The sequence below is a fragment of the Caloramator sp. mosi_1 genome, from assembly GCF_028622835.1.
Taxonomy (GTDB): Bacteria; Bacillota; Clostridia; order Clostridiales; family Caloramatoraceae; genus Thermobrachium.
On sequence record NZ_CP117677.1, the window covers coordinates 803,951 to 859,850 of the forward strand.

Annotated in this window: 72 protein-coding genes, 19 pseudogenes and 1 other annotated feature (2 of these 92 cut by a window edge); of the genes and pseudogenes, 16 read left to right on the forward strand and 75 right to left on the reverse strand. The window is 30.9% G+C overall.

Annotated features, from left to right (window positions below; all coding sequences use genetic code 11):
• The 3 genes and pseudogenes from PL321_RS05700 to hsdR form a co-directional block, all read right to left on the reverse strand.
• Positions 1-68, reverse strand: partial view of a hypothetical protein gene (locus PL321_RS05700; RefSeq protein ID WP_273963806.1) — the 5' portion only. Its footprint begins 154 nt before the window's first position; the window shows 68 of its 222 coding nt (coding positions 1-68); it begins with the start codon at positions 66-68; its stop codon lies off the left edge, out of view.
• A 3-nt stretch (positions 69-71) separates the two neighbouring features.
• Positions 72-1,515, reverse strand: a pseudogene (locus PL321_RS21050) (N-6 DNA methylase).
• A 25-nt stretch (positions 1,516-1,540) separates the two neighbouring features.
• Positions 1,541-3,871: pseudogene (gene hsdR / locus PL321_RS21055) on the reverse strand (EcoAI/FtnUII family type I restriction enzme subunit R).
• A 225-nt stretch (positions 3,872-4,096) separates the two neighbouring features.
• Here hsdR and PL321_RS05725 point away from each other — a divergent pair.
• The 4 genes and pseudogenes from PL321_RS05725 to PL321_RS05740 all read left to right on the forward strand — a co-directional run.
• Positions 4,097-4,198 (forward strand): annotated as a pseudogene (locus tag PL321_RS05725) (transposase); the annotation flags it as partial.
• 52 nt (positions 4,199-4,250) lie between these two features.
• Positions 4,251-5,317: pseudogene (gene tnpB, locus PL321_RS05730) on the forward strand (IS200/IS605 family element RNA-guided endonuclease TnpB).
• A gap of 806 nt (positions 5,318-6,123) precedes the next feature.
• Positions 6,124-6,986, forward strand: a pseudogene (locus PL321_RS05735) (recombinase family protein); the annotation flags it as partial.
• 141 nt (positions 6,987-7,127) lie between these two features.
• Positions 7,128-7,478 carry a recombinase zinc beta ribbon domain-containing protein gene (locus tag PL321_RS05740; RefSeq protein ID WP_273964429.1) on the forward strand — a complete coding sequence of 117 codons (351 nt, stop codon included), beginning with the start codon at positions 7,128-7,130 and terminating at the stop codon, positions 7,476-7,478.
• Positions 7,479-7,729: 251 nt separating this feature from the next.
• Here PL321_RS05740 and PL321_RS05745 read toward each other — a convergent pair whose 3' ends face one another.
• The 9 genes from PL321_RS05745 to PL321_RS19680 form a co-directional block, all read right to left on the reverse strand.
• Positions 7,730-8,413 carry an RloB family protein gene (locus PL321_RS05745; protein WP_273963810.1) on the reverse strand — a complete coding sequence of 228 codons (684 nt, stop codon included), beginning with the start codon at positions 8,411-8,413 and terminating at the stop codon, positions 7,730-7,732.
• Positions 8,403-9,644 (reverse strand): AAA family ATPase, encoded by a 1,242-nt coding sequence (locus PL321_RS05750; protein ID WP_273963811.1) that lies wholly within the window; start codon positions 9,642-9,644, stop codon positions 8,403-8,405. The genes PL321_RS05745 and PL321_RS05750 overlap by 11 nt, the downstream gene beginning before the upstream one ends.
• Positions 9,645-9,736: 92 nt before the next feature.
• Positions 9,737-10,066, reverse strand: a complete 330-nt coding sequence (locus tag PL321_RS05755; protein ID WP_273963812.1) for a sugar phosphate nucleotidyltransferase — start codon at positions 10,064-10,066, stop codon at positions 9,737-9,739.
• Positions 10,067-10,163: 97 nt separating this feature from the next.
• Entirely contained in the window at positions 10,164-10,481 is a 318-nt protein-coding gene (locus tag PL321_RS05760; RefSeq protein WP_273963813.1) for a sugar phosphate nucleotidyltransferase, read from the reverse strand.
• Between the two features lie 68 nt (positions 10,482-10,549).
• Positions 10,550-11,221, reverse strand: a complete 672-nt coding sequence (locus PL321_RS05765; protein ID WP_273963814.1) for an ROK family protein — start codon at positions 11,219-11,221, stop codon at positions 10,550-10,552.
• Positions 11,218-11,502, reverse strand: coding sequence for an ROK family protein (locus PL321_RS05770; RefSeq protein ID WP_273963815.1), 285 nt, complete (start codon positions 11,500-11,502; stop codon positions 11,218-11,220). Before PL321_RS05770 ends, PL321_RS05765 begins: the two co-directional genes overlap by 4 nt.
• A gap of 151 nt (positions 11,503-11,653) precedes the next feature.
• Complete coding sequence (gene safA / locus PL321_RS05775) at positions 11,654-12,226, reverse strand: SafA/ExsA family spore coat assembly protein (RefSeq protein ID WP_273963816.1); 573 nt, start codon at positions 12,224-12,226, stop codon at positions 11,654-11,656.
• A gap of 91 nt (positions 12,227-12,317) precedes the next feature.
• On the reverse strand, positions 12,318-12,764 hold the full coding sequence (locus tag PL321_RS19675; RefSeq protein ID WP_337960965.1) for a hypothetical protein: 447 nt from the start codon (positions 12,762-12,764) through the stop codon (positions 12,318-12,320).
• A complete protein-coding gene (locus PL321_RS19680) occupies positions 12,761-13,075 on the reverse strand; it encodes an ATP-binding protein (RefSeq protein WP_337960966.1) in 315 nt (104 codons plus the stop codon). The genes PL321_RS19675 and PL321_RS19680 overlap by 4 nt, the downstream gene beginning before the upstream one ends.
• Positions 13,076-13,177: 102 nt before the next feature.
• Here PL321_RS19680 and PL321_RS05785 point away from each other — a divergent pair, with 102 nt between their 5' ends.
• A complete protein-coding gene (locus tag PL321_RS05785; protein WP_273963817.1) occupies positions 13,178-13,627 on the forward strand; it encodes a DUF3231 family protein in 450 nt (149 codons plus the stop codon).
• 41 nt (positions 13,628-13,668) lie between these two features.
• Here the strand turns inward: PL321_RS05785 and PL321_RS05790 are convergent, their stop codons facing one another.
• Both PL321_RS05790 and PL321_RS05795 read right to left on the reverse strand, forming a co-directional pair.
• Complete coding sequence (locus tag PL321_RS05790) at positions 13,669-14,472, reverse strand: undecaprenyl-diphosphate phosphatase (RefSeq protein WP_337960967.1); 804 nt, start codon at positions 14,470-14,472, stop codon at positions 13,669-13,671.
• 723 nt (positions 14,473-15,195) lie between these two features.
• Entirely contained in the window at positions 15,196-15,321 is a 126-nt protein-coding gene (locus PL321_RS05795) for a hypothetical protein (protein WP_273963820.1), read from the reverse strand.
• 51 nt (positions 15,322-15,372) lie between these two features.
• Between PL321_RS05795 and PL321_RS21060 the strand changes: the two are divergent.
• Both PL321_RS21060 and PL321_RS05800 read left to right on the forward strand, forming a co-directional pair.
• Positions 15,373-15,591: pseudogene (locus PL321_RS21060) on the forward strand (histidine kinase dimerization/phospho-acceptor domain-containing protein); the annotation flags it as partial.
• Between the two features lie 72 nt (positions 15,592-15,663).
• Positions 15,664-15,957, forward strand: coding sequence for a sensor histidine kinase (locus PL321_RS05800; protein WP_273963821.1), 294 nt, complete (start codon positions 15,664-15,666; stop codon positions 15,955-15,957).
• Between the two features lie 195 nt (positions 15,958-16,152).
• Here the strand turns inward: PL321_RS05800 and PL321_RS05805 are convergent, their stop codons facing one another.
• The 35 genes and pseudogenes from PL321_RS05805 to PL321_RS05970 all read right to left on the reverse strand — a co-directional run bounded on the left by PL321_RS05805 (position 16,153) and on the right by PL321_RS05970 (position 37,678).
• The gene (locus tag PL321_RS05805; RefSeq protein ID WP_273963822.1) at positions 16,153-16,341 is read right to left on the reverse strand and encodes a ferredoxin; all 189 of its coding nucleotides are present in this window, start codon (positions 16,339-16,341) and stop codon (positions 16,153-16,155) included.
• Positions 16,342-16,841: 500 nt separating this feature from the next.
• A pseudogene (locus PL321_RS05810) lies at positions 16,842-18,047 on the reverse strand (ABC transporter permease).
• A 12-nt stretch (positions 18,048-18,059) separates the two neighbouring features.
• A complete protein-coding gene (locus tag PL321_RS05815; protein ID WP_273964430.1) occupies positions 18,060-18,701 on the reverse strand; it encodes an ABC transporter ATP-binding protein in 642 nt (213 codons plus the stop codon).
• A 46-nt stretch (positions 18,702-18,747) separates the two neighbouring features.
• Positions 18,748-19,386, reverse strand: coding sequence for an efflux RND transporter periplasmic adaptor subunit (locus PL321_RS05820; protein WP_273963823.1), 639 nt, complete (start codon positions 19,384-19,386; stop codon positions 18,748-18,750).
• Between the two features lie 618 nt (positions 19,387-20,004).
• Complete coding sequence (locus tag PL321_RS21065) at positions 20,005-20,091, reverse strand: winged helix-turn-helix transcriptional regulator (RefSeq protein WP_443110751.1); 87 nt, start codon at positions 20,089-20,091, stop codon at positions 20,005-20,007.
• A gap of 5 nt (positions 20,092-20,096) precedes the next feature.
• Positions 20,097-20,252 carry a hypothetical protein gene (locus PL321_RS05825; RefSeq protein ID WP_273963824.1) on the reverse strand — a complete coding sequence of 52 codons (156 nt, stop codon included), beginning with the start codon at positions 20,250-20,252 and terminating at the stop codon, positions 20,097-20,099.
• A gap of 191 nt (positions 20,253-20,443) precedes the next feature.
• Positions 20,444-20,572: a hypothetical protein gene (locus PL321_RS05830; protein WP_273963825.1), complete on the reverse strand. Its 129-nt coding sequence runs from the start codon at positions 20,570-20,572 to the stop codon at positions 20,444-20,446.
• 71 nt (positions 20,573-20,643) lie between these two features.
• A complete protein-coding gene (locus PL321_RS05835) occupies positions 20,644-21,042 on the reverse strand; it encodes a hypothetical protein (protein WP_273963826.1) in 399 nt (132 codons plus the stop codon).
• A gap of 53 nt (positions 21,043-21,095) precedes the next feature.
• Positions 21,096-21,344, reverse strand: coding sequence for a hypothetical protein (locus PL321_RS05840; RefSeq protein ID WP_273963827.1), 249 nt, complete (start codon positions 21,342-21,344; stop codon positions 21,096-21,098).
• 326 nt (positions 21,345-21,670) lie between these two features.
• Positions 21,671-21,841, reverse strand: a complete 171-nt coding sequence (locus PL321_RS05845; protein WP_273963828.1) for a hypothetical protein — start codon at positions 21,839-21,841, stop codon at positions 21,671-21,673.
• Between the two features lie 137 nt (positions 21,842-21,978).
• Complete coding sequence (locus PL321_RS05850) at positions 21,979-22,326, reverse strand: GNAT family N-acetyltransferase (RefSeq protein WP_337960968.1); 348 nt, start codon at positions 22,324-22,326, stop codon at positions 21,979-21,981.
• 92 nt (positions 22,327-22,418) lie between these two features.
• Positions 22,419-22,643 (reverse strand): prolipoprotein diacylglyceryl transferase family protein, encoded by a 225-nt coding sequence (locus PL321_RS19685; protein ID WP_337960969.1) that lies wholly within the window; start codon positions 22,641-22,643, stop codon positions 22,419-22,421.
• 41 nt (positions 22,644-22,684) lie between these two features.
• Positions 22,685-22,831: a prolipoprotein diacylglyceryl transferase family protein gene (locus tag PL321_RS19690; RefSeq protein ID WP_337960970.1), complete on the reverse strand. Its 147-nt coding sequence runs from the start codon at positions 22,829-22,831 to the stop codon at positions 22,685-22,687.
• Between the two features lie 2 nt (positions 22,832-22,833).
• Positions 22,834-23,169: a prolipoprotein diacylglyceryl transferase gene (locus PL321_RS19695; protein ID WP_337960971.1), complete on the reverse strand. Its 336-nt coding sequence runs from the start codon at positions 23,167-23,169 to the stop codon at positions 22,834-22,836.
• Positions 23,170-23,200: 31 nt separating this feature from the next.
• Complete coding sequence (locus PL321_RS05860) at positions 23,201-23,596, reverse strand: hypothetical protein (RefSeq protein ID WP_273963829.1); 396 nt, start codon at positions 23,594-23,596, stop codon at positions 23,201-23,203.
• A 194-nt stretch (positions 23,597-23,790) separates the two neighbouring features.
• A complete protein-coding gene (locus PL321_RS05865) occupies positions 23,791-24,165 on the reverse strand; it encodes a hypothetical protein (RefSeq protein ID WP_273963830.1) in 375 nt (124 codons plus the stop codon).
• Positions 24,166-24,227: 62 nt separating this feature from the next.
• Positions 24,228-24,764 (reverse strand): hypothetical protein, encoded by a 537-nt coding sequence (locus PL321_RS05870; protein ID WP_273963831.1) that lies wholly within the window; start codon positions 24,762-24,764, stop codon positions 24,228-24,230.
• Positions 24,765-24,817: 53 nt separating this feature from the next.
• Entirely contained in the window at positions 24,818-25,273 is a 456-nt protein-coding gene (locus PL321_RS05875) for a DUF7922 domain-containing protein (protein ID WP_443110752.1), read from the reverse strand.
• 94 nt (positions 25,274-25,367) lie between these two features.
• Positions 25,368-26,215: pseudogene (rsmA, locus tag PL321_RS05880) on the reverse strand (16S rRNA (adenine(1518)-N(6)/adenine(1519)-N(6))-dimethyltransferase RsmA).
• Positions 26,215-26,755: pseudogene (gene rnmV / locus PL321_RS05885) on the reverse strand (ribonuclease M5). Before rnmV ends, rsmA begins: the two co-directional pseudogenes overlap by 1 nt.
• 70 nt (positions 26,756-26,825) lie before the next feature.
• Complete coding sequence (locus tag PL321_RS05890; protein WP_273963833.1) at positions 26,826-27,131, reverse strand: 3D domain-containing protein; 306 nt, start codon at positions 27,129-27,131, stop codon at positions 26,826-26,828.
• A gap of 77 nt (positions 27,132-27,208) precedes the next feature.
• Positions 27,209-27,862 (reverse strand): ubiquitin-like domain-containing protein, encoded by a 654-nt coding sequence (locus tag PL321_RS05895; protein WP_273963834.1) that lies wholly within the window; start codon positions 27,860-27,862, stop codon positions 27,209-27,211.
• Between the two features lie 264 nt (positions 27,863-28,126).
• Positions 28,127-28,874 (reverse strand): annotated as a pseudogene (locus tag PL321_RS05900) (TatD family hydrolase).
• Positions 28,875-28,885: 11 nt separating this feature from the next.
• Positions 28,886-30,815 (reverse strand): annotated as a pseudogene (gene metG / locus PL321_RS05905) (methionine--tRNA ligase).
• An 84-nt stretch (positions 30,816-30,899) separates the two neighbouring features.
• Positions 30,900-31,094, reverse strand: a binding site (T-box leader).
• Between the two features lie 38 nt (positions 31,095-31,132).
• On the reverse strand, positions 31,133-31,405 hold the full coding sequence (locus PL321_RS05910) for a hypothetical protein (protein WP_273963835.1): 273 nt from the start codon (positions 31,403-31,405) through the stop codon (positions 31,133-31,135).
• Positions 31,406-31,428: 23 nt separating this feature from the next.
• Positions 31,429-31,584, reverse strand: coding sequence for a hypothetical protein (locus PL321_RS05915; protein ID WP_273963836.1), 156 nt, complete (start codon positions 31,582-31,584; stop codon positions 31,429-31,431).
• A gap of 569 nt (positions 31,585-32,153) precedes the next feature.
• The gene (locus PL321_RS05920; RefSeq protein ID WP_273963837.1) at positions 32,154-32,537 is read right to left on the reverse strand and encodes an RDD family protein; all 384 of its coding nucleotides are present in this window, start codon (positions 32,535-32,537) and stop codon (positions 32,154-32,156) included.
• A gap of 79 nt (positions 32,538-32,616) precedes the next feature.
• A complete protein-coding gene (locus PL321_RS05925) occupies positions 32,617-33,294 on the reverse strand; it encodes a GGDEF domain-containing protein (protein ID WP_273963838.1) in 678 nt (225 codons plus the stop codon).
• 8 nt (positions 33,295-33,302) lie between these two features.
• Entirely contained in the window at positions 33,303-33,452 is a 150-nt protein-coding gene (locus PL321_RS05930) for a hypothetical protein (RefSeq protein ID WP_273963839.1), read from the reverse strand.
• A 2-nt stretch (positions 33,453-33,454) separates the two neighbouring features.
• Positions 33,455-34,054: a hypothetical protein gene (locus PL321_RS05935; RefSeq protein ID WP_273963840.1), complete on the reverse strand. Its 600-nt coding sequence runs from the start codon at positions 34,052-34,054 to the stop codon at positions 33,455-33,457.
• 55 nt (positions 34,055-34,109) lie between these two features.
• On the reverse strand, positions 34,110-34,565 hold the full coding sequence (locus tag PL321_RS05940; RefSeq protein ID WP_273963842.1) for a hypothetical protein: 456 nt from the start codon (positions 34,563-34,565) through the stop codon (positions 34,110-34,112).
• 121 nt (positions 34,566-34,686) lie between these two features.
• Positions 34,687-34,842: a hypothetical protein gene (locus PL321_RS05945; RefSeq protein WP_273963843.1), complete on the reverse strand. Its 156-nt coding sequence runs from the start codon at positions 34,840-34,842 to the stop codon at positions 34,687-34,689.
• Positions 34,843-35,173: 331 nt separating this feature from the next.
• Positions 35,174-36,452, reverse strand: a pseudogene (locus PL321_RS21070) (MATE family efflux transporter).
• Between the two features lie 138 nt (positions 36,453-36,590).
• Entirely contained in the window at positions 36,591-37,103 is a 513-nt protein-coding gene (locus PL321_RS05965; RefSeq protein ID WP_273963847.1) for a spore maturation protein, read from the reverse strand.
• The gene (locus PL321_RS05970; protein ID WP_273963848.1) at positions 37,100-37,678 is read right to left on the reverse strand and encodes a nucleoside recognition domain-containing protein; all 579 of its coding nucleotides are present in this window, start codon (positions 37,676-37,678) and stop codon (positions 37,100-37,102) included. Before PL321_RS05970 ends, PL321_RS05965 begins: the two co-directional genes overlap by 4 nt.
• Positions 37,679-37,856: 178 nt before the next feature.
• On the opposite strand from PL321_RS05970, the gene PL321_RS05975 reads away from it, so the two are divergent.
• Together PL321_RS05975 and PL321_RS05980 are read left to right on the forward strand one after the other, a co-directional pair.
• Positions 37,857-38,069, forward strand: coding sequence for a hypothetical protein (locus tag PL321_RS05975; RefSeq protein WP_273963849.1), 213 nt, complete (start codon positions 37,857-37,859; stop codon positions 38,067-38,069).
• Between the two features lie 86 nt (positions 38,070-38,155).
• Complete coding sequence (locus PL321_RS05980; RefSeq protein ID WP_273963850.1) at positions 38,156-38,326, forward strand: hypothetical protein; 171 nt, start codon at positions 38,156-38,158, stop codon at positions 38,324-38,326.
• Between the two features lie 49 nt (positions 38,327-38,375).
• Here the strand turns inward: PL321_RS05980 and PL321_RS05985 are convergent, their stop codons facing one another.
• The 8 genes and pseudogenes from PL321_RS05985 to PL321_RS06015 form a co-directional block, all read right to left on the reverse strand.
• Positions 38,376-38,792: a hypothetical protein gene (locus tag PL321_RS05985; RefSeq protein WP_273963851.1), complete on the reverse strand. Its 417-nt coding sequence runs from the start codon at positions 38,790-38,792 to the stop codon at positions 38,376-38,378.
• Between the two features lie 3 nt (positions 38,793-38,795).
• A pseudogene (locus tag PL321_RS21075) lies at positions 38,796-38,975 on the reverse strand (HDIG domain-containing metalloprotein); the annotation flags it as partial.
• Entirely contained in the window at positions 38,972-39,361 is a 390-nt protein-coding gene (locus tag PL321_RS05990; protein ID WP_337961098.1) for a hypothetical protein, read from the reverse strand. The pseudogene PL321_RS21075 and the gene PL321_RS05990, both read right to left, overlap by 4 nt.
• On the reverse strand, positions 39,358-39,726 hold the full coding sequence (locus PL321_RS05995) for a hypothetical protein (protein ID WP_273963853.1): 369 nt from the start codon (positions 39,724-39,726) through the stop codon (positions 39,358-39,360). Before PL321_RS05995 ends, PL321_RS05990 begins: the two co-directional genes overlap by 4 nt.
• A 32-nt stretch (positions 39,727-39,758) precedes the next feature.
• The gene (locus tag PL321_RS06000) at positions 39,759-40,367 is read right to left on the reverse strand and encodes an ATP-binding protein (RefSeq protein ID WP_273963854.1); all 609 of its coding nucleotides are present in this window, start codon (positions 40,365-40,367) and stop codon (positions 39,759-39,761) included.
• Positions 40,368-40,408: 41 nt separating this feature from the next.
• Complete coding sequence (locus tag PL321_RS06005; RefSeq protein WP_273963855.1) at positions 40,409-41,572, reverse strand: helicase HerA domain-containing protein; 1,164 nt, start codon at positions 41,570-41,572, stop codon at positions 40,409-40,411.
• A 328-nt stretch (positions 41,573-41,900) separates the two neighbouring features.
• Positions 41,901-42,167 (reverse strand): DNA double-strand break repair nuclease NurA, encoded by a 267-nt coding sequence (locus tag PL321_RS06010; RefSeq protein WP_273963856.1) that lies wholly within the window; start codon positions 42,165-42,167, stop codon positions 41,901-41,903.
• Complete coding sequence (locus PL321_RS06015) at positions 42,149-42,523, reverse strand: hypothetical protein (protein WP_273963857.1); 375 nt, start codon at positions 42,521-42,523, stop codon at positions 42,149-42,151. Before PL321_RS06015 ends, PL321_RS06010 begins: the two co-directional genes overlap by 19 nt.
• A gap of 205 nt (positions 42,524-42,728) precedes the next feature.
• Here PL321_RS06015 and PL321_RS06020 point away from each other — a divergent pair, with 205 nt between their 5' ends.
• Positions 42,729-42,971 carry an AbrB/MazE/SpoVT family DNA-binding domain-containing protein gene (locus PL321_RS06020; protein ID WP_273963858.1) on the forward strand — a complete coding sequence of 81 codons (243 nt, stop codon included), beginning with the start codon at positions 42,729-42,731 and terminating at the stop codon, positions 42,969-42,971.
• Positions 42,972-43,041: 70 nt separating this feature from the next.
• Here PL321_RS06020 and rsmI read toward each other — a convergent pair.
• The 16 genes and pseudogenes from rsmI to PL321_RS21080 form a co-directional block, all read right to left on the reverse strand.
• Positions 43,042-43,878: pseudogene (rsmI, locus tag PL321_RS06025) on the reverse strand (16S rRNA (cytidine(1402)-2'-O)-methyltransferase).
• A 2-nt stretch (positions 43,879-43,880) separates the two neighbouring features.
• Positions 43,881-44,611, reverse strand: a pseudogene (locus PL321_RS06030) (tRNA1(Val) (adenine(37)-N6)-methyltransferase).
• An 11-nt stretch (positions 44,612-44,622) separates the two neighbouring features.
• Positions 44,623-45,038: pseudogene (locus PL321_RS19705) on the reverse strand (TlpA family protein disulfide reductase).
• Complete coding sequence (locus PL321_RS06045; protein WP_273963861.1) at positions 45,017-45,154, reverse strand: hypothetical protein; 138 nt, start codon at positions 45,152-45,154, stop codon at positions 45,017-45,019. The pseudogene PL321_RS19705 and the gene PL321_RS06045 overlap by 22 nt, the downstream one beginning before the upstream one ends.
• A gap of 1 nt (position 45,155) precedes the next feature.
• Positions 45,156-45,509 carry a cytochrome c biogenesis protein CcdA gene (locus PL321_RS06050; protein ID WP_337960973.1) on the reverse strand — a complete coding sequence of 118 codons (354 nt, stop codon included), beginning with the start codon at positions 45,507-45,509 and terminating at the stop codon, positions 45,156-45,158.
• 38 nt (positions 45,510-45,547) lie between these two features.
• Positions 45,548-45,838 carry a cytochrome c biogenesis CcdA family protein gene (locus PL321_RS06055; RefSeq protein ID WP_273963862.1) on the reverse strand — a complete coding sequence of 97 codons (291 nt, stop codon included), beginning with the start codon at positions 45,836-45,838 and terminating at the stop codon, positions 45,548-45,550.
• 381 nt (positions 45,839-46,219) lie between these two features.
• Complete coding sequence (locus PL321_RS06060; RefSeq protein ID WP_018660104.1) at positions 46,220-46,390, reverse strand: DUF362 domain-containing protein; 171 nt, start codon at positions 46,388-46,390, stop codon at positions 46,220-46,222.
• 83 nt (positions 46,391-46,473) lie between these two features.
• On the reverse strand, positions 46,474-47,382 hold the full coding sequence (locus PL321_RS06065) for a PSP1 domain-containing protein (RefSeq protein ID WP_273963864.1): 909 nt from the start codon (positions 47,380-47,382) through the stop codon (positions 46,474-46,476).
• Between the two features lies 1 nt (position 47,383).
• Positions 47,384-47,602: a DNA polymerase III subunit delta' C-terminal domain-containing protein gene (locus tag PL321_RS06070; RefSeq protein WP_273963865.1), complete on the reverse strand. Its 219-nt coding sequence runs from the start codon at positions 47,600-47,602 to the stop codon at positions 47,384-47,386.
• 26 nt (positions 47,603-47,628) lie between these two features.
• Positions 47,629-48,170 (reverse strand): annotated as a pseudogene (locus PL321_RS06075) (DNA polymerase III subunit).
• Entirely contained in the window at positions 48,161-48,346 is a 186-nt protein-coding gene (locus PL321_RS06080) for a hypothetical protein (RefSeq protein WP_273963866.1), read from the reverse strand. Before PL321_RS06080 ends, PL321_RS06075 begins: the two are co-directional and overlap by 10 nt.
• 8 nt (positions 48,347-48,354) lie before the next feature.
• Positions 48,355-48,684, reverse strand: coding sequence for a cyclic-di-AMP receptor (locus tag PL321_RS06085; protein WP_273963867.1), 330 nt, complete (start codon positions 48,682-48,684; stop codon positions 48,355-48,357).
• Between the two features lie 2 nt (positions 48,685-48,686).
• Positions 48,687-49,313 (reverse strand): annotated as a pseudogene (gene tmk / locus PL321_RS06090) (dTMP kinase).
• On the reverse strand, positions 49,313-49,468 hold the full coding sequence (locus PL321_RS06095; RefSeq protein ID WP_273963868.1) for a hypothetical protein: 156 nt from the start codon (positions 49,466-49,468) through the stop codon (positions 49,313-49,315). Before PL321_RS06095 ends, tmk begins: the two are co-directional and overlap by 1 nt.
• A gap of 29 nt (positions 49,469-49,497) precedes the next feature.
• A complete protein-coding gene (locus PL321_RS06100) occupies positions 49,498-49,665 on the reverse strand; it encodes a hypothetical protein (RefSeq protein ID WP_273963869.1) in 168 nt (55 codons plus the stop codon).
• Positions 49,666-49,679: 14 nt separating this feature from the next.
• A pseudogene (locus PL321_RS21080) lies at positions 49,680-50,659 on the reverse strand (hypothetical protein).
• Positions 50,660-50,986: 327 nt separating this feature from the next.
• Between PL321_RS21080 and PL321_RS21085 the strand changes: the two are divergent.
• The 6 genes from PL321_RS21085 to PL321_RS06150 all read left to right on the forward strand — a co-directional run bounded on the left by PL321_RS21085 (position 50,987) and on the right by PL321_RS06150 (position 54,815).
• Positions 50,987-51,148 carry a transposase family protein gene (locus PL321_RS21085; protein ID WP_443110716.1) on the forward strand — a complete coding sequence of 54 codons (162 nt, stop codon included), beginning with the start codon at positions 50,987-50,989 and terminating at the stop codon, positions 51,146-51,148.
• Positions 51,121-52,059 (forward strand): ISL3 family transposase, encoded by a 939-nt coding sequence (locus tag PL321_RS06130; RefSeq protein WP_337961026.1) that lies wholly within the window; start codon positions 51,121-51,123, stop codon positions 52,057-52,059. Before PL321_RS21085 ends, PL321_RS06130 begins: the two co-directional genes overlap by 28 nt.
• A gap of 268 nt (positions 52,060-52,327) precedes the next feature.
• The gene (locus tag PL321_RS06135) at positions 52,328-52,666 is read left to right on the forward strand and encodes a hypothetical protein (protein ID WP_273963871.1); all 339 of its coding nucleotides are present in this window, start codon (positions 52,328-52,330) and stop codon (positions 52,664-52,666) included.
• A complete protein-coding gene (locus tag PL321_RS06140) occupies positions 52,621-53,451 on the forward strand; it encodes a hypothetical protein (RefSeq protein ID WP_273963872.1) in 831 nt (276 codons plus the stop codon). Before PL321_RS06135 ends, PL321_RS06140 begins: the two co-directional genes overlap by 46 nt.
• A 291-nt stretch (positions 53,452-53,742) precedes the next feature.
• Complete coding sequence (locus PL321_RS21090) at positions 53,743-53,904, forward strand: transposase family protein (protein WP_443110716.1); 162 nt, start codon at positions 53,743-53,745, stop codon at positions 53,902-53,904.
• Positions 53,877-54,815, forward strand: a complete 939-nt coding sequence (locus tag PL321_RS06150; protein WP_337961026.1) for an ISL3 family transposase — start codon at positions 53,877-53,879, stop codon at positions 54,813-54,815. Before PL321_RS21090 ends, PL321_RS06150 begins: the two co-directional genes overlap by 28 nt.
• Positions 54,816-55,048: 233 nt before the next feature.
• Here the strand turns inward: PL321_RS06150 and PL321_RS06155 are convergent, their stop codons facing one another.
• Complete coding sequence (locus tag PL321_RS06155; RefSeq protein ID WP_273963873.1) at positions 55,049-55,276, reverse strand: hypothetical protein; 228 nt, start codon at positions 55,274-55,276, stop codon at positions 55,049-55,051.
• A 375-nt stretch (positions 55,277-55,651) separates the two neighbouring features.
• Positions 55,652-55,900: the 3' portion of an iron-containing alcohol dehydrogenase gene (locus PL321_RS06160; RefSeq protein WP_273963874.1), read on the reverse strand. It continues 162 nt past the right edge of the window; the window shows 249 of its 411 coding nt (coding positions 163-411); the start codon falls outside the window, past its right edge — the gene reads right to left on this strand; it ends in the stop codon at positions 55,652-55,654.

Genomic DNA, 55,900 nt, shown 5'->3' on the forward strand with positions numbered 1-55,900 from the left:
TCTTGGGGTACTAGTTTACCTTGTATGGCAAGCTGAAGAATTTTATCTTTAAGAGCTTTAATATCCATAGTCTATTCTTCAACTCCCTTCAATAAATTTGATAACTCTCCTATTATTTCTCCTATTCTTATAGCCTTTTCATTCATTGATTCAAGCAGCTCACTTAAAGTATAGTCCTTTTCATCTTGCATTACATTTGGGTTTTTAAAATCAAGGTTATACCCTGCATTTTTTATATCTTCAATTGTTACAGAATAAGCATTTATATCTCCATTTCCACGATTATTCCACCAGTTTCTAACACAATCTAAATGTTCTCTCTTCATTGGCTTTGTTTTTGTAAAACCATTTTTAAGTCCCTCAGGAAGTGGAACCTGGTAATAATCAATTTTAGTTGTTGGTCTTGTCCTATCAAAGAAAAGAATGTTTGAACTTATTGATGTATATGGTGCAAATGCTCCACTTGGTATCCTTACAATTGTATGAAGGTTAAAATCTTCAAGCAGCTTCTTTTTATAGCTATCTTTGCATTATCATTACCAAATAAAAAACCATCAGGAAGTATAACACCTGCTCTACCATTTTCCTTTAACCTATTCATAATCAAAACCATAAAAAGGTCTGCTGTTTCCGATGTTCTCATATCTACAGGGAAATTATATTGAATAATATCTTCTTCAACCCCTCCAAAAGGTGGATTCATTGCAATAACATCAAATTTCTTATTTTCAGGATAATCCTTAATACTTGTAGCTAATGAATTATCTCTCTTTATATTTGGCTCATCTATATCGTGTAATATTAAATTAGTCATACAAAGAAGATGTGGAAGAGGTTTTTCTCTATACCAAATAATGTATTTTGAAAGATTTCCCTATCTTCAACAGTTTTTATATCTTTTTCAATGTGTTTTAAAGCAGATACCAAAAATCCACCTGTACCGCAAGCAAAGTCAGCTACCTTTTCTCCTATCTTTGGGTTTAAACATTCAATAATAAAATCTGTTAGAGCTCTTGGCGTATAATATTCGCCTGATTTTCCTGCACTCTGTAAGTCCTTTAATATAGTTTCATAAATATCATTAAATAGATGTCTATCGTGTTGGGTTGTGAAGTCTATCTCATTTAGTTTATTAATAACTTGTCTCATTAATGTACCTGATTTCATATAATTATATGAATCCTCAAATACTGCTTTAACTATAAAAGCCTTTGGGTCGCTATTTTCATCTAATTCCATTTCCTTTAGTTCTTTAAAAAGCCTATTGTTCACAAAATCAATCAATTCATCTCCAGTAATTCCTTCTGGATTTTCTGCCCAATCTCTCCATCTTAAGCCCTCTGGTATAATCGGAGTATACTCATCCTTTAAAATCTCCCATTCCTGTTCCTTGGCATCAAAAACCTTTAAAAATATCATCCAAACCAATTGTCCAATTCTTTGTGCATCTCCATCCACACCTGAATCTTGTCGCATTATATCTTGTATTGATTTAATTATTGTAGAAATTGACATCACTTTACCTCCTTAGCTATCTAAATTACGCCGAATATATTTCCTTCTCTAGTTCCTTTATTGCTTCATTAAATTTTTGTTTGCCTCCAAATTTCTTTATTATCTCTATTGGTGTTCCAAAGTCTTTAAACTCAGGTATCTTTAAAACTTCCATACTCTCAATATTTTCTATTCCAGAGTCTGCATATTTATCAAGTAGCCTTTCTAATACTTCCCTTGCTGTTCCCTCATACTTAGTAAAATAGTTTTTCTTTTTACATTATTTGCCCTCTCTTTTCTAGTAAGAGGTGGCTTATCAAAAGCTATATGACAAATCATATCAAATGGGTCCATATCATATCCAATCTCTTCCTTTAATTCATCAAACAATATACCCATTTCTTCAAGTTCCTTTATTATTGCCTCTTTTCTTTCTGAACTATTCCATCTATTTAAAAAATCATCTAATGACCTAAACTGATTCTTTAAATTCTTTTAGTAAAATCCAACAAAGATTCAATTATTAACTTTCCATCTCTATCGTAATATAATGCTCTGTTATTAATTACCTTAACCTCAACATCATTAACATAATATTTTCTTGGTCTATCATTTCCATATGGTTCAGGATTTTCATTGACATTCTCGCCAATATCAACTCCAGTTGTTGGCTCATTTTCCTCAGATGGTATCTTACCGTCTTTAGATTCCTTTATTACTACAGGTTCTCCATCAAAGGATGGGTCTGCAAATAACTTTGTAACACCTCTAAAGTCAAAAATAGTAAAATATAGTTTGTCATAATCCTCTCTTAGCCTTGTTCCTCTTCCTATAATCTGTTTAAATTCTGTCATACTATTAATATTGGCATCTAAGACAATAAATTTGCAAGTTTGTGCGTCTACACCTGTTGTAAGAAGCTTACTTGTCGTTACTAAAACAGGATATTTGCTTGATGGGTCAATAAAGTTATCTAACTCTCTTTACCCTCTGCATCATCACCTGTAATTCTCATTACATACCTTGAATCTTGATTAACAAGGTCAGCGTTTTCATTTGCTAATGCTCTTCTCATTCTTTCTGCATGTTCTGTATCTACACAAAAAAGATAGTTTTAGCAAATCTCATATTGTTTTCTTTTAAATAATCTGAAACAATTTTGGCTACTTGTTGAGTTCTTTTTCCAAAACTATTTCTCTATCATAGTCTTTAATGTTGTATTCTCTATCATCAATAACGTTACCATACTTATCTACTTGTCCCTTATAAGGTCTAAATCCTTCTGCATCAACATCTAAGGTTACTCTAATAACCTTATAAGGTGCTAAAAATCCATCCTCTATCCCCTGCTTTAATGAATATGTGTATACTGGCTCACCAAAATACTCAATATTAGAAACATCCTTTGTTTCCTTTGGTGTTGCTGTAAGTCCTATTTGTGTTGCTGGACTAAAATATTCTAATATTTCTCTCCAAGCTGAATCTTCTTTAGCACTTCCTCTATGGCACTCATCTACAACTATAAGGTCAAAGAAGTCTGGCGAATACTGTTTATATATATTTTTAAAATCATCATTTCCTGATATTGCTTGATACAGTGCTAAATAGATTTCGTGAGACTTATCTGCTAACCTGTTTGTTATTTTAGTCATTTTGTCTCCGAAATGCCTAAAATCATTTACCATAGTTTGGTCGACTAAAATGTTCCTATCTGCTAAAAACAATATCCTCTTTTTTGTTTTTGACTTCCAAAGTCTATATATTATTTGAAATGCAGTATATGTTTTTCCTGTTCCAGTTGCCATAACAAGTAAAATTCTGTTTTGGCCTTTAGCTATTGCTTCTATTGTTCTATTTATGGCTATTCTTTGGTAGTATCTTGGACTTTTTGCATTCTGTTCATAATAGTAATCTTGAGTTATTATATCCTCTATGTTTTCATCTATTCCCTTCCACTTTTTATATCTTTCCCATAATTCTTCGGGCGATGGAAATTCATCTAAACTTAATTCCCTTTCTATTTCACCTGAAGTTTTGGTTCTATCGTGTTCTAAAAATCCATCTCCGTTACTTGTATAAACAAAAGGAATATCCAAAATTTCCGCATATTCTATTGCCTGTTGCATTCCATCTCCTATGAAATGCTTATTGTCCTTTGCTTCTACTATAGCAAGTGGGAGATTAGATTTATAAAATAAGATATAATCTGCTCTTTTTCTTTTACCCCTTGTGACAAATTTTTTCTAACTATAACTCTCCCATCAGTAAATGTATATTCTTCTCTAATTTGCTTGTGCAAATCCCACCCTGATTTTACTATTGCAGGCGTAATATACTTTGTGCGTATATCTATTTCCGACATATTTCTTTTATCCACTAACCCCACCGACCTTTAAATTTTTTTAATAAATACAAATATATTTTATCATAAATTATTTTTGTTAAAAAGTTGTTATTCTATGATTTTTTACAATATAACATTATTTTTAACCTAATTAGTGACAGAAGTCGCCCACTTCTATAAGTGGGTGATGAATGTCGCTTGACAAATTCATCATTCAGATACAAAATGTGCATTAGAAAAATGAGGTTATATAAATAGATAGATTTGGATAATAATAATCTTTCAGTGTTCTTGCTATATTATCATCTTGTTTTAGTAACGAAATATAGGAGAAAAGTTATTGATGATAATATAGTAGATAACTAATGAAGTAGTCAAAAAATATATATATCTAAGGGAAGGAGGTGTAGCTTTGTTAAAAGCCTATAAATATAGAATATATCCAACAAAAGAACAAAAGGAATATTTATCTAAAGTATTTGGTTGTGTGAGATTTATATACAACAGAATGCTTAACGATAAAATAGAACATTACAAACAAACTGGAAAAATGTTAAAGAATACACCTGCACAATATAAAAAGAATATCCTTTTCTAAAAGAAGTAGATAGTCTTGCTCTTGCTAATGCACAGATAAATTTAGAAAAGGCATATAAAAACTTTTTTAGAGACAAAAATGTAGGTTTCCCAAAATTCAAGAAGAAAAAAGGATATCAATCTTTTACAACAAACAACCAAAAAGGCACAGTAGCACTTATAGATGGGTATCTAAAAATACCAAAGTTAAAGACTATGATAAAAGTAAAACAGCATAGATTATTTGAAGGTGAAATAAAATCAGTAACAATATCAAAGACACCAACAGGTAAATACTATGTTTCAATACTTGTAGAAACAGAGATAAAGAAACTGCCTAAAGTAGATAACAAAGTAGGAATAGATTTAGGCTTAAAGGATTTTTAGTATTATCAAATGGAACAAAGATAGAAAATCCAAAATGGTTAAGAAGAACAGAAAAGAGAATAAAGAAACTCCAAAGAGATTTATGCAGGAAACAAAAATATAGCAAAAACTATGAAAAACAAGGTTACACCTTGCAAAACTATATGAAAAAATAGCAAATCAAAGAAAAGACTTTCTTCATAAGGTATCTTCTAAAATTATAAACGAAAACCAAGTTATAGTTTTAGAGGACTTAAAAGTAAAGAATATGCAACAAAATCATAAGTTAGCAAAAGCAATTTTAGAAGTTAGTTGGTCAGAATTCAGAAGAATATTAGAATATAAAGCAAAATGGTATGGAAGAGAAGTAATAATAGCACCGCAAAACTATGCATCAAGTCAAATATGTTCAGAGTGTGGATATAAAAATTCTGATGTAAAGAATTTAGCATTAAGAGAATGGAAATGCCCTAATTGTGGTGCTAATCATGATAGAGATATAAATGCGTCAAAAACTTGCTAAAATTAGCCATTTAGATGGTAAAACTGGGGATGGAACAGCCCTTTGAGCGTGGGTAATCTGGTAGCAGAAGCTATCTTGACCACGAAGCCACCACCTCTATAGGTGGGGGTAGTTCACAAATTACAATTAAATACTGTGAAGATACTCTAAATTGGAATATTTTTATAGATAAAATTATATCCTTCTTAGTAGAAAATAATTTATTTGAAGAAATAGGAGATTATGAGTAGCAAAAATATTTTTTAATGAAGAAATAATAAAAACTCCCGAAAATTTTGCAGCAATTTATGCTTGAGTATCTTCACGAAAATATAATAACTCTATAAAAGCTCACATTGAACTGGCAAAGGAAACTTTAACTAAAAATAATTTGTTGCTATATGCAACTTTAAAAAACCTAATATTTCTGTTGTATATTGCAAAGCTGGTAAAGATTTAAATTCGTAAAACCAAAAGATAAATAATTTCATTCAAGACTTCAGTACAAAAGAAATAGTTAAAAAACAAAAACTGAATATCCTCAAAATCAAGATAAAAAGTGGACCATTAACACAGTAAAGGGCAATTTATCAAATGAAGATGACTTGGGATATATTGCTTGTGAAGTGATAGAAACCCTGTTAAATACAGCAATCCAATTGGTGGGGGTTATGTCTAATCAGATAACTGTTATAAGTAATGAGTCAAATCTCAAAAGATTAAATGATTTATATACAGATGCTGTTCTTGAAGTTATCAAGTCAAGATTATCTTCGAATCCCAATGAAATAAAATATTTAATAAATCTCCTTAAATCCTGTAGTAAAACGGAGGAACAACTGTGAAAACAGCAGCAATATATTCCAGAAAATCTAAATACACAGGAAAAGGCGAATCAACTGAAAACCAAATAACTATGTGTAAAGATTATCTATCAAAGCTTGGAATATATGATTATATAATCTATGAAGACGAAGGCTTCTCAGGTAAAAATGCAGACAGACCTCAATTTAAGAAACTATTAAAGGATGCAACAAAAGAAAATTTTCTATTCTTATCTGTTACAGGTTAGATAGAGTTAGCAGAAATATAGGTGATTTTGCAAACCTAATAAACATTCTTGAAAAATACCAGATAGATTTTATATCCGTATCTGAACAGTTTGACACATCAACTCCTATGGGTAGAGCAATGATGTATATTGCCAGCGTATTTGCACAACTTGAAAGGGAAACTATTGCAGAAAGAATTAGAGATAATATGCTTGAGCTTGCCAAAAGTGGTAGGTGGCTTGGAGGGCAAACCCCTACAGGATTTAAAAGCACTCCTATTGTTTATCTTGATAATGAACTTAAAGAGAGAAAAATGTATAAGCTTGAACCTATAGAAGAAGAATTAAACTTAGTTAAACTACTCTACAATAAATACCTTGAACTTAAGTCACTTAGCCAAGTAGAAAAATATTGCTTACAAAATAATATAAAAACAAAGATGAATAAGGACTTTGTTAAGAGCAAACTAAAAACAATATTAACTAACCCTGTATATGTAAAGGCTACAAAGGAGGTATTTGATTATCTTGAGAAAAAGGGAATAACCGTTGTAGGTGAACCTGATGGGATACACGGGCTGTATCTTTACAATAAAAGAAAGGGAAAGACAGATTATAAGGATATATCAAACTGGATATGTTCAGTGGCAAAACACGAAGGAATTATAGAAGCAAAGGATTGGTTGGCAGTGCAAATGACACTTGAGAAAAATAAAACTCTTGCCCCAAGGCTTGGGAAATCAAAGGTTGGTTTGTTGTCGGGACTTATGAAGTGTAAAAAATGTGGTACTACAATGCGGGTTACCCACAGGGCATACAGCAAAGCCTTAGGTAAGGCTCCACACTATTATGCTTGCAAACTTAAAGCAGCTTCAGGTAAGGTTAGATGTGATAATAAAAATGCAAAGGGAGATGATGTTGAAAGAGCTGTGGTTGATACTATACGTAATCTTAGTTTAGATAAAGATAAGCTTATATATGAGCTTACTAACTATGTAGATAAAATTGAATCCCAAAATACAGAAAATGAAATACAAAGAATTAATGCTACAATAAAACAAAACGAGGACGCCATTGATAATCTGACTCATACACTATCCTTAACCCAAGATTCTAATACAGCTAAGATAATACTACAAAAATAGAGCATATTTCTTATGAAAACGAAGAATTAAAAAGAAGCTATCTAAACTTAAGGAATCTATTTTAATTGAGGAATTAAATCAAGAAAAGATACAATTACTTGCAAAATCAATAGAGATGTTTGATACACTTTTTGAAAACAGCTCCTTTGAGGATAAAAGAAAACTTCTAACAAACATTATTAACAAAGTTTATTGGGATGGTGACACCAACAGTATAGAGATTATATATAAATAGGCAGGTTAACCCTGCCTTAATCTTTAATATATTGGAGCAATTCTTCAACTAACTGATAAACTGTTGTTGCTGGTTTCATCTTAGATGCTGGTATATCTCCGTGCATCTTTAGTAGTTTCTTTGCCCTATCTATCGCATTATCAATTGAGCCACATTCAGTCAAAATATCAAATATATTTTTTATGTTTTTTTCATATTTGCCAAATCCCAATTCTCTAAACTTTTGAGAAAGCTTTTTAATATATTCTTCCCTGTTTATAGTTGATTGTAAATATTCAAAATGTAATATGAACCAAAGCTCTATTGCTTCATTTGACCAAGCAACTTTAAAACCTTTACTTTTGGCTTGTTCAATTGCACTATTAAATTGATTATCTGTAAAATCATCCTTATCAAACACTACCCACACATTCCCGTAATAAACAGCTGACCTATTTATAATTTCATCTACGTATCTAACTAAATCATTTGTATTCCTTCCTGTACCTTTAATATCAATCTCTATCTGCTTTTCTACTCTGATACTCTGCTTGTATTTTGAATTTATTTTATCTCTAATTCCCATAAAATAGTTTGGCTCAGTTTTAGAACCTTCACAAACAATAAGATATCTATATGGTGCTAATTTCCTATTGTTTTCCTTTCTTTCTTTTCTATTGCCTCTTATCTTTTTAAATATTTCTTCCCTATCACTTCCCATTTAAATCCTCCAAAATATTGAATTCTCTTAAAATAGGAATAGCACCATATCTTCCTGATAGATAATCTTTATTGTAGGTTGCATCATTTCTTACTTTACTATTATCCTCCAATCTATATTCAACTAAAGAAAACAGAGTTGAAACTCCTTCTTCATCCTTTTCAGTAAACCAAATTTCATCTCTTCTAAATACATCCTTTGTAAGTGTTGACACATCGTGGGTTGTAAAAATTAACTGTGCATTCTTTTTATTTATATTAGGGTCGTGGAACATATTAATGATATATCTTACAAGCAATGGATGTAGTTTTGCGTTAAGTTCATCTATAAACAAAGGAGTTCCGTTATCTAATGCCTTTAAAAAGAAATTAAATAAACAAAACATCTTTATAGTACCACTTGATTCTTCTTCAAATGGTATTTCCACCATTTCACCTGTTTTAGTTGAGTGTTTAGCAAATATCCTGTATTTGTTCTTCTTATCATCCTTTATTTCTTCTATTCTAATACCCTTGATGCCTGTATCTATTGCAATCAAAAATTCCTCTACTTTTTTCTTATAAAGTTCATCAGTAACAATTTCATTAGATAAGAAATTTGATATATACGCCTCAAATATACTATCTCCAAAATCAATTACAAAACTATCCAAAAACCATTTGAACACAATCTTTGATACCTTAACATTTGTCTTTGCAGTCAATGTTAAAAATAAGGTTTTATCATCTACAGATTCTATAAATTTTTCTGCATCCTTCATTTTATTACCACATACTATGCTGTTATCTTCTCTTTGAAATAGAGTTGTAGTATTCTTCCTTCTTAAATTTCTTGAGTATAACCATTCCTCATAAATTTTCTTATTGTCAACTGTAAATCCATATTGATATTCTACATTATCAACTATAAAGAATACTTCAAATAAGGATGTTCCGTTTTTATTCTCATCAAATGCAAAGCTCTTTACAGGGATAATATCATCTTTTCTATTTATATCCTCATTAATAGCAAGAGAGTTTAATACAAAATATCTCATAAAATTAAAAGCTTCGATTACATTTGATTTACCACTGGCATTTGCTCCATAGATAGTAGCTACTTTAAGAAATCTATCCTTTGTTGTATATTCAATTACATTATATGGATGTTCCTTAATGTTTGTTGCAGTCATATCTAAAGTATTTTCGTCTCTAAAGGATTTAAAGTTTTCAAAGTTAAATTGTACAAGCATCCTTATCACCTACCTTTTAAATTAAACTTTTTACAAAGTATTTTAATATTAAATATTGTAATTGTACCAAAAGAATTAACTTGTGGTACATTTTAATTATACAGTATTTTATAAATAATAGCTATATTTTTGAGAAATTTTCTCACAAAATGCCTATTTATAAGTATAATCATATAAAATAAAAAATATACCTTTGTTCTTAAAACATTTTTAAGTTTATCACAATTTGGTACGGAGTGGGTCTGCACGCCATACAAACATACCGCTGTTCCACAAAAATTTCCCTTTTCTAAAAAGGAGGTTGCTACATCTAAGTTTGGCTTTTCTATAAATCTTTTTACCCTAAAAACATTTTCCTGAAGCTTGTCACCAACTTCTATATATCCATACCCTATCTCTGGTCTTGTGGGAGTAACACCCATAGTAACCAAGTAATCTCCATCCTGTGCTACATCTATTGCTTTTTTATTGTTTGTTCAAAATCCTCCTGCCCTATTATCAAATGATCAGAGGGTAAAACTACCATAGTAGCCTCAAAGTCCTTTTTAGTAGTTTAACAGCTGCAAGACCTATACAAGATGCTGTTTCTTTGTTTAAAGGCTCTTTAAATATATTTTTATTATCTATCCCCAGTAGCTTTTTTATAATACCTACATAGTTTTGATTTGTAACAACACATATATTTTCTTTGGGAATAATAGTCGATATTCTATCAACAGTATTCTCTATCATTGTTTTCTGTCCAATTATCTTCAAAAACTGCTTAGGAAGTCCTTTTCTTGACTTTGGCCAAAATCTTGAACCAAGTCCACCAGACATTATTACTGCATATATCATAAAAAACCACCCCGCATATTGTTATAATATGCAAAGTGGCTTTTGTTTGCTACTTATTAATATATTATTTATCTTATTCCGTGTTTTCCAAGCATTGCAGCACCCAATATTCCAGCATCATTCTTAAATTGTGCAAGAACTATGTTTGCTGCTGGTAAAGTTTTGAAGAATTTATTCTTTTCAAATTCTTCCTTAACTTGATTTAGAAGATATTCTCCTGCATTAGATATTCCTCCACCTAAGGCTATAACCTCTGGGTCCATAAAGTTTACTATATTAAATATACCTATAACAAGATATTTAACAAGTCTATCTACTGCCATTTTAGCAACTCTGTCGCCTTCTTTTGCACTGTCAAAAATAATCTTTGCATTTATCTTATCTAAATCTCCATCTACCTTTTGTAGAATTATTGTATCTGTATTTCCATCCTTTATCAACTTTTGTGTATATCTTATTATAGCTGTTGATGATGCAAAGGTTTCAAAACATCCATTCTTTCCGCAGTTACAGTTGTAGAAGTTTTCTCCTATAATCATATGTCCTATTTCTGAACCTACTCCGTGGGCACCACTGTAAACTTCTCCATTTAATACGATACCCCCGCCTATTCCTGTTCCAAGTGTAAGTAATATACCACTCTTACATCCCTTCATTGAACCAAACTCATATTCTGCAAGTCCTGCTACTGTTGCATCGTTATCAATAAATACTTGTATTCTTAGTTCATCCTCCATCATTTTTTAAGAGGTATGTTTTCCCATCCTAAATTAGCACAGAATATAACATTTCCGTCCTTATCAGCAAGCCCTGGTATTCCTATACCTATTGCTTTAACTTCACTTTTATCAATATTTGACTCAATAATAATATCTTTAACTAATTTATTTATATCATCAATTACGTCCTTATATCCTCTTGTTGCAAGCGTTGGAGTTGATTTTGTGTAAAGTATTTTACCGCTCTCATCTACTAATCCAGCAGCTATATTAGTCCCTCCTAAGTCTATACCTATGTACATAATTATCCCCTTTCTTAATTAATTTAATATACATAGTAATTATATTATTTTTTAAATTTTTTTAAAGGGATAAAATACAAAAATACAGGGTATATTGTTATTTTTTATTAATAAAGAGTCGCCAAATTATCAATTAGGCGACTCTTTATATTTATCTTATAGGTTTTATAAACATTTGTGTCCAATAGCACCTACCTGCTTTATCCTTTGCAAGCCCAACACCTATTTCAGTATAGGACGGACTTAATATATTACTTCTATGTCCTGGTGAGTTCATCCAAGCATTCATTACCTCCTGAGGAGTTCTCTGTCCCATCGCTATATTTTCTCCTGCGGCTGAAAATTTTATCCCAAAGGACTCAATCATATCAAAGGGAGAACCATAGGTTGGTGAATAGTGAGAAAAATAATTTTTGTTTATCATATCCTGAGACTTATATCTTGCAACCCTTGAAAGTTGCCAATTTTCCTTTAGAACTGGAAGACCTACCTTTGCCCTTTCAATATTTACAAGCCTTACAACTTCACTCTCGATTGCCTTTGTCTCAATTACAGGAATTTTTACCTTCTGTCCTGGATAAATCAAAGCAGGATTTTTAATTTCTGGATTTGCCGCTACAATTTCAGATATTCCTACCTGATACTTTTGAGCAATCTTCCACATACTATCTCCTGGCTGTACAGTATAGTATGTGTCCTGTGCAAAAGCAACTGAAGCTAACATTACTATTAATATTAGTGTGAGTAATCTTATTTTTTCTTCAAAATAATCACCTCTACTAATTATTTTTTAGTAGAGGTGATTATTTTATACTTTACAATTTTTTACTTTTAAACATACTCTCTTTTATAATGTCTCCTTCTATTCCAATTGTTACGACCTTAATTGGAATATCTGAGCCTGATCTATCTCTTGCTGTTTTTGCTGCGTACATCATTCCACTACAGCAAGGAACCTCCATCTTTAAAACTGTTATGCTCTCAAGGTCATTTAATTTTATTATATCCGTTAACTTATCTGTGTAGTATTCAATATCATCAAGCTTTGGACAGCCTACAACAACTGCTCTGTCCTTTAAGAAATCGTTGTGATAATTGCCATAGGCAAAGGGTACACAATCTGCTGTAATTAAAAGGTCTGCTCTCTTTAAATATGGTGCTGTTGCTGGAACTAAACTTAATTGGACAGGCCATTGTTTTAATCTTGAATTAACCCTTATATCCTGTGATTCATTAACCTCTTTATTAAACTGCCTTATCATACTTCCAGGGCACCCCCTCCTATATGATGAGGGTGGTGGTGATGAGTTGTAGAAGATACAACTTGATTTTGCGTTTTTAGATGTTCTTCTACTGCCTTTTCGTCAAATTCCTCTGCTTCTCTTTCAATTATCGAAATTGCACCCTGTGGGCAGTGTCCAAGACACGCACCCAGTCCATCGCAGTAAATATCCTTAACAAGCTTTGCTTTTCCGTCTACTATTTGTAATGCTCCCTCTGCACAGTTTGGAATACATAGTCCGCATCCATTGCACTTTTCTTCATCTATATGCACAATCTTTCTTATTGCCATAGTATCACCTCCGTTTAATTTCAATTTTATTATAAACAAAAACTTTTAAATTGATGTGATATAAATCATATATTTGCAAAAATATTGGTGGAGGTGTATTTTATGTTGACTCAAAAGGAGATTAATTATCTTAAGGAAAATCTTGATGCTGAGTATCTATGCATAAGAAAATATGAACAATATGCTGCTTTGTCAAATGATGCTGATGTTAAAAATATGTTTACAACCCTTGCAGGATACGAACAGCAACACGCTACAACCTTAAAAAACATATTATCTCAAAATGGTGTTAATTATACCAGTATATATGAAAGCTATAACAAGCCATCTGCTGCACAAAACCAACAAAACCTGTCCTTCTCAGATGCACAGCTTATGAACGATTCACTCTCCACAGAAAAGCACGTATCTTCAAACTACAATACAGCAATACTTGAGACTGTTGATACAAACATAAGAAAACAGCTTCAACATATTCAGCAGGAGGAACAGGGACACGCTGAAACTATTTTTAATATGATGAGAAATAAGGGATACTATAAAGTAGAATAAGCTGGCACTGCCAGCTTATTCTATATTCATAAACTTAAATTTTATAACATTAGCAAAACTAATATGCCAAGTAAAATTCTGTAATACGCAAAGGGTGCTAATTTCTTTTTCTTTATGTAGCTCATAAAGGCTGCTATTACAATTAGAGCTACAACAAAGGAAACAAACGTGCCAACAAACAACACTATCCACTCATAGGGTGTAAACATAAATCCAGCCTTAAAAATCTTTAAAACTGAAGCACCTATAATAGTTGGAAGTGCTAAAAAGAAGGAAAATTCTGCAGCTGCCTCTCTTGAGAGTCCTAAAAATAGTCCTCCTATTATAGTTGATGCAGACCTTGACATACCAGGCCAAAGGGCTAAACATTGGAATACACCTACTAAAAACGCATCCTTGTAGGACAAATTATCTACATCATCTACTTTAACCCTTTTTAATCTGTTCTCTGCAAATAAAAGAAGTAGTGCACCAAAAATTAGTGCATAGGCAACTGTCCTTGGATTAAAGAAATGCTCTTCTATATAATCATCAAATAAAAATCCTAATATAAGTGCAGGAATAAATCCTACTACAACCTTATACCATAGATTAAATACCTTCTTTGTTTGTATTTTATTATCGAACTTAGGGAAAATCTTATCCTTATAATAGAAAATTACCGCAAGTATTGCCCCCACCTGTATTACAACATTAAATGCATTTGCAAAATCCCCAGTAAAGCTTATGTATTTGTTTGCAATTATAAGGTGACCCGTTGAAGATACTGGTAGAAATTCTGTTAAACCTTCAATAATACCTAAAATAATAGCCTTTAATATCAATTTAACTCCTCCCTTCCTCATTATAGAATACAATAATATACATATTAATTCAAGAAATTTATTTTAAATCAATTTCTATTGTCTAATATTGTTATTTTATGTAATCGTTCGACAAATTGTAGAAATTTATATGTGATTATGATAAAATCTTTATTTGCTGGGGGATAAACAAATGAAAAACAAAATAGTTATTATCATTAATTTGTTTTTAACTTTTTTATTTTTATTTTCTTTTATTATCTTACAAAACTAAGCCCAATATTGATAAATAAAAATACCAATGATTTTTTACATATAGGTGTTGAAACAATAGTATCAATGGTTTCATTTACTGTATTTTATATAGGTTGGTACTCCTATCCCTATGAAAAAGGCAGAAATATGTAATACCCTCATCTATTTTTTTCGCTATTGCACTAATTAACATAGTTCATATTTATTTTGCTCTTCAACAAAACAGATGGGGTATTAGTATTATTTTTGCTAATATTACATATATCCTTTTGGCAATATCTATCATTTTACTAAATGCTATTCCAGATAATCATATTGCTAAGGATAAAAAACATTTTATTTTTGTTCCTTTTATTTTTACAACATTATCTTTAATTACATATTATGTTTTAAAATACTCAGCATTTAATTTTTTATTAGACTATAACAGAGAATATTATGTATATTTTAGAATACTTGATTTTATAGTCTTCCTTTTTTATTTTTTGCATTAAGTCTTACTTCTAAAAATTATTTATCAAAACCAGATATGTACAATATTAACTCTATGAATTCTATTATGTTTGCTATTATTTCTAAATATATGGCTGTATTACATACATACCCAAATGATATTTTTTCTGCATCTTGCCACATATTTAAAATAATTTCTTTTTATTTTTAGTAAAAACCTTTGTTATAAGTAATATTAAAAAACCCTATGAGGAATTAAATGCTGCAAACAATTTAAAAACAGACTTTTTAGTAAATCTTTCCCACGAACTTAGAACACCTGTAAATGTCATTTTAAATACCTCTAAATTAATACGCAAAAACCCTTTAGAATATGCTAAATATATCTCTTTAATTGAAAATAATGCCTATAGACTAAATAAAATATCTGAAAACCTTATAATATACAATGAAATTGAAAACGGAAATATAGATATTGAATATACAGATGAAGATATAGTTTATATTATAGATGAGATAATTGAGATGGCTGAAGAGGCTCTTGATAAAAAGTCTCTTGATATATCCTTTGAGTTTTCTAATAAAAGAAACTTCATAACGGATAAAAGATTATTCACTCAAATAGTTTTAAACTTAATTTCAAATTCAATAAAATATGCAAACTATGAGGGAATCATACATATTAAACTTGATATAGTCGATTCTCTAAAATTAACTATATTAAATGATGGTCCTCCAATTAGTGAAGAAGAAAAGGATAAAATATTCGATAAATTCTATAAATCAAAAACAATAAACTTCCAACAACTGAAGGATTAGGAATAGGCCTTTATATTGCAAAGGAATTCACAAAGTTGTTAAATGGAAATATAGAAATTATTAGCAATGATAATATGACTGGTTATAACTTAACAATTTTAAATAATAAAAATGTAGTGATAAAAGAACATTTTAGAAAAGTTGAGTATTCGGGAAAATATTTTGCAGATATTATATAAGGTGGCCTATGCCACCTTATTGTACTGTTATTGCATTTACTGGACAACTTGATTCTGATTCCTTTGCAGCATCCTCTGACCCTGCAGGAACAGTTGAGGTTATTACGTGGGCCTTCCCATCATCTCCCATTTCAAATACATCAGGTGCGATAGATGGACAAAGTCCACAGCCTATACAAGCATCCTTATCAACAATTGCCTTCATAAATCATCCCTCCTCCCTTTTATTATTACCACATAATTTACTTTTTACCCTTTCTATCCTAAAATATACTTAGAATCTTTAATCTATAATTAAAGGAGGATTTTATGAGTAAAATTTCAACACCTGAGAAGTTTTTATTGGCAGGATACTTTATGGCCTTGAACAAACGGGATATAGTATAGAACAAGAGGATATAGAGATATTACTTAGTCAAAGACTTGATATAGAGGATGAATTTAAGAAGAAAGTAAAAGACGCCCTTGTCTTTTCATATTGTGATGATGTTGATAAATTTAAAAGAAAAATTATAACCTTAGACCCTAAATCAATGTGGGATGAATCTTTAAAAAACTGTATAAAGGACGGGAAACAGTCTTAAGGGATTTAGTGGTTGAATGGTACATATCATATTTTGATAAAAAGGGAACAAGCTTTTTAGATAAAATAAAAGGGATTTTTAGGAGGTAAAAAGTGGACTTAATTATAGTCCACTTTTTATCTCATTCATATCTTAATGCCTCAATTGGATCAAGCTTTGCTGCTTTATTTGCAGGATATATACCAAAAATATGCCAACTGCAGATGAGAATAAAAAGGCAATTAAAACCGTTGAAATAGACACTGTAGGTTCTATCTTTAAAAATACACCTATTGCATAGGCAAATAAAGTTCCAAGCATCATTCCAATGATTCCACCTATTAAGGAAAGTATTAGCGACTCAATCAAAAACTGAATAAGTATATCTTTGCGGGTTGCACCTATTGCCTTTCTTATTCCAATCTCCCTTGTTCTTTCCGTAACCGAAACAAGCATAATATTCATAACACCTATTCCACCAACTACTAAAGAAATTCCTGCAATTGCACCTATTATCATTGTAAAAATGTTTATTATATTGTTAACTTGGTCAAGTTGTTTGACTAAGTTTTCTGCCTTATATTTTCCCTTATTAAAGTGCCTTGCCTCTAATAACCTTATAATGTTGTTTGCAACAACTTCAGAACTTTTAGAATCTGATATTAAAACATCCATCTGCGTTATAGTAAATTCATTTGGAATTACCTTCTGCATAAAACTAATCGGCACAATAGTAATTACAGGCATATTGCCTCCAAAGGCCGCTGCAAAGGCTCCACCCTCATTTTTATAAACACCTACTATAACTGCATTTAATAAATTATCTCTGCTTCCGAGCTTAACAGTTTTGCCTACACAATCCTCATAACCAAATATTTTTTGCACTTACATTGTCAATTACAGCAACATTTCTCCCAAGAAGAGAGTCCCTTTCGTTTAAAAACCTTCCATATAATATGTCTACATTATAAATAGATGCATATTCATTTGTTGTACCTACAAGTATAGCTCTCTTTGTGGCCCTTTCAAACTTAGCAGTTGCTGGCCTTTGAACAAGCGGAGCAACATTTTTAACTTCATCAATTCTATTTTTTATCTCCTTTACATCATTTAATGTAAAATAGTCCTTTGATGAAAGCTGTGTGTTATTATCAACTTTAACCTCTATTACATTCACTCCTATATCTTCAAACTCTGAAGTTATTCTCTTTTGTCCTCCCTTGCCTATTGCAACAATTGTAATAACAGATGATATACCTATTATTATTCCAAGCATTGTAAGAAATGACCTCAATTTATTGGCCAAAACACTTTCTATTGCAACCTTAAAGCTCTCAAATATGTTCATACTTTCACCTACCTATAGTACTGTTCTGTTTTGAACCTGTTTATCATTTAAAATTAAACCGTCCTTAATTCTCACTATTCTTTTGGTATGATTTGCAATATCATTTTCGTGAGTAACCATTACTATAGTTGAACCTTCTTCATTTAAAGTCTGGAATATCTTCATAATCTCTTCACTTGACTTAGAATCCAAATTTCCTGTCGGTTCATCTGCCATAAGTACAGAAGGATTAGTAACAATTGCCCTTGCGATTGCAACCCTCTGTTTTTGTCCCCCTGATAACTCATTAGGTTTGTGATGCATTCTATCTGATAATCCCACTCTATCTAATGCTTCCTTTGCCATTTTTCTTCTATCTGTAAGTCTAACTCCTGCATATATTAAAGGTAGTTCTACATTCTCAAGGGCAGATAACCTTGGTAATAAATTAAAGGCCTGAAAAACAAAGCCTATTTCTCTATTTCTTATCTTTGCAAGTTCATTGTCGTTTAACTTTGAAACATCACTACCATTTAGTATATATTTACCTGAACTTGGTCTATCTAAACACCCTAATATATTCATAAGAGTTGATTTGCCTGACCCCGACGGTCCCATTATTGCAACATACTCTCCCTTTTCTATTCTTAAATCAACTCCCTTTAGTACCTCAATGTCATCGGATAAAAGTTTGTAGGATTTTTAAGCCCCACTATCTCTATCATCTTTTCACATCCTTATCTATAACTTTTACTCCATCCTTTAAGGTTGCAGGTGGATTTAAAACTACTTTATCCCCACTCTTTAATCCGCTTAGAACTTCAGTCTCAAAATCATTTTGAAGACCTATTTTAATGTCTACATTTCTTACAACATCATTTTCTAATACAAATACTCCCACTCTATTCTCTTTGTCTTGTATTAGTGCTTCATTTGGTATCTTCAAAACGCCTGTTTTTTCTGATATTTTTATCTCAACATCTACATCAAAGTTTGGTTTTATTATTTCTGAACCCTCTATCAAATCAACATAGGCCTTAACAACAGTGTCACTTCCAGATGCCGACATTGTCTTTATGGCTGATTTTGCAACAGATGAAACTCTTCCCTTTATAGAATTATCAAGGAATTTTACATAGGCCTCTTGTCCTTCTTTAATTTTGTTTACATCATATTGATTTATGTTTACTACAACTCTTAGGTTGTTTAAATCCTCAATAACAACAGTAGGAAGCTGCATAGGTGCAGGAGCTCCCTCCTTTACGTTTATTTGGGTTACAACACCATCTGAGTCTGCCTTTATGTATTTTTGTTGTTTAGCTATTGCTTGCTTAATGTTTTCAACGTTTATCCTGGCCATCTCTACTTGGTTTCTTGCAACTTTATTTGATCATCTATTGAAAGTGTTTGATTTTGTGGCAATGCAACTAACGCATTTTCCTTTTGTTTTTCAAATTTTCAAGCTGGATTTTTGCACTTTCATATTGAAGTTGAGCTGTTTTTAACTGATTTGACATATCCTGAACCTCAAATTCAATAAGAATGTCCCCTTTTTAACCTTATCTGATTCCTTAACATATACCTTTAGAACTTTACCTGTATTTAGTGCATAATATTCCTTTTAGTTTTAGATTCAACAACACCACTACTTGAAAAGCTTGCAGTAATATCCCCTACCTCAACCTTTGCTGTCTTAACCTCAATTGGTTTTTGTGCACCCTTTTTAAAGCAAAGATTGTAAATAGAAAAACGCCAAAATAAGAAATGTAATAACTAACCCCTTTTTTTCATTTTTAGCTCCTCTCCTTTACAATTTCATTTAGTATAGTTAATCCATTTAATATGCAGTTTAAGTCTTCATCAGAAATATCCTTTAATATATCCTGAAGAATTTTTAAGTTTTTTTCTTCAAACTCTCTCTTATATGATAGTGCTTTATCTGTTACAGATATTAATACCCTCCTTCTATCAATCGTATCTACTTCTTTTTAACCAAGCCATCCCTTTCTAATCTATCCACCGCCTCAGATACTGTACTATTTGCAAGGCCAGTACCTACACTCAACTCCTTTAATGTTTTTTATCACCATTCATAAGTTGTATCAAAATATGTATAGATGTAGGGTTAAATTTCAAGCAACCAAGTCTGCAGTCTATTTTCTTATTAATATTTCTATTTATATTTCTAAATAGTTCAAATATCATTATGATCTTTTGTTTTGTCATTTAATCATCCCTTTCCGCAAAAACGTTTCGCCTACGAAATATTTTATCATTGTCTGAACATTTTTACAATACATTTCAGAATATTCACAACCATACAGATGTTAAGCTTATAAATTGCCCTTTGAAGGAAATGACAAATCCTTCAAAGGGCTTATTAAAACAATTTTCTTAACCAGCCTCACTATAAAAATTTATATCTCTCCATCTGTTATAGTTTTGTATATTGCATACATAATCTTATCAACTAACTTCTTTGCCTCATTTATTGTAAGTTTATTACTAAGCTCTATTCTTAGTGCTCTATCTCCAAACTCCTGCATATAGCACTTACTTTCTCCTAATATATTTACTCTATCTTTATTTAAAATATCTCTTATATTTTTAGCATAATTTATGTTGTCATCATAATTTTCATTTTTTCTACCCTTAAAAGTATAGTATCTTTATTTACCATTTTATCGTTTACACATAAATCTAATATGATATATTTTCCATTTTCCTTTGTTATATTTATTAACTTTTTGTCTATCAATTTTTTATCCCTTAAATAACCTAAGTTAATAAATTCCACACCTAATCCATTTTGAGATGTTTCTATGTAGTTTAAAATTTCCTTCATACTTCCGTCATTAAAACTATTACTACTTGAAGTATAGAGTACAATTTTAAAACCGTCATTTACAGCAAAGGTATACTCCTGTACTCTCCTTGCTATTTTTGTAAGATATAGGATTGTTAAAACAGTAATAGTAAGTATAGTTCCAATTACAAATACCTTAATATACTTCATAACACCACCTACAAAAATAATAGCTTCATATCTATAGATATGAAGCTATTATTCTACTTATTCTTAATAAAATACGTTATCTTATTCCCTACTCTATTTCCTTCATAGAAAAGCCTTTGAACTGCATTATTTCTATCTCTTATGCTAACATTTGCTGCTACCTTTGTATCATTATATGTGTTTGTAACTACTGAAATAACATAATCTGCCTTATCAGCACTGTCAACTATTTCTACTGATTTATTCTTTATTGAATCGAATATATTATACATATCAACACTTGTTAGGTATTTGGTAACCATATAATCTTTGTTTATATCGATATAAACTTTATTTTCAGTAGCTTTTTAGGTATCCTTTCTACAACATCATCTAATAGAGAAACATAGTATTCTTTTGCTCCTGCAAACATCTCTTTTTCATTATTCTTTTTATAAATTCATCCTCTATGCTATTATCCACATAATATCTGTTTCCATCCTCATCAATGAGATTTGGCTGTGTATCATCGGTAATACCTGCAATATACTTAAAGCTTGCTACTTTTTGTTTGCATCGTAAAACTCAATAAAGAAATCCGGTTCAAAGTTAGCTTCAACCGTCAAATCCTTTGCTTGATATATCTTACCTAAGAATCTTTTATTGAAGATTCATCAAACATTGTATATCTTCCTGCCAGCCTTGTACTTGTAACAATAATCCTTTCGTATTTTGTTTCTCTTTTTATTTTACTCTCAATCTTTGGGTTTATATGTTTAAAGGTACTACAGGATGTAGTCATTACCATAAAAAGTGTCAAAAGAAAGATACAAATTTTTTCAATTTATCACCATCCTATTGTTCTTCCCATATAGTACAAATCATAGTACTTTCCATTAACCATTATACCACGAGATATTTTTCCCTCAAATTTAAAACCCCATTTTAGGTATAAACTTATCGCAGACATATTATCATCTCTAACCTGAAGTTCCACTTTTTTATTTTTTCTGTACTTTGGGCCCATTTAATAAAATAATCCATTAGGCTGTTTCCAACTCCAATATTCCAATAATCCTTAAGTACAGCAATCCCAAGTTCTCCTCTATGCATAAGCCTTTTTCTTTGAGAAGCAACAAAGCTTAAATTACCTATTATTTTACCATCTAAAATTGCAACTATATATAGACAGTTATCTCTACTATTTAGATTATATATCAAATTTTTTTCTTGGTCGTAATTCAGATAATAATCATCCATACCAAAGGTTAAGTTATCTGACTCTGTACCCAGTTTATTATACATTGCAACAAGTTCCTTTGCATCTCTCTCCTCTGCACGTCTAATACCAAGTTTTTTCCGTTCTTAAGCTCATAAATCATCATTGTTTTATCACCTTAGCCTCTTTTAAACTTGTCATTATTATATACTAAAAGTCCAATTATAAAAACAAATATACAAATAAATTGTGACGTCGATAAAAACAATACATTTCCTCTTGGATCATTTCTTAAAAATTCAACCATAAACCTTCCTACACTATATAATATCATATAAAGACCGGCTACTTGTCCCCTATGTTTTGCCTTTTTCGAATAATAAATAAGTAACCCTGCAATCAAAAAGTTACCTAAACTTGAAATGAGCTGTGTAGGTATAAGTCTTACACCATTTGGTGCAAAGGGGAGTTTTTAAATACTACTCCTAATGCACTTGTTGTCTCCTTACCATAACAACAACCTGCTGCAAAACATCCAATTCTACCAAAACCTTGTGCTACTGCAATAGCTGGTGCTGCTACATCAAACATTTTTAAAAAATCGACCTTTTTTTCTTACAATATATATATGCCGCTAAAACTCCGCCTATTAAACCTCCATAAACTACAAAACCACCCTTTATCATATCCTTTAAAACAACAGGGTTTTTAATAACATAGGGTGCCTCTGCTATTATAAATAAAAGTTTTGCACCTATAACTCCACCTATAACTCCATAGATTGCAATATCGAGAACTACATCATCCTCTATGCCCACTTTTCTTGCCCTATACATACTTATAATTACTGCTGATAGAATACCAAAAGCTATCATAAACCCATAGCTGTATATAACTATATTGCCCACTCTAAATAATATTGGATGCATAACACCTTACCCCTTAGAATATATAACTTTTCTAATAAAAAGCTATTAATAAGATTATACCAGAATACAAAAATATTGATATACCTGTATAAAAACCATCCTCTCTAAATTCTTCAAAAGCCTCCTCCATAGCCTCCTCAGTATATGGATTTTCCTTAATATCATAAAACCCATAAAGAGGACTTTTTCTTCTAATCTTTCTTAGCTTTCCCTCTTCATTTCTCTTATAAAGTTGAGGTACAGCCAATATCATACTAAAACCACCAAAATAGTAAAGTGTAGTATATATATTTTTGAATATATCTTTATGACTTATTAGTGCATATAGACTGGATATCAAAGACAATATCACGGCAGTAGCAAAGGATGCCTTAAGTATAAATTTAATTCTTTTCTTTATTAAAAATATCTTTTGTTGTTTATCCATAATACACCTCATCTTATAATAGTTTTATTGACAATCTCCTCAAATAAATTATAAAACTTATCGTTATAAAATTCATCTCTTATAAAAAGCTAATTCTAAAAACATATCCCTTATTTGTCCTTATAAAATACTCATAAGCCCTGTAGAATTTGTTATCGTTTCCCCTTCTTACATATTCAACTAAATATCCCTCTCTATTTGCTACCTTTTATTGTAAATATTAAAAAACTTAAAATCAACTGCTCCAGTTGCACTTTTTTGGAATTTTCTAAATATGCCTCCAAGTTTTTAATGTTTAATACTTCAACAATACCTCTTACAATACTATCCTTTGATTTAAAATCTGAATGATATAGAACTTCATTATCTTCGAAATTAATTTCTATAAGCTCATAATCATCTGGTAGATAATATATTATACCATACCTTTCTAATTTTATCTCTTTAAAATTTCTTATATTCAGGTTTGTACTAACTTTATACATTTTAAAAATTGATGTCCATTTTAAGGATAAAGCAAAAACAACTATAAATATAAAACATATAATAAATATTTTATTTTTTCCCATAAAACCCCTCCTAAACAAAACTTAAAAGCCCCATTTGAGCTTTACTCTATGGGGCTTATAATCTACTTATCCTTTGGCTTAGGTATCATAATGCATCCATTGTAGGGGTTATAAGTCATAACCCACATTCCTTTATCCTTTATCTTTATCCATTTTATAAAGCCTGTCATTCCACTATAGGGCTGTGACTTTACATCATTATCGCCTTCTATACCATATAATAGATATTTAACCTCTCCATCTTTATCATACTTTATTCCAAAATAATAGTATCCTGTATTTTTGCAGTACTTCAAGTAGTTGATATAAGGATATGCCATCTTTATATGGTATATTGCACAGTAATAAGGATAGTATTTATTCTCTTTTAATTTAATATCGTAATCTAACTTAACCTTCCACCATCTACAACTTTGATATTCTTCAGTAATTCCCTCTACTTCTTCAAAATCTCTAAGTATCTCCTCAAAGTAGTTTGCGTGTTTTTGCTGTTTCTTTGTTTTGAGTTCTTCACTTCTTAAAAGTTCTACCTGTGCTGCTTCATCATAAATTGTATCTTCCTCTTCCCTTTTTTCCTTCTTTTCCTCTTCAACCTTCATAGCCTCTTTCTTTATCTCGTTTTCATACTCAATAAACTTTGCTGCTTCCTTATCTAAAACTTCATCTTTAACTTCAACTTTAACTTCAACCTCTTCTTTAGGTTCTTCTGCTGTTCTCTTTTAACTACAAACCTATCCTTGAAGCTTGCCCTTTCTTTTCCCACATATCCTACAAGCGGGAAGCTGGTTTCTTCTGATTCTACAACAATTGTCGACACATTAAATTTATCGACATTAAGACCTGTATCTGCTACATTATCCTCCCTATACTCCCACCAAATTTCTCCTCTTCCTGTATCATCAACTGGAACCTCCCCAAGCCTTGCTGTATAAAGTGGATTCTTTGTTGTATCAATTAAATAGCATACATAGGGTCCCTTTTCCTTTATCAAATTTTGTACATAAACGGTAATTTTACATTTACCATTTTTATTTTCTATCTTTGTGTATCCTGTTGGCTGCTTATCTATAGCCATACCAAAGCCTTTGTCCTCTTCCTGTAATATTATGAAATATCTACTATAACTTTTTTAGCAGACACCATTATACCTCCCAGTTAATGTTCATCATTATAGTATATGAACATTAACCGGAAAATTGTCCTTATTTTTTTAGTTTTGTATAAATTATATTAGAAAGTTTAGCAAATTCTTCAATACTTAATGTTTCTCCTCTACGCAATTCATCAATATCAGTCTCAATAAATACATTGTGGAGGTCCTCTTCTCTAAGTCCTATTGGCTTTAGAGCATTAAAAAGTGTTTTTCTTCTCATATTAAAGGCGTGTCTTACTACGTTAAAAAATAAATCTTCATCTTCAACATAATATTTAGGTGGTCTTAACTCCATTTTTATTACACTCGATTCAACCTTTGGAGGAGGTACAAAACAGTTTCTTGAAACTTTACATACTTTATGTACATCACAATAGTATTGAACAAGTATTGATAGTGAACCATATTCCTTTGTTCCTGGCTTTGCAACTATTCTATCTGCAACTTCCTTTTGAATCATAACTATGATTGATTTTAGAGGTAATTTTTCCATAAGAACCTTTGTTAATATAGGCGTTGTAACGTAGTAGGGTAAATTTGCAACAAGCTTAATGTTCTCTAAGTTCTCCTCCTGTATAAGTTTAGTAAAATCAACCTTAAGTGCATCATTATGTACTATTTTAATATTTTCAAAATTCCCTAAAGTTTCCTTTAAGATAGGAATTAATGTATCATCTATCTCTACTGCTACTACTTTTTACACCTTCTTGCCATCTCCTGAGTTAAAACTCCAATACCAGGACCTATCTCAATTGCTGTGCTGTTTTCATCAAGTTCTGCAGAGTCAACTATTTTATTTAATATGTTTTGATCTATTAAAAAGTTTTGACCTAAACTTTTACTAAATTTAAACTCAAAATGTTTAACTATATCTTTAGTTTTGGATGCAAGACTCATTATTTCCCCTCCTTTGCCTTATTAACAGCCAATTCAAACTCTTCTCTTTTTATACCGTATCTATTTAATCTATTAAGAAATTGCTTTGCATTTCCATATCCTATACCTAAAATCTTTCCAACGTCACCTCTAAGCTCTGATGCATTCTTTGTATCAACAAGACCGTATTTTATCATATCCTCCATAGTAAACTCTATTTTAGGATTTTCAACCTCTGTTTGAACCTTATTTAACGCTTCCCTTATACTCTCTATGCTTGCATTTTCAACTCCTATATCCCCATTTTTATATGCTCTATCCCTTGGCATATAGGCGTGTTTACATCCCTTTACCCTTTCTGAAATAGTCCTTCTAATTTTTTCACCTGCATAGTCAGGATCCGTAAAAATTATGACTCCCTCGTTTTTGAGCTTCCCTTATTCTTTCTATTGTTTTTTCAGTAATTCCAAAACCACTTGTTACTATGACATCTGCATCAACAGCCTGTTTTACTTTTATTAAATCATCTCTTCCTTCAACAACTATAACTTCCTTAATCAAATTAAACACCTCTTTTATTATACTTCTACACAACCTAATAATTATACAAAAAATAAGGTGGAAATCCACCTTATTTTAAAACATAAACATCAACATATCTAACTCCCCAGGTTCTGTACTCACGGCTTCCTGGATTAAAATAAAGGTCAATCTTATTCCCCTTAATTGCACCACCTGTGTCTTCGGCTATAGCAAAACCATAGCCCGGTATATAAAGCTTTGTTCCAAGTGGTATTACTTTAGGATCAACTGCAACTGTACTATAACCATCTTCATCTCTTCTTGCAAATGTACCTGTTGCAGTTCTTCCAAATCCAGGACTTCCAGGCATTTTACCTGTATCTTCATAGCTTGAAGTATAACAGGTTGCTCTCATTCTAAACTTTTGAACATAAAATATCTTACTTTCACCTCTTGATATCCAAGCAAGAGTTCCATATGCTATAACCTTATTTACTGGAGCCTTTTTACATTTTGTGCTACGACTTGTCTTGTAATCTCTTTGCCATCTTCATATACTACCTTTGTTACAATTTCCTTTTCTCCATCTTGACCATCCTGAAGAACTTCGGTTGTCCCCTTTGCAAGGTTATTATTTGCCTTCCTTACTATTGTATAAGGAATTCTTTCTGTTGTTGTAATAATCTTTTCCTCTACCCTTGTTATTTTGATATTGGTTCCTTGTTCTACCTTAGATGTTAAAGATGGAGAAACCTTGTCCTTTTCATTTAGGACTATTCCTTCTTCCTGTAGTACGTCTTCTACCTTGTCTTGAGCAGTATTTACTGTTATTACCTTACCATCAAGCTGTATGGTAACTGGAACTGCTCTTTTTATATTTATAACCATATCATCTTCTACTTTGCTGTCAAGCCCAGGTGCAACCTTATCCTTGTCTCCTACATTAACATTACAAGATACTAAGACATCCTTAACCTTTACCTTAAAGGTAGCTACCTTAACAACTTCCTTACCATCTACAATTGTTACTGTTTTTTCTGATTGAACATAAAGAATTAAAAAGGTAACCACACAGGCGGTTAAAATGCCAAGAAACCTGGGATTTCCGACTATCCTAGTCTTTACCTTAGAGGTCAATTTGTACATATTAACACCTCCTTATGGGACCAGGGACAACTATCACATTATACACATTTCGACATAATTTGTCAAATGCCCCAGCTTCCCAAGCTGGAAAATTTTAAATGCCTATACTTGGCATACTATATATAAAAATTATGAACATAAATAATTGCATTTATACACTCTATTCCCAGCACGGAGGCAACTTGTTAATATTATATACAAAAATTTCAAAAATAAAACCTGAAAGTTAACTTTTTGTATTTCTTACAAAATTAATTTAAGGGCTTATATATTAAAAGCCCTTAAACCGTTGTTATATGTAGCCTCTTCGACCTTTTTATAATCAAGTCCCTTTATCTTTGCAATTTTATCTATTACATAAATTAAATATGAAGAGTCATTTCTCTTACCCCTATTAGGCTCTGGTGCCATATATGGGCAATCTGTTTCAACTAAAATATATTCAAGTGGTATATTTTGTACAACCTCTACTGTCTTTTTAGCATTTTTAAAGGTAACCACTCCTGTAAAACCTAAGAAATATCCAAGTTTTACAACTTCTTTTGCAAATTCATAGCTTCCTGAATAGCAGTGCAAAACTCCATTAACTCCCTTAAATTCCTTAATAATTTTTAATGTATCCTCGTGGGCATCTCTATCGTGAATTACAACTGGCTTATTTAATTGCTTTGCTAAATCCATCTGTTCTCTAAATAATCTCTTTTGTTTTTCCCTATCGTGGGGATAGTAATAATCAAGTCCTATTTCTCCAACTGCTACTATCTTGTTCTTTGAAAGTAAGTCTCCAACTATATTTAAATCATTCTTATTTTCTGCTTCGTGGGGATGAAGTCCTACAGCACCGTAGAAAAGTCATACTTTTGTACAAGTTCTACTGTATTAAAACATCCTTCAATACTTGCACCGCAGTTTAAAACAAGACCAACACCTGCTTTTTTAGTTTATCAATAACCTCTTCTCTATCTTGATTGAAGGCTTCATCATCATAGTGTGCGTGTGTATCGAATATCAAGTTATCACTCCTTACTTAACTTGTGCACCAACTTCAATGTCACCGTCAACTGTAGCAAGAACAAGTTTTTCCTTATCTGAAGTTGAAGCTGCTAAAATCATTCCGTAGGAATCAACTCCTCTTAACTTAACAGGCTTTAGGTTTGCAACTAATATTACATTTTTCCCTATAAGTTCTTCAGGCTTAAAGTGCTTTGCTATACCAGAGACAACCTGTCTTTGTTCTCCACCTAAATCAACCTTTAGTTTAAGTAGTTTGTCTGCTCCTTCTATTTTTTCACACTCTAAAACCTTTGCAACTCTTAAATCTATTTTTGAGAAATCATCGATTGTTATTTCACTCTTTATAGGTTCCATCTTCTTTTCCTCCTTCTTTTCTTCCTTTTTATTTAATTTTTCAAATTCCTCAAGCTTCTTTGCAACATCTATTCTTGGGAATAGTAGCTCTCCTCTTTTACCTTTGTTCCGCTGTTTATATTACCAAAAGTCTTTATAGAATCCCAAGTTAAGTCTTCAAAATTAAATTGAATTTTAATCTTTTCTGCTGTATCAGGCATAAATGGTTGTAATAGAGTTGTAACAAATCTTATTGACTCTGATAAGTTGTATAAAACTTCCTTAAGTCTCTCCTTGTTATTTTCATCCTTTGCAAGAACCCAAGGCATTGTTTCATCTATATATTTATTTGCTCTTGATATTAACTTCCATATTTCGTCCATAGCATCGCTTATTCTATATTTGTTCATAAGTTCTTCAACTTTGCTTGGAGTTTCTAATGCAAGAGTCTTTAATTCATCATCATATTCTCCTTCTTGTCCTCTTGAAACTTCTCCATCAAAGTACTTTTCAACCATTGTTAGTGTTCTTGATACAAGGTTACCTAAGTCATTTGCAAGGTCTGAATTTATTCTCTTTATGAACATTTCATTTGTAAATTGTCCATCTTGACCAAAGGGTATTTCTCTTAAAAGATAATATCTTACTGCATCAACACCAAAATGTTCTGTAAGAACAACAGGGTCTACAACATTTCCCTTAGACTTTGACATCTTTCCGCCATCAACAAGTAGCCATCCGTGTCCAAACACCTGCTTTGGAAGTGGTAGATCAAGTGCCATTAGCATTATTGGCCATATTATTGTGTGGAATCTTATAATGTCCTTACCAACCAAGTGAACATCTGCTGGCCAATACTTTTTATATAATGTGTCGTCTTGGCTTCCATATCCTAATGCAGTTATGTAGTTTGCAAGGGCATCTATCCAAACATATACAACGTGTTTTGGATCAAACTCAACAGGAACTCCCCAAGTAAAGGATGTTCTTGAAACGCACAAATCTTCAAGTCCTGGTTTTAAGAAGTTATTTATCATTTCATTTTTTCTACTTTCAGGTTGTATAAACTCTGGATGTTCTTCTATGTATTTTAATAGTCTATCTTGATACTTTGAAAGTTTAAAGAAATATGCCTCTTCTTTTGTCCACTCTACATCTCTTCCACAGTCTGGGCACTTACCATCCTTAAGCTGTGTTTCTGTAAAGAAGGATTCACAAGGTGTACAGTACCATCCCTCATAATACCCCTTATATATATCTCCCTTATCATACAGCTTTTTAAATATAAACTGAACTGCTCTTTCGTGACAATCATCTGTTGTTCTTATAAATTTATCATAGGATATGTTCATAGTCTTCCAAAGCTCTTTTATTGACGCAACAATCTTATCAACGTACTCTTTTGGAGTAACACCATTTTTTCTGCTATTCTTTGTATCTTTTGTCCGTGTTCATCAGTTCCTGTTAAAAACATAACATCATATCCTGTTAATCTTTTAAACCTTGCCAGTGCATCTGCTGCAACAGTTGTATAGGTATTTCCTATGTGTAGTTTATCACTTGGATAATAAATTGGGGTTGTAATGTAAAATCTCTTGTTTTCCATACTCTTCTCTCCCTTCTTTTATCTTTTATGTTAGTATTTGTTTTTCTATTTTAAATAAAAATATAAAAAATAAACCTCACCCCATATAGGGGCGAGGTATCGCGGTACCACCCTACTTCGCCTTACGGCCTTAATTTGGATAACGGCAATGCCGCAACAGCCTACATATCGACTGCTGTGCTCCAGAGCCATCTTCACATAACCCTATGCCGCTGGCTTTCACCTACCCCAGCTCTCTTTGACACGGTATTATGCTACTCTCTCCTTCAAAGCATTTAACATTATTAAGTCTAATGTACAAAATTTGATAGTTTTTGTCAAGACCACAAAGACAGTATTCTGTTTATCATTAATAAATATTTATTTTGTTTATAAACCTCAATTCTGTAAGAATGTCCCATCACGTCATCTTTTCCTATTGATTTTACGACAATTTCATCCCTTCCATCTCCATCTATATCACATACTTCCTCAACTATTCTAACCATATAGGAATACCTTCTTGCAGGTCTTTTCCCAAAATTATATTTAATTCTAAAATTATTATTTAAAACTTCAAAGACTTGAATATTTCCTACCTTAAACATCATATTATTCCTTCCAACATTGTTTATTAAATATCCTCCATCAAATTTAAAAATATTTGTAATGTCTCTTTTTTGATTTGTCTTTTATATTTATATACAAACTTACCATCTTTAAATTCATATTTATATATATTTGTTTTATTTTCACCCTTAGATAAAATAATTATTCCATCCTCTATCATAAAGGCAGATGGTATAATATCCTCTCCTATTTTACCAAAAACATTAAATTTAATTGGCCCTTATCTAATTTATATATTTCAACATCTGCATTTCTATTTAAAATTAATATTTCATCTAATCCATCCTTATCTAAATCCCCTGTCTTTACGTTTACAACATCCCTATTTTTATACTACTTCTTGCCTTAATGTCCCCCAGTTTGAAAATATAACAATTTCTCCCTTTGGTGTTACTGCACAAAAACTACTTTCATTTTTATAATTTACACTTTCTATAAATTGTATGGGAAAGTCAACTTTAAATTTAAACTCCCTATAAGCTCATTTCCATTTTTGTTTAGCCTATATACTTCAGTATATTTTAGCTTGTTTGATATTCTGTATATTACCTTTTTCCTGCTTCATCAATTATAGCTGTGTATCTTCTTCCTACAGTTTTAAGATACAACTCCTCTTGAGATAAACTTAAAAGATTATCTCCTTCAAAACTTTGAAAATATTCATCAGAAACAACATATTTTTTAATCCAAATTGCCCTACTTCATCTAACAAAAATCTCGATGTACCTTTTAAAAAGAAAATATTAATAAAACATATGTAATATAAAGTATTATCTTATTAGTACCAGCATCTTCTGTATTTTTATCCACATAGTCCACATAGGTTCCTGAGGATATATCGTGAAAGGTTCTAAGCCTTTTATCAAACAATGCATAGATATATCCTATGTAAAAAACACAAGATGCCAATCTAAATATTTCTCTCTTTAAAGCAATTTTAAAGGAATACTTAGAAAGTTTTATTTTTAAAAGCATCATACCTAAGGTTTTACCGTATTTAGCTTGAGTAAATACTCTATATATAAACAAAACAATTAGGGCTAATAGGTATGAAAGTACACCAAGTTGTGAAAATACCAAATAAACTAAAAGAAATACACTCCAATCAATCAAAAGCAGCAGAGCGGGAAACAATAAGTAAAATCTTTTCCATACTAACACCTCATACTTATTTTCCCCGCTTCTTTATTTTTTAAGCCTCTTTATAAATCACTCTATTTCTACCAGAATTTTTAGCATTATATAGGGCTTCATCTGCTAAATCTATTGAATAATCTATATTGTTTTTGTATTTTGTCACACCTATGCTTATGGTAAACTTTATATTAAAATTATCCTCTTGATATACAAAGGACTCTACCCTTTTTCTTATTCTTTCAGCTATATTTAATACATCTCTTTTACCTACACCTGTAATAACTAATAAAAATTCTTCTCCTCCAAATCTTATAGCATAGTCTCCTTCTCTAATGTTCTGTTTTAAGATATTTGATAATGCTCTTAAAACTTTATCTCCAACCAGATGTCCGTATGTGTCATTTATCCTTTTAAAGTAGTCTATATCTGCCATCATAAAATATGTGTCAACGTTATCCTCTTCAAGCTTAGATGAAAGTTGTTCTGTTAAAAATCTTTTGTTATATAGACCAGTCAAAGAATCCATATTAACTTTATCATTTAAATCGATTTTATCGTTATTTAATCTTTCAATTATTTCATTGAATCTGTTTTTAAACACTTCGACTTCTTCTATATTATCAAGCATACTGTCTGCACTTTTTATTCTTGTTAAAGTTGTTATACTAACTATTACCCTATTTATATATTTATTTATGGATTCAGATATTATATAAGCAAATACTATTGCCATAACAACTGTTAAAAAGAAGTAGAGGGCAACCTTTTAAATAAGTCATTTAAAAACTCATTTCTTATATCCTGTCTATCTATTGTAACAATCATATTAAAATCTGTGTTCTTTATTGTTTCTCTCAAGTCTTCCCTATATTTTTCTTCCTGTTTTGACATATTTAATAATTTTTGCCAAAGCTGTCTTGTATAATAATATTTCCTAAACCTACTAAATTAAAATCCTCTAAAACATAATCAAACTTCTTTGAATCAATATATCCAACAACTACTCCATACCTTTCTTCTTCCCTAAAGGGAGCTGAAAAGCATACATAATCTACCCCATCTTCTTCAATTAATGTACAAAAACTGCCTTTGTCAAATAATAGACTTTCCTTAAAATTCAGGTTTTGATATTCCTTATACAGAGAATAACTTTTTGTAACTTCTATCATCCAACCATTTTTATCTATATATTTAAGCTTTGTATATTCTTCTCTTGTAGATAAAAATCTTCTTAAAAGGCCCTGTATCTCTTCCTTTTGATAGGTCTTTAAATTATCAGAATTTGCAAGTAACCTCATATCATTTATATTCATTTCAACAAAAGTTTCAAGATATCTCTTGTTTCTATTTAATATCTCCTTTAAATTTTTTTCGTCATTATCAGTAAAAGTATTGGTTATTGATAAAAGAAAAGTAGATGAGAACATAATTAGCGGAAGTAATGAAATAGCTAATAAGAACATCGTTATAACTACCTTTAATTTCTTAAACATTTTAACCCACCCTTAACCTTTGTTAATATATCCAAAAACTTGTTAATTTGATTCTTCAATCTACTAAACTCATAAACTTTATAAAAAATATGTTTTTGCCCTCTATTATCTTATTATTTTCTACTGAATCTAATATTTCCTTAATTGCTTCTTGTACTTGGTTTGCTATATAGTTTGCAATTGGTATTATGGATATAATTATGAAGATCAAAAACACGATAATTTTCAAAAGTATATTTTTGTAGAGTATATCTTTAAAATATTGATTGTTTATATTAGCAACCAAAGTCCAATCAGAGTGTTCTATTGGTAACATTATATCTGCATCGTCATTAAAAATTTTGTCTGCCTTCTTTATCAAAAACTTATCTCTGCTGTCCTTTATATATATTTCTGCAATTGCATCTAAATTTAAATTGTTAGTGAAAAAATCCACTGTATCCGTTGGCATATATGCAATACAAGTTGCATATACTTCTTGACCTATTAAAAAGTTTGATGCAAAACACAAATAATCTTTGTTGTCCTCTTCGTTTGTGTAAAAGGCAATATCTCCATTAGATAATGCATATTTATCAAAATAATCAAGCTGTGACTTTTGTATTCTCTTATTCTACCCTCTCTATGAACCTCTAAAACTTCACCACTTTTTTTATGAATTTCATCTTTTCAAAATCATTTCTTACATCCATTACCCTCTTGAAAACATCAATTATTTCTTCCCTCTTTAATGTCTTTACATCGTCTGAAGTAGCAACTAATTTAACATCCTTAATATTAACCTCCACAAACCTTTGGATATATTTTCTTTCCTTTTCGAGTACAGATTGTATATTCTTCTTATCATTTGATATGAAGAATTTAAATGTATTACTAAAAATAAAAATGAAAAAGTTAACAGAGGTACTAAAGATGAAATCATAATTAATACGATTACAAAAACCTTATGCTTTTTTTCATATACAAAACTCCTTGTATTACCTGTGTTTATTTATATTATATCAATTTCTTGTCAAAAAACATTAAAGTTGTCGTAAAATTTTAAAATATGATTTTAAATTTTAAAGGCAAAACATAGGCTCATAAATGAATAAAACATTTATGAGCCCAATGATATTATTAAGATTTTCTTACTACTACCTTCCTCTCCCATCTACCTGTTTTATAATAAATATAGTTTAGGCTACTTCCTACAACCCATCCGATTCCAATTGACCACCATACTCCTTCAATTCCTACATTCTTTGAAAGAATTTGTGCAAGAGGTACTCTAACTCCCCAAAGTGCAATTAGGCTTGTTATCATAGGAACCATTGTATCCCCTGCACCTCTTACGACACCAGATACTATAAACATAAAGGCAAAAGTAAAATAAAACATACCAACTATTTTTAAATAACCTATTCCAAAGGCAACCACTTCTTTTTAGAATTAAAAACGCCTATAAGAGGTCTTGCAAATATTATTGCAAGGGCTGCAATTATAATTGAAAGCAAAACTCCTATTAAAAGTGTTCCTCTAAAACCCTTTATAACTCTATCCTTCTTATTTGCACCTAAATTTTGGCCAGTAAAGGAGGATACCGCGGCACTTAAACTCATAATTGGCATAGACATAAAGGAATCTATTCTTCCAGCTGCACCAAAAGCGGCCATTGCATCTACTCCAAAAACATTTATTATTGAATTTAAAAACACCATAGCAAGTGAAACTAAAGTCTGCTGTATTCCCATTGGTATACCTATTTTAACTATTTTCTTTAATATATCTTTATCTAATTTTATAGTATCTAATTTAATTTCAAAAAGCTCGTGATTTTTGTTTATGTATTTTATACTAAATATAAAGGATACAGCCTGGGCTATAACTGTTGCAACAGCTGCCCCTACAACTCCAAGTTTAAATACAAAAATAAATATTGGGTCGAGTATTATGTTTATAACTGTTGCAATCATTAAAAAATATAGTGGAGTCTTTGAATCTCCCATACCTCTTAAAATAGCTGCAACTCCATTATATCCAAACATAAAAACCATACCTAAGAACATAATTATCAGGTATTTGTTTGCCTCATTTAAAATCTCATTTGGTGTATTTATTAATATTAATACAGGTTTTGAAACTAAAACTCCTAAAACCGTAACAACTACTGATGATATTAATAAAAAATATAAAGTTGTACTTATTGATTTTTTACATTTTCATAATCCTTTGCTCCAAAGTATTGGGAAATAATAATACTGCTTCCCATAGTTATCCCCATAATCAGTGATATGAGCATAAATAAAATAGGAAAACTTACTGTTACTGCTGCAAGCCCCTTTTCACCAACACCTTTACCAACCCATATACTGTCTACAGTATTATATAGGGTTTGAAGAAGGTTTCCTAAAAGCATAGGTATTGCAAAATATATTATCTGCTTAATTTCATTTCCCTTTGTCAAATCCCTCACTCTATCTCCTCCTTTGTACGTTTATATTATATATCAAAATATTAAGCTAATGTAATATTGAATATAAAGAATTAGTTCTGTCTACCGAAATATCCATATAAAATTACAAACAATAATACAGCTTAATATATGTGCAATTAGTGCAACTATTAAGGCGTGCCTTATTTTCTTAACTCCAACACTCCCAAAATACAAAGAAATTGTATAGAAGATTGTCTCACTTGAGCCCATTATAAGAGCGGCAATAAGACCCTCTGTTGAATCTACTCCATAGGTCTTCATTATATCTGTCATAACCGATATAGCTCCACTTCCAGATAAAGGTTTTATTAAAATCATAGGAACAACACCTGATGGTATATTAAGAAGATTATTTAAGGGGGCTAAAAACTTAATGAGTAAATCCAGTGCACCTGAACGCCTAAATACATCTATTGCAAATATCATTGTTAATAGATATGGTGCTATGTTAAAAACTGTTTTAAATCCTTCCTTTGCACCATCTACAAAAACCTCATATACTTTAACTCCCTTAATTATTGAATAAACAAGCACAAACAAAATAAAGGCAGGAACAAAATATATTGAAATCATTTAAACCACCTTCTAAAGATTAATTCAAGCACTAATGCTATAAATAAAGTTAAAATGCTTACTGCTATTGTAGGCCCTATTATACTTGATGGAGAAGAAGAACCTAAGTTAGCTCTTATTGATATTACCGTTGCAGGAATTAGTTGTATACACGCACTGTTTATAATAATGAATTTAATCATATAGTCTGATGCAGTATCCTTTTTATTGTTTATTTTCTGTAATTCCTCCATAGCTTTAATTCCAAAGGGAGTTGCTGCATTAGAAAGGCCCAGCATATTGCTTGCCAAATTCATTACTATATAGTAAAGTGCCCTTTTATTTTTAGACTCTAAATGTGGAAAAAGAATCTTCATAGGAAGTCTAAGTGCCGCATAAAATAATTCTATAAGTCCTGATTTTTCACAAAGCTTCATAATGCCCGACCATATAGCCATAATACCTAAAAGGCTTATACACAGCTTAACAGAGCTTTCTGCTGATTGTGCAATTATATTGGTGAAATCAATTGGTGTGCTGATAAAACTGACTAATATACCTAATAAAATCATTAAGAACCATATAATATTAACCATTTTCTTCTCCTACAAATTATTCTCCTTAAAAATATATACGAATCTTAACAAAATTAGTATTTATTTTTATTGACAAAAATTTTGACTTATCTTAAAATTAACATAACATTAACCACCATTTACATAGGCTATGTTAATATATAATTAGAAACCTCAAAAATTTATGGGGGTGGTGTAAATGATTTTAAAACCAATGGAAGTTAAAAATCTAAAGAGAGGAAAATGGATTGACGTTGAAGTATCTGAAGGAGACGTGCGAGTTCTTCGTAGAAATTACTGCGGTGTTTATGAATTATTTCACAGGGATAATCCAAGAAAAATAGAATACTTTGAAGACCTTCAACTTTTTAAGATTAGATATGGAACACTCATAAAAAATTCCCACTTATAAACATATCAAAACAGAGACTTGAAATATACAAAGTAGCAGAACATCTTGATCTTTCCTCGCTTCTAAAATGGTTTTCCACATACGGTATGGTTAAGTTAAAAAAATCAATAAATATAGATGGTATTAAAATCGATTATTATATATGGTCATCAGATGCAGACACCTGCAACTGTGAGTTCCAAATAGTTACAAGCAAGGATGAATATACCATAAACATATCTAAAGAGCCCTATGAAAGAATAAAACGAGCATCATAATAGTAAAATACGCCCAATGAAGTTTTATAGCTTCACTGGGCGTACCTATTTATTTGTAGCTTTTTATAAATTCAATAGCCTCTTCCTTAGAGTTTATTTTATTTCTAAATATTAGTTCATTTGCCTTTTCTAATATTTCACCAACCTTAGGGCCTTTGATATTTAGTATATTGCATATATCTTCTCCAGAAATAAAACTATTTTTCTTATTCATATACTCATAATATCTATCTATTAGAGATAACACAAATTCAAAATACTTATCGCTTTCACCATTTTCATCAAGTAGACTCCTTGTGGCAAGTACGTCATACAGGGATGCTATTAATACGCAGGGTAAATTTAAACTAAAATCCTTTATTAACTTATAAAGTGCCTTTTCACTTGCACCCTGTTTAAAAAGACCAAGTATCCTCATATGCCCCTTTATAACAGACTTAATTAGTACTGACTTTGCATTTGACATAGGTAATCTACTAAGTATTGAGTTGAATTCTTCTATTCCTGTAACATCGTGTCCCTTAAAGGTTATTTTGCCTTCTATATCTTTAAAGGCCTTTACCTTGCCGATATCGTGAAGGAGAATTGCAAGTTTTAAAACTTCTAATCTTTTAGAAGTACCTATATTTTCCTCAAGATACTCTTTTATTTTATTCCCCCATTTAGTGTTATAAAGTTCTTGATATCTGTCTTCAAAAACTTAAAGGCAAGAGTTGAGTGGGTATAAGCATCAACAAGATGATATTTACATTTACCTATCTTTTTCATTTCCTTCATAATAGGAAATATTTTTTCAATAACTCCTATATCATCTAACATCTGTAAATACTCGTAGCTGTTTTTAAACCTCAGTATTTTAAATAACTCATCAACTATTCTTTCACCCTTTATATCTTCTATATATTCTACATCTCTTTTAAATAATCTTATAGTATCATCATCTATATTAAAATCAAGTTCTCCCTTTAATCTATATGCCCTTAAAATTCTTAAAGCATCGTCCTTTATTATATTTTCAGAGGTGTGTTTTATTATTCTTTTTTAATATCTTGAATACCTCCAAGTACGTCTATATATTCCTCTTTGACTAAATCATAGGCTATAGCATTTATGGTAAAGTCTCTATTTTTTAAATCTTCTTCTATATTATCTCCCTTAAAATTTGAAAAATCAAATACCAAACCATCTACAACTACCCTATAAACATCATCGTGTAGCTTTATCAGTTTACCCTCTATTCTTTCACTAAAATATTCTGCAACCTCTCTATAGCAGGAGGATGCAAAATCATAGTCCTGAAGGTCTCTATTTATTAATAAATCCCTTACAGCACCACCAACAAGATATATAGGAATACATCTTTCCCTACAGTACTGCTTTATTACATCTAAATACATCATAATCATCTCCTACTTTCTGTCATAGTATTCTCCTAAAAATGCACTGTTTTTGTTATAAAACCTCTTTTGGTTAATTCATCTAAATAAAACTTTAAATCCTCTATATCCTTTATTTTTTCCCTATTTACCTTAGATAATATGTTTAAATAGTCAGTTGAATAAATTGGTAAATATTTTTCAATTTCTTGGTATACTTCTTCATATTTCTTGTCTCTAAAACTAAGAAGTTCGTCAAATGGATTTTGAGTATGACTGGTGGTTGTATGGGAGAGTCTTATTCTAACTGGGACTGTTCTTCCAAACAGTGCAGAGGAAATAAAAACATCTCCACTTCTTAGATAAGGTAATCTTTTTGCCTCTTCATTTGTTATGTCAGTCTCTTCTTTAATAGTTGCAATATCCGATGCCCTTACAGTTCTAAACACAAGTTTTGTGTTTAACTGTGCTGTAACTGTTTCATCAAGAAGTGTTGGACGTTGTGTTGCAAGAATTAAAAACACTCCATACTTTCTTCCTTCCTGTGCAATTTCCTTAATTATAGATTTTGAAGGAGTATCATAACCCTTTGGTGCAAAATTGTGACTCTCATCAAAGGCTATTATAAAGGGAGGGAAAAAGTCCTTTTGTTCACCTCTTTGCACCCAATCTCTATATTCCCTTCTTTTGTGATATATATTTGAAATCAAGTAAGTTGAAAAACGTTCAAAAGCTTAATAGGGCCTTGTACAACTGCGAGTTTTCCTTCCTTTAAGCATTTCTCAACCCTTGTTATATCATTTGTAAAGATACCATCCTTATATAACCTTTGTAATCTCCATAATACTCCATTTACTGACTGAGGTGGTAAACTTCCAAACTCCCTATATACCTCAAGCATTTCATCAAACCTACTTGCATCCATATCATCATCACATTTTGCCTTTCTATCCTGTATTTTCTTTTCACTTCCTATTTCAAAGGCTTCCTTTAACAAAGACAATCTTCTTTCAAAGGAAAAGTACGTATCTCTATTTTTATGAACCTGTTCAATTACATTAGTCATAGAATCCGTCAAGGTACCTGCAGAGGCTGCACCAATCAAGTTTATCAAATCTCGCGTAGTTAAGTTGTCAAACTTTACCCCTACCGCCTTTCCTATCTCTAAGCATTCAAATCTATCTTTAAAGTCATATTGATATTTAGCATCAACATCCTTTTGATTTTCCTTAAAATTCATTTCAAAATGAGGGTCAAGCACAACTGTGGGTATGTTTTTCTTCATAAGTTCCTCTAATATAACTCTAAGCCCAAAGGATTTACCAGAACCCGAACCTCCAAATATACCAATATGCGGATATTGTTGCATTGATGCAATATCGAATATAAAGGGAACTCCGTTTTGCTCTATTATCCTACCATCCTGAAACAATAAAAATTTATCCTTAAGCTCCTCATCCATTGTTTCATATAGTTCTTCAGAACTTTTTATTATACCAAGAACAAGCCCCGATTCAAGTTTTGACTTTAAAAGCAGATCCTTAACCTCATCAAAGTTTGGTACTCTAACTTCAGAACCTACCTGTATCGGATATTCAGCCTCCACCATAAGTCTTACCTTTGCTATATAAAGCGTGTTATCATCTATACTGTAGCCTAATGCCTTCAATGATGAAATCACACTTTTATCCACAAAATCCCCATTTATGTCAAGAGGAATAAACCTGTTATAGGCACTTGTCTCTACAACTTCTGCCCTTAAGAGTCCCTGTCTTTCGTCATTTATAACAAGTATTTGATTTATTTTAAATGGTACTTTATCTGAAACAACAAATACTTCCTGCTGATTAGTAATTCCAACAACCTGCACAATTAATACCCCCTCTTATTTCTTTTTGGATTAAAGTATACTTCAATCACTTGCCTATCTAAATATCCATCTATTAAGGCCTTTAGCTTTTCATCTGTAATTTTTGTTTCAATATCAACTAAATCAATAAAGTATGGAATTCCCTAGATTTACTAAAGGTTAGTGAATATACAATACTTAATATATCTTTTGATAAGGTCTCCTGCTCCTTTAAAAATCAATTCCTATAACCTGTGGATCATCTGAAAATCTTGCATAAAAGCTTTTTATTCCACTTTCCGTTTTTCTTGTTTTTATTTCTTTTTTAAATATAAATACTCTCCTATACTTAACATATTAAAAGAATTTCCCTATCGTATAAAACCTCCTCATTAAGTTGTCCATCATTTTTAAGTATCTCACCTATATCCTTTGTTTTTACTTCTTCTGTTATTCCGACTATTACTTTATTTTTAGATAAAGCAGCATCTTTTAAACTATCCCACTCATTAGGGCAATCAATTTTATAATGTAATAGCGAACCATCCATAAATATTATTTTAGAATTACATTCTTCTACAGCCCTCATTGCCACCTCTATTTCCATTTTAGACATCGTTGCTCTTCTTTTATTGCATCCTCCTCCTGAGTCATATCATCCTCTAATAAAGGTGTATAAATGTCTTCTCTTTCTGCCTTAAATCCCTTTGTACCAAGAGCAACTGCTCTAATCAAGGAAACATAGTGGGGATACAATCCGCCATAATTGTTTATGCTCCCATCTACAGAAACTATACCTTTATCATCAGTTATTTCCCTTATTTGCTGTTCATTTAGTTTTACTGCTTCTTTTATACCTACAATATCGTTATTTATCAAGTATTCTCTTATACTTTTTCTATTTAATTCATTATTTTTACTGCATAAAATTGAATTTAGTTTTTGTAGTTTTTCCTTTAATTCCTCTAACATTTTATTTCACCTCGTAAATTATTCTACACTAAATTCATAATATTTGAAATAAGGGACAAAATATAGGTAAGAGCTTACCTAATTGTTAATTAAATTATTTTATTAAATTTATTAGAAAATTTAAGTTAAAGTTATTGACTTTTAATGGTAACTTTGTTATTATCTAATTAAGAAATGTCGAAGATTGTTGAAGGAGGTAGTACATATGAAGTCCACAGGAGTAGTTAGAAGAGTAGACGAACTTGGTAGAGTAGTTATTCCAATCGAACTTAGAAGAACACTTGACATAGCTGAAAAGGATGCTCTTGAAATTTATGTTGACGGAGAAATGATAATCCTTAAGAAATATCAACCAGCTTGCATATTCTGCGGAGATGCAAGAGATGTTGTTAATTTTAAGGGAAAGAATATCTGCAAAAACTGCTTATCAGAAATAAAGGCTGAATAATAAAGTTAGCCACCCAAGTGAATGTGTTTTACAGTATTTGGTTCTATTCACTTTCACCTGGGTGGCACTTTTATTCTATTGTGTATTTATAGACCTCTGATTTCTTAAGGCCTCTCTCCTTTGCAACCTTTTTATTGCATCCTTTTTGCTCATTCCTTCATCTATGTATCTTTGTATGTGTTCACTAATATCTATTTCACTAAATTCCTGCCTCTTTTCTTCTTCAATTTCCTCTTTACTTTTACCTTCTAACACTAATACATATTCTCCCTTTGGCTCTTTTTGTTTATAAATCTCTATTGCTTCAGATAAGTTGCATCTTTGTATCTCTTCGTACCTTTTTGTAAGCTCTCTACATATTGATATTTTTCTGTCTCCAAAATATTCGTAGAGGTCAGCTAAGGTTTTTACAAGCCTATGGGGTGCTTCATAGAAAATTATTGTTCGTGTTTCATTCTTTAATGCCTCAAGTCTTTCTTTTCTTTGTTTACCTTCTCTTTCTAAAAACCTTCAAATACAAACCTTCTTGTCGAAAGACCTGAAACAACAAGAGCATATAAAAAGGCAGAAGCACCTGGAACGTGTACTATGTCTATGTGGTTTTCAATAGCAAGTTTAACCAAATCCTCACCGGGGTCTGAAATACCAGGTGTTCCAGCATCCGTTACAAGTGCTACACTTTCACCCTCCATTAACCTATTTATTATTTTAGGTCCCATTTCATATTTGTTATGTTCGTGATAACTCACAAGGGATTTTTAATCTCAAAGTGATTTAACAGCTTTAAGGTTTGTCTTGTATCCTCAGCCGCTATAAAATCAACTTCCTTTAGCGTATTTATTGCTCTGAATGTTATATCATCTAAATTGCCTATTGGCGTTGAAACTAAATAAAGTGTCCCAGCCATATCTAACACCTTCCGTAAATCTTTAAAATTTCTTGTGTGTATGTTCCATCCTCATTGTATACATAAAGTGGTTCTTCTATCTTTAAAAATCTCCTCCACATTTAACAGCTTCGATTAAAACCATATTTGGAGCTTTATTAACCTTAGGATGAACAAACCTAATCCTTTTTGGAGTAAATTTATTGCTGTTTAGGGCAAGAATTATATCCTTTAACCTCTCCGGTCTGTGTATCATATAAAAACGTCCTCCACCCTTTAAAAGTCTTGAGGCTGAAAAACAAAGTTCATCTATATTTATTAAAATTTCGTGCCTTGATATTGCCTTTGTATCAGACATATTTAATATGCCAGATTGTCCTTTTTTATAAGGTGGATTTGAAACAACAACATCGTATTGGTTAATTCCAATATGATTATAGCAGTCCTTTATATCTCCTTCAAATATAGTAATTCTATCACTTAATCCATTTAGCTCAATACTTCTTCTTGCCATATCTGCAACATCCTTTTGTATTTCTACTCCAACAACCTCTTTTGGTTCGTATTTTCCATAAATAAGAAGAGGTATTATACCTGTTCCCGTTCCTAAATCAACTACCCTATCCTTTTTTCTAACTACTGCATAGGAAGATAAAAGAACTGCATCAATTCCAAAACAAAAATAGCTTGGGTTTTGTATTATCTTAAGTCCCTTTAACTCTAAATCATCCAATCTTTCGCCGTTTTTTAGCATATGTCCTCCTTCTATTTTAGTGCGTCAATATAATTTCTTAAATCCCTCTTTTCCATAAATCCTACGTGTATAGTTTCAATATTGAACTCTTTATCTATTATAACAGTTGTAGGAATTCCTGTCACACGGTATAATCCTGCTACTTCAGCCTTTTCATCTAAAAGAGGCTTTATATTATAGTTTCTCTCGTTTAAAAACTTTTCAACAGTTTTTTTATCTTCTCCTATGTTTACAAATATAAAAGCTACATTACTATCATTCTTATATTCATCCACCAATTGAATAAACCCTGGAAATTCAGCCTTACAAGGAGGACACCAAGTTGCAAAAAGTTTAGTATGATTATTTTCCCCTTATAGTTTGACAGCTTTATCTCTTCACCATCTATATTCTTTAATGTAAAATCTATAGCATTATCCTTTGCCACAACATTTTCCCCATTTTGATTTGTATCTGCTGTATTTTTTGAGACTTAGAATTTATAGAACATCCAGATAAAAATAATATGCTCATAACAAGAACAACCGAAATTATTTTCTTCATATCAATAACCTCCTAAAAGATTTGTTAAAATATATAGTTTACCTGTAAAGAGCAAAATACCAGTTAATATTAATATTACCCCAGCAAGTATTTTAATTATATTTGATTTTTGCATTATGAATTTTGAAAAAGTTTTAGATTTGTTTATAAACATTGAAAAAATCAAAAATGGTATCAAAAGCCCCATTGAATATACTAATAAATAATAGGCTCCAATTAAACTTGACTTTCTGCTGGCTGCCAGCATCAAAACACTCGATAATATTGGGCTGATACAAGGTGTCCATCCCAATGCTAAACTTACTCCAAGTAAGAAGGAAGATACAATACTGCCCTTTTTAATTTCAAAATCCATTTTAACTTCTCTATTTAAAATATCTATATTAATTATACCTAAGTAAAAAGTCCCATAAAAATTATAAACACACCTAAAATTTTGTTTAAAAGCTGCCTGTTTATTAATAAAAATCTTCCTATACTTCCTGACAATGCACCAAGACCAGTAAACATTAGGGTAAACCCCATCATAAAGACTATAGTATTAACAATAGTATTTTTCTTATTTGCCGCCTCACCTGTTATATATCCTAAATAGATAGGTATTAAAGGTAAAAACAGGGAGAAAGAAAGGATAAAACTCCTTGCGTAAATACCAATATTGTTGATAGTTTTTCCATAAAACACCTCCTACATAAACTCTATATACCCTTGTAATGTATACTTATATATTATCATATTTATATTTTTAAATCTATAGTACTTTTATTATAAATACTCCATCTATACATATTAAGAATTACAGATGTTTTAAAATATACCTCAAAGAATTTTGTTAGATATGTTAAGGCTTTATTAATTTTTCTCTTTAGAGTTTTAAAAATCAATAGTTCGCCAAACAGTCCTTAAGGATGAGGTTGTAGAAGAGTAAACTCCACCTATCATATTTATCTTACTAAAATTCTTCTCAAATAAGAAAGGACAGGCATTCTTCTAATCGAATACCCGCCCCTATTCACAAAAACCTATAAATATAAAAAGGCCCTATAGGCCTTTTTACTATGTAGATTATTCTTGAACTGGAGCTCCTACTGGGCAAACATTAGCACAGTTTCCGCAGTCAATGCAAGCATCTGCGTCAATAACGTAGATTGAATCTCCTTGGCTTATGCAGTTAACTGGGCATTCTGATGCACAAGCTCCACAGTTTACACAAGCGTCAGTAATCTTGTATGCCATAAGTTTCACCTCCTGAAAACTTCTAAAGTTATTTTACCACGTTTTTTTAATCTGAAAAGTATTACTTAGGCAAATTATAGCCATTATTCCTCTAAAAGGCTGTTAATATCTACATCAGATTCCTCTAATTCTTCAATTTCAGACTTGATTTCATCCTCGGATATTTCTCTATGTTCATATTCTCCTTCAATAAGTTCAACATTATGTACAGAATATGTTTTAATTTCAATATCCTCTGGAGTTTTTAGTTTAACCTTCACACTTTCTCTTACTATGCTGTTTTCTATAACTTCCCCTTCTCCATCAGGAGTTTTTACTATCGAACCAACAACAGGAGTTATTTTTCTAATACCTTCATAGGTCTCCTGCTCATAGTTTAGACAACACATTAGTCTTCCACACACTCCAGATATTTTTGAGGGATTTAAAGAGAGATTTTGTTCCTTTGCCATTTTAATTGAAACTGGTTCAAACTCCCCTAAAAAGGTTGCACAGCACATAGGACGTCCACAAGGGCCAAGGCCTCCCACCATCTTTGATTCATCTCTTACACCTATCTGTCTAAGTTCTATTCTTGTTCTAAATATTGCCGCTAAATCCTTTACAAGTTCTCTAAAGTCTATTCTTCCATCTGCAACAAAGTAGAATATAACCTTGTTGTTGTCAAAGGTATATTCTACATCTATTAACTTCATTGGAAGTCCGTGTTCCTGTATCTTCTTTAGGCATATTTGAAAAGCGTCCTCTTCCTTTGCTTTATTTTGAAGATTTTTTAATTTATCCTCCTCTGTTGCAACTCTAATTACCTTCTTTAAAGGTGCGACTATTTCATCCTCTGTTACATCCTTTTTGCCAATTACAACCTCTCCAAATTCTATTCCTCTTGCTGTTTCAACAATTGCATAATCACCTTTATTTATATCAAGTCCATCTGGGTCAAAGTAATAAATCTTACCTGCCCTTTTAAATCTTATGCCAACTACAGTAACCATATTAAACCTCCTGTAAATCTAAAAGTAGCACCGTTATAGCCATTTGAAAATTAGCATTTTTATCTATGTTTCCCTTAGCATTTAAAAACAGTTCAAGAAATTTATTTAGTCTGTTGAAGGAAAACACACTGCTTAAGTCTCTTATAACATCTATTTTATCTATATTTAAGCAGTATTCTTCTCTTAGTGTATCTTTAAATACAGATATATCCCTAAGCAAAGTTATTATTGTGTCAAATACTACATCTATATTTGCTTTATTCTCTGTAAAAAATCCTCAATCTTTAAAAAATCTAAGCTATTGAATTGAGCCATCCTTGAAAACACATTGATTGTTTCATCCCTTAAAATTTGATATCTGGTATCAAGCATCTTAAGAGCATTTCCTATTATTCCATCACTTAAATTAGCATAGAGCTCCGCCTTACTTTCTTCTATATTTATGCCCATTAAATATTCCTTAACCTTATTGGTCTTTATTCTATTTAATTTATATATTTGACATCTTGATTTTATAGTGTCGAGTATTAAATTAATGTTTTCTGCCAACATAATAATTGTTGTATCAAGGGGAGGTTCCTCTAAAGTTTTTAAAAAGGCATTTTGTCCCTGAAGGGTTATTGAATCTGCCCCCTTAATTATTACAACCTTTTATCTCCCTCATAGGGCTTTGTATTTATTTTTTCATTAAGATTTCTAATATCATCTACTCCTATGCTGTTCTTAGGTGAAATCTCTATTACATCTGGATGAGTTTTATTTTTTACCCTTGTACAATTTAAACACACACCACAAGGCTTTTTTCACCTATGCACAAAATATATGATGCCATAAATCTTGCAAATATGCTTTTGCCCACACCATCAGGACCTGTTATTATAAATGAATGGGCAAGTCTGCCTTTATCTGCTGTTTTTAAAAAAGCTCTATTTGAGCATCCTGCCCCACAACATTTATCATACAATCACTCCATTATATCCTTTCAAATCTTTCAATATCTAAAACAAAAACTGTCGCCCCTCCTATTGTAACTTCCACAGGAGTTGGTACAAATACACCTGTTGAGCTCGCAATAGGCGATGGCATAGAAACTGCTCCTTTTCTTGTCTTACAAACATCCTGTATTATAGATAATACACTATCTACCTTTTCCTTTTCAACTCCAATAAGCAATGTTGTATTTCCTGCCTTTAAAAATCCTCCTGTTGTTGCAAGCTTAGTTACCTTATACCCATTGTCTGTCAATTCCTCTATAAGTTCAAATGAGTCCTCATCGTGGACAATAGCAATTACAAGTTTCATTATTATTCCTCCTTTAATAAATTCTCAACTATCCCTATTATTTTATTATGTATAAAGTCAATGTCTAAAGTAGCATCGATTTCATATATATTTTTTCTTTTATCCTTTAGTCTATTATACCCCTCATATACCTTTTTGTGAAACTCTATTTTTTCCATTTCTAACCTATCAAGCTTACCTGAGTTTTTCTTTCTTTTTATTCCCTCCTCAGGAGTTAACATAAGTAAAAACACTGCATCAGGAACTAATCCTCTTGTGGCTATATTGTTTATTGCTTCTATTTTATCCTCACCTATTCCACGTGCATAGCCTTGATAAACTATTGATGACTCAACAAATCTATCACATATAACTACCTTTCCCTTTGAATGTTTGGAAGTATAATCTCCTTTACAAGCTGTGCCCTTGAGGCCGAATATAAAAGTGCTTCACATATATCATCCATCTCTTTATTTTCTACATCAAGTATTACATTTCTAATCTTCTCTCCAATTGAGTACCCCTGGTTCTCTTGTTAAAACCACATCATATCCTTTTGAAATTAAATATTCCTTAAGAAGATTGATTTGTGTTGTTTTACCTGCTCCATCTGGCCCTTCAAATGTTAAAAATATTCCCTTCAAAAACATCACTCCTTAATTACATAAATATACTCTGCATCTTTATCACTTATTCCGTTAAAGGTTATTTTTCCTCTGTTTTGTTCTACAAAGTCCATAATATCATCTGTTATTTCCTCACCAGGCATAAGAATCGGAACACCTGGAGGATATGGAACAAGCATCTCTGCACTAATTCGTCCTCCTGCATCCTTTAAAGGAATTCTCTCCTTTTACTGTAATAAGCCTTCCTCATATTCATTCGAACTTTATAATCTGTTTTTAGATAAGATGAAGTTTTATTTTGACCTTGAATATATTTATTTTTAATATCTATTAATGCAGTATATAGATATTCATAATAATCCTCACAATCAAACATACTCCCTATTAAAACTATATTATTATCATCTGACATTTCGACTTGAATTTTATATTTTTTCTTAATATATCATTTAGATTATGCCCACCTATGTTAGATGAGATAACTACTCGTGTTGGGTCTATATCACTTATTTTATATTTTCCTATTCTGTCAATTCCTAATGTCCTATAACCTATTAAGTTAAGTCTATTTCTTAATCTATTTGCATTAGATATAGTCTTCTCAATGAGCTCTCTACCATTTGTATTCATTATACCTATTGCTGCATCTATGGAGGACATTAAAAGGTATGATGGACTTGTAGTTTGAAATATACTTAGCATAAACTTTATACCATCAACATTATCTAAGTTTACATTCAAGATTGAACATTGTGTCAGTGCTGGAGTTGTTTTATGGAGGCTGTATACTACAGCATCAGCACCAAGCTCAATTGCATCCTTTGGTAAATAACTTGAACATTTAAAATGTGCCCCGTGGGCAGAATCTATAAGAACATAAATGTTTCTCTTTTTGCCTCCTTTATAACTTTTTCTAAATCAAAGCACGTTCCATAGTAGGTTGGATATGTAAGAACCAATGCCTTTGCATCTTTATTTTTTCCATTACATCTATTACTTTCCAACATCTAATGATACGGGTATATCAAATTCTTCATCTATAACAGGATTTACATAAACAATTTCTAAATCCCCAAGCATACAGGCAGAATACACTGACCTGTGGCAATTTCTTTGAACTATTATTTTTTCCTTTGGATTTAAAAGTCCTAAAATCATACTGTATATTCCTGCTGTTGAACCATTAACAAGAAAAAAGCTGTATTTTGCTCCATAAAATAAAGAAGCTCTTTTTGTGCATCCTTTATTATTCCAGTTGGTACGTGAAGATTGTCAGTTCCTTCAACTTCAGTTACATCTATTGAAAACAGGTTTTCCCTTAGTCTTTCAAGCTCGTTAAACTTTAAAGTGTGTCCTTTATGCCCAGGCATATGAAATCTAATATCAACTTCATCTTTATATTTGAGCAATTCATCTATTAAAGACAATCTAATTCCTCCTTTAAGTTATTATATATATTAGGTTCTATAATAAATGTTGGGGCGTAGACCCAGCATATTTTTTACAAAAAATATGTGCACCTGATTAGACACCTGGTAAAATTAAAATAACCAAACAAAAACCTTACCTGAAAGGAGGCATCCATCAAGTGCACACTAATAATTCTATCAAAAATTTATTAGGTTTTAAAGATGTTATTATAAAAAGATTATTCATAATGACACGTACATTGAGATATACTTAGAAACTAAGAAAAAATTTGTACTTGCCCTAATTGTAATTCCAAAGTTACAAGAGTTCACGATTATAGAATTCAGCGTATTAAAGACATACCCTTATTCTTTAAACATACTTTTATCATTCTTAAAAAACGTAGATATCGTTGTAATGCCTGCGGCAAAAATTTTATGAACATATAGAATTTTTACCTCGTTATCATAGAATAACTAATAGATTAGCTATGTTTGTAATTTATGAATTATCTAATGAATATAGTATGACATCAGTTGCTAGAAAAACTAATCTATCTATCGATACTATAAAACGTATTTTTGATAATGTATCTTACTCTTCTCCTACTAATTTACCTAAAATAATATCTATAGATGAATTTAAAGGTAACTCTGGTGGTTCTAAATATCATTGTGCAATAGTCGATCCTGTTAATCATAAAATACTAGACATTATTAAAGATAGAAAAGAGCATATTCTTATAGATTATTTTAGAAAAATTAAAAATCGCGATAGCGTTACACACTTTATTTGTGATATGTGGCAACCCTATATTGATTTAGCTAAAACTTATTTCAAAAATGCTGTAATTGTTATAGATAAATTTCACTATATTAGACAAGTCATATGGGCAGTAGAAGCGGTAAGAAAACGTATCCAAAGAGAACTATCAATTAAATTAAGAAAATACTTTAAAAGAAGTAAAAAGCTTATTTTAAAAAGATATGGCTTACTTGATACAGATTCAAAGTTAGCTTTACAAGTTATGTTTTCTTATAATAGTGAATTAGCAATTGCCCACACTTTAAAGGAAAAGTTATTGAGTATTATTGATGCTTCACCTTCTTCTAACGAAGCTCGTGTCCTCTTAAAAGATTGGATTAAACTTGCACAAAATAGTGGTATCAATGAATTGAAAAGATGTGCAAATACCTATATCAGATATTTTAATGAGATTTGTAATTCTTTTGATATTCCTTATACAAATGCTTGTATAGAAGGATTTAATAATAAAATCAAAGTTATTAAAAGAATAGCCTTCGGCTATAGAAATTTTGATAGATTCAGGAATAGAATTCTTCATTGTTGTAATAAATAATCTGTTAAATATTGTATTTTAGGAAATCCAACTATCGTTGGTCTTTTTGTCGTGCAATTTTTTAAGGGTAAACTCCCCTCATCCTATCTATCTTGCTAAAATCATTATCAAATAAGAAAGGACAGGCATTCTAATCTAATGCCCGCCCCAACTATTGACAAAGAGCCATATATTATAACAAAAATATAAAAATATAATAAAGCTATACTGTTACATAATTTATTAACAAATGTCAAAAAATAATATAAAAAGTTTGAGGAGTGGTATTATGAGTAAAACTGTAATCCGTGAACTTGTCACTGGTTATGTAGAAAATCTAAAAGAAAGGGTATGTTATATTGTTAATGAATTATATAAATGCAGTAACAGCTCAAATTGTGAAAGTATGGCCTATAAAGAACTTATAAATCTTTTAAGGGATGAAGGATTTAATATTACTGAAATACCCGACATCAAAAACGCATTTATTGCAAAGTATGGAGACTCTTCTCCAAATATTGGATATGTATGTGAATATGATGCTGTAGATGGTCAAGGATATATAAATGGTCATAATATACAATGTGCTATGAATGCACTTGGTGCTATTGGGTTAAAAGAGCCATAGGTGAAATAGGTGGAAGCTGTACAGTATTTGGATGTCCCTCTGAGGAAAAGGAGCCAACTAAAATAAAAATGCTTCAAAATAATCTATTTGCTGATGTGGATGCTGTACTGTGTGCCCATCCCTATACTAAGACATTAGAGAGTGGTTCTTCTTTATCAATGCTTATTACTGGTTTACAGTTTAAAGGTTTTTCCTCCTCTGCCCTTGTAAATTTTAATAAAGGCATAAATCCAGTTACTCCAGCTGCAATTACAATTGCCAATATAGAGATACTTAAATCTAAATATAAAGAACATATATACATAAACTATACCTTAACAGATTGTGTTGACGATATATGCTGCATAGCAGAAAAAAGTTGCGTTAAAATTTTAGTAAAATCGGATCAAGACAGACTTATCGACTTCATACAGGATGACATAATTGATATTGCTAAGCTTTACTCAAAATTATATAAATGCGACTTTGAAAGTAATACAATAGCAAGATATGTACCCTTTAAAACACATCAGGAACTATCAAAGTTATTTTGCCACAACCTAAAGGAAAAGGGTATTGTAGATGTACACGGGCCTATGATTATGGATCAAAGTTTAGATATGGCAAACTTAAGCTATAAAATCCCCTGTATACATCCTTATATAGGCATAACCGAGGATAATATAGATTTTTATACAAAAGAATTTGCAGATGCAACTATTAAGGATTTTGCAATAGAACAGATGATAAAGGCTGCAAGTGCTCTATCACTTACCGGAATAGATATAATTGAAAATGTAAAATAATAAGCCACTAACTTGCTAGTGGCTTTTTCTTCATTATACTGTTAATTTTATTTGGTTCTATAATAAATGTTGGGGCGTAGACCCAGCATATTTTTTACAAAAAATATGTGCACCTGATTAGACACCTGGTAAAATTAAAATAACCAAACAAAAACCTTACCTGAAAGGAGGCATCCATCAAGTGCACACTAATAATTCTATCAAAAATTTATTAGGTTTTAAAGATGTTATTATAAAAAGATTATTCATAATGACACGTACATTGAGATATACTTAGAAACTAAGAAAAAAATTTGTACTTGCCCTAATTGTAATTCCAAAGTTACAAGAGTTCACGATTATAGAATTCAGCGTATTAAAGACATACCCTTATTCTTTAAACATACTTTTATCATTCTTAAAAAACGTAGATATCGTTGTAATGCCTGCGGCAAAAATTTTATGAACATATAGAATTTTTACCTCGTTATCATAGAATAACTAATAGATTAGCTATGTTTGTAATTTATGAATTATCTAATGAATATAGTATGACATCAGTTGCTAGAAAAACTAATCTATCTATCGATACTATAAAACGTATTTTTGATAATGTATCTTACTCTTCTCCTACTAATTTACCTAAAATAATATCTATAGATGAATTTAAAGGTAACTCTGGTGGTTCTAAATATCATTGTGCAATAGTCGATCCTGTTAATCATAAAATACTAGACATTATTAAAGATAGAAAAGAGCATATTCTTATAGATTATTTTAGAAAAATTAAAAATCGCGATAGCGTTACACACTTTATTTGTGATATGTGGCAACCCTATATTGATTTAGCTAAAACTTATTTCAAAAATGCTGTAATTGTTATAGATAAATTTCACTATATTAGACAAGTCATATGGGCAGTAGAAGCGGTAAGAAAACGTATCCAAAGAGAACTATCAATTAAATTAAGAAAATACTTTAAAAGAAGTAAAAAGCTTATTTTAAAAAGATATGGCTTACTTGATACAGATTCAAAGTTAGCTTTACAAGTTATGTTTTCTTATAATAGTGAATTAGCAATTGCCCACACTTTAAAGGAAAAGTTATTGAGTATTATTGATGCTTCACCTTCTTCTAACGAAGCTCGTGTCCTCTTAAAAGATTGGATTAAACTTGCACAAAATAGTGGTATCAATGAATTGAAAAGATGTGCAAATACCTATATCAGATATTTTAATGAGATTTGTAATTCTTTTGATATTCCTTATACAAATGCTTGTATAGAAGGATTTAATAATAAAATCAAAGTTATTAAAAGAATAGCCTTCGGCTATAGAAATTTTGATAGATTCAGGAATAGAATTCTTCATTGTTGTAATAAATAATCTGTTAAATATTGTATTTTAGGAAATCCAACTATCGTTGGTCTTTTTGTCGTGCAATTTTTTAAGGGTAAACTCCCCTCATCCTATCTATCTTGCTAAAATCATTATCAAATAAGAAAGGACAGGCATTCTAATCTAATGCCCGCCCCAACTATTGACAAAGAGCCTTTTATTTATAAAATTTGTGCTTGGCTCAAAACAAAAACTATAAACCTTATTATCAAGTTTATATATTACTCTATAAAGATTATGTTTTTTGTTGAGACACAATATTGTTTATATTCAATATCATCACATATCTTATCTACTACCTTCTCAACCTTCATTATACTCTTTATATCAATACTTAACTCAACTTTTCTCTTATTACCATCAAATCTTTCTATTATTAGTTCATCATCTATTATTTGATATCTGTAACGTCTATTGCATTTTTTCCATATTTTAAATTGGAGAACCATAAGAAGTATAACTAAAAGATAAACAACATAATGAAAATCACTTAAGTATTTTTTAAGTCAGTAAGAACTACTACAAAATTAAGTACACATAAAAAGTAATTAGGCCAAGTATAAACTTTGCAAACCTCTTTTGTTTGTACTCAACTATTTCTCTGTATAAATACCCCATAAATATCTCCTTCTCTTTTAGTTTAACAAAGAGATTATATGATATAAACATAAATAATGCTACATCCAAAAGAGGCTAAAAAATCAAGCATAGTTTTAAAAATGCTATTAATACAAACTGTTAAGCTTAATTATAGTTATAGATAGTTTATCTCAGTTTTATTTGGTTTTTCTTAATATAATATATGTTTATTATTTAACAATACTTTATAATAAATCGATATTTCCATAGAATATACAATTTAATATGTATTTCATTTCATCAAAATTAATCTTTATAGGGTTTACCCTGGTTGAGCCCTTTAAAGAGTTTTCCGTAAGTTCATCTATATTTTGCATAAATTCTTTTTCGTCTATTCCTAATTCCTTAAAGGATAAAGGTATATTTAGATTCTTATTTAGTTCTACTACAGCTTTTATAAAATCTGTCTTTCCAATCTGAACTTTAAGATAATT

Coding starts and splice junctions, on each gene's coding strand:
- PL321_RS06060 (WP_018660104.1), bottom strand. CDS start 46,390: ATGGCATACAAGATTACTGACGCTTGTGTAAACTGTGGAGCTTGTGCA.
- PL321_RS05825 (WP_273963824.1), bottom strand. CDS start 20,252: ATGACAAAACAAAAGATCATAATGATATTTGAACTATTTAGAAATATA.
- PL321_RS05745 (WP_273963810.1), bottom strand. CDS start 8,413: ATGGGAAGTGATAGGGAAGAAATATTTAAAAAGATAAGAGGCAATAGA.
- PL321_RS05755 (WP_273963812.1), bottom strand. CDS start 10,066: ATGGGTGTTACTCCCACAAGACCAGAGATAGGGTATGGATATATAGAA.
- PL321_RS05890 (WP_273963833.1), bottom strand. CDS start 27,131: ATGAGAGCAACCTGTTATACTTCAAGCTATGAAGATACAGGTAAAATG.
- PL321_RS05795 (WP_273963820.1), bottom strand. CDS start 15,321: ATGTGGCAAGATGCAGAAAAAATATCATTTGGGTATGTATGTAATACA.
- PL321_RS19690 (WP_337960970.1), bottom strand. CDS start 22,831: ATGTTTGATGTAGCAGCACCAGCTATTGCAGTAGCACAAGGTTTTGGT.
- PL321_RS05770 (WP_273963815.1), bottom strand. CDS start 11,502: ATGTACATAGGTATAGACTTAGGAGGGACTAATATAGCTGCTGGATTA.
- PL321_RS06015 (WP_273963857.1), bottom strand. CDS start 42,523: ATGTTAGAGGAATTAAAGGAAAAACTACAAAAACTAAATTCAATTTTA.
- PL321_RS05805 (WP_273963822.1), bottom strand. CDS start 16,341: ATGAAGGCAATTGTTGATAAGGATGCTTGTATAGGCTGTGGACTTTGT.
- PL321_RS05935 (WP_273963840.1), bottom strand. CDS start 34,054: ATGTTTAAGAAATTAAAGGTAGTTATAACGATGTTCTTATTAGCTATT.
- PL321_RS05930 (WP_273963839.1), bottom strand. CDS start 33,452: ATGTCAAAACAGGAAGAAAAATATAGGGAAGACTTGAGAGAAACAATA.
- PL321_RS05750 (WP_273963811.1), bottom strand. CDS start 9,644: ATGCTTGTACAATTTAACTTTGAAAACTTTAAATCCTTTAGAGACGAA.
- PL321_RS06085 (WP_273963867.1), bottom strand. CDS start 48,684: ATGAAACTTGTAATTGCTATTGTCCACGATGAGGACTCATTTGAACTT.
- PL321_RS19695 (WP_337960971.1), bottom strand. CDS start 23,169: ATGCATCCAATATTATTTAGAGTGGGCAATATAGTTATATACAGCTAT.
- PL321_RS05840 (WP_273963827.1), bottom strand. CDS start 21,344: ATGGTTACCAAATACCTAACAAGTGTTGATATGTATAATATATTCGAT.
- PL321_RS05925 (WP_273963838.1), bottom strand. CDS start 33,294: ATGGCAATAGTATTTGCTTATATAATATCTGAATCCATAAATAAATAT.
- PL321_RS05790 (WP_337960967.1), bottom strand. CDS start 14,472: ATGAGGAAGGGAGGAGTTAAATTGATATTAAAGGCTATTATTTTAGGT.
- PL321_RS05975 (WP_273963849.1), top strand. CDS start 37,857: ATGATTTTAAAACCAATGGAAGTTAAAAATCTAAAGAGAGGAAAATGG.
- PL321_RS06095 (WP_273963868.1), bottom strand. CDS start 49,468: ATGCTTGTTCCATATCCTCCAGGTGTTCCGATTCTTATGCCTGGTGAG.
- PL321_RS05870 (WP_273963831.1), bottom strand. CDS start 24,764: ATGAAGGTTGAAGAGGAAAAGAAGGAAAAAAGGGAAGAGGAAGATACA.
- PL321_RS05765 (WP_273963814.1), bottom strand. CDS start 11,221: ATGATGGAGGATGAACTAAGAATACAAGTATTTATTGATAACGATGCA.
- PL321_RS05860 (WP_273963829.1), bottom strand. CDS start 23,596: ATGGATAAACAACAAAAGATATTTTTAATAAAGAAAAGAATTAAATTT.
- PL321_RS05915 (WP_273963836.1), bottom strand. CDS start 31,584: ATGATAGAGGATGGAATAATTATTTTATCTAAGGGTGAAAATAAAACA.
- PL321_RS05910 (WP_273963835.1), bottom strand. CDS start 31,405: ATGATGTTTAAGGTAGGAAATATTCAAGTCTTTGAAGTTTTAAATAAT.
- PL321_RS05850 (WP_337960968.1), bottom strand. CDS start 22,326: ATGTATAATAAACTGGGTACAGAGTCAGATAACTTAACCTTTGGTATG.
- PL321_RS06140 (WP_273963872.1), top strand. CDS start 52,621: ATGTGCTATGAATGCACTTGGTGCTATTGGGTTAAAAGAGCCATAGGT.
- PL321_RS06020 (WP_273963858.1), top strand. CDS start 42,729: ATGAAGTCCACAGGAGTAGTTAGAAGAGTAGACGAACTTGGTAGAGTA.
- safA (WP_273963816.1), bottom strand. CDS start 12,226: ATGTTAGCTTCAGTTGCTTTTGCACAGGACACATACTATACTGTACAG.
- PL321_RS05980 (WP_273963850.1), top strand. CDS start 38,156: ATGGTTAAGTTAAAAAAATCAATAAATATAGATGGTATTAAAATCGAT.
- PL321_RS05830 (WP_273963825.1), bottom strand. CDS start 20,572: ATGCAGGAGTTTGGAGATAGAGCACTAAGAATAGAGCTTAGTAATAAA.
- PL321_RS06155 (WP_273963873.1), bottom strand. CDS start 55,276: ATGGTTCTCCAATTTAAAATATGGAAAAAATGCAATAGACGTTACAGA.
- PL321_RS05820 (WP_273963823.1), bottom strand. CDS start 19,386: ATGGCCAGGATAAACGTTGAAAACATTAAGCAAGCAATAGCTAAACAA.
- PL321_RS06065 (WP_273963864.1), bottom strand. CDS start 47,382: ATGGTTACTGTAGTTGGCATAAGATTTAAAAGGGCAGGTAAGATTTAT.
- PL321_RS06010 (WP_273963856.1), bottom strand. CDS start 42,167: ATGTCTAAAATGGAAATAGAGGTGGCAATGAGGGCTGTAGAAGAATGT.
- PL321_RS05760 (WP_273963813.1), bottom strand. CDS start 10,481: ATGATATATGCAGTAATAATGTCTGGTGGACTTGGTTCAAGATTTTGG.
- PL321_RS05785 (WP_273963817.1), top strand. CDS start 13,178: ATGTTGACTCAAAAGGAGATTAATTATCTTAAGGAAAATCTTGATGCT.
- PL321_RS05965 (WP_273963847.1), bottom strand. CDS start 37,103: ATGATTTCAATATATTTTGTTCCTGCCTTTATTTTGTTTGTGCTTGTT.
- PL321_RS05740 (WP_273964429.1), top strand. CDS start 7,128: ATGCGGGTTACCCACAGGGCATACAGCAAAGCCTTAGGTAAGGCTCCA.
- PL321_RS05985 (WP_273963851.1), bottom strand. CDS start 38,792: ATGTCAAATGCAAAGTCAGTACTAATTAAGTCTGTTATAAAGGGGCAT.
- PL321_RS05800 (WP_273963821.1), top strand. CDS start 15,664: ATGGCTGAAGAGGCTCTTGATAAAAAGTCTCTTGATATATCCTTTGAG.
- PL321_RS06100 (WP_273963869.1), bottom strand. CDS start 49,665: ATGTTTGATTGTGAGGATTATTATGAATATCTATATACTGCATTAATA.
- PL321_RS06135 (WP_273963871.1), top strand. CDS start 52,328: ATGAGTAAAACTGTAATCCGTGAACTTGTCACTGGTTATGTAGAAAAT.
- PL321_RS05995 (WP_273963853.1), bottom strand. CDS start 39,726: ATGATGTATTTAGATGTAATAAAGCAGTACTGTAGGGAAAGATGTATT.
- PL321_RS05835 (WP_273963826.1), bottom strand. CDS start 21,042: ATGAAGTATATTAAGGTATTTGTAATTGGAACTATACTTACTATTACT.
- PL321_RS19675 (WP_337960965.1), bottom strand. CDS start 12,764: ATGATAAGGCAGTTTAATAAAGAGGTTAATGAATCACAGGATATAAGG.
- PL321_RS05895 (WP_273963834.1), bottom strand. CDS start 27,862: ATGTACAAATTGACCTCTAAGGTAAAGACTAGGATAGTCGGAAATCCC.
- PL321_RS06050 (WP_337960973.1), bottom strand. CDS start 45,509: ATGGATTTTGAAATTAAAAAGGGCAGTATTGTATCTTCCTTCTTACTT.
- PL321_RS05865 (WP_273963830.1), bottom strand. CDS start 24,165: ATGGGAAAAAATAAAATATTTATTATATGTTTTATATTTATAGTTGTT.
- PL321_RS05970 (WP_273963848.1), bottom strand. CDS start 37,678: ATGGTTAATATTATATGGTTCTTAATGATTTTATTAGGTATATTAGTC.
- PL321_RS06045 (WP_273963861.1), bottom strand. CDS start 45,154: ATGAAGAAAATAATTTCGGTTGTTCTTGTTATGAGCATATTATTTTTA.
- PL321_RS19680 (WP_337960966.1), bottom strand. CDS start 13,075: ATGGCAATAAGAAAGATTGTGCATATAGATGAAGAAAAGTGCAATGGA.